At 69.0% G+C, this 49533-nt stretch carries 37 protein-coding genes, 1 tRNA gene and 1 pseudogene (1 of these 39 cut by a window edge); 21 read left to right on the top strand and 18 right to left on the bottom strand.

Annotation, left to right across the window (positions count from 1 at the left end; all coding sequences use genetic code 11):
- The 3 genes from Q0326_RS14895 to ftsH form a co-directional block, all read left to right on the top strand.
- Nucleotides 1-538 (top strand): tetratricopeptide repeat protein (locus tag Q0326_RS14895; RefSeq protein WP_298691875.1); only part of this gene is annotated, 538 nt, incomplete at its 5' end.
- Nucleotides 519-1523 (top strand): tRNA lysidine(34) synthetase TilS, encoded by a 1005-nt coding sequence (tilS, locus tag Q0326_RS14890; RefSeq protein ID WP_298691873.1) that lies wholly within the window; start codon nucleotides 519-521, stop codon nucleotides 1521-1523. The genes Q0326_RS14895 and tilS, both read left to right, overlap by 20 nt.
- 65 nt (nucleotides 1524-1588) lie before the next feature.
- Nucleotides 1589-3559: an ATP-dependent zinc metalloprotease FtsH gene (ftsH, locus tag Q0326_RS14885; protein ID WP_298691871.1), complete on the top strand. Its 1971-nt coding sequence runs from the start codon at nucleotides 1589-1591 to the stop codon at nucleotides 3557-3559.
- Nucleotides 3560-4815: 1256 nt separating this feature from the next.
- On the opposite strand, the gene glpX is transcribed toward ftsH, so the two are convergent.
- From glpX to Q0326_RS14865, 4 genes are all read right to left on the bottom strand, one after another.
- Entirely contained in the window at nucleotides 4816-5796 is a 981-nt protein-coding gene (gene glpX / locus Q0326_RS14880; RefSeq protein WP_298691869.1) for a class II fructose-bisphosphatase, read from the bottom strand.
- 160 nt (nucleotides 5797-5956) lie between these two features.
- Complete coding sequence (locus Q0326_RS14875; RefSeq protein WP_298691867.1) at nucleotides 5957-7264, bottom strand: homoserine dehydrogenase; 1308 nt, start codon at nucleotides 7262-7264, stop codon at nucleotides 5957-5959.
- A gap of 86 nt (nucleotides 7265-7350) precedes the next feature.
- A complete protein-coding gene (locus Q0326_RS14870) occupies nucleotides 7351-7740 on the bottom strand; it encodes a glycine zipper 2TM domain-containing protein (protein ID WP_298691865.1) in 390 nt (129 codons plus the stop codon).
- Nucleotides 7741-7861: 121 nt separating this feature from the next.
- Nucleotides 7862-9076, bottom strand: coding sequence for an LL-diaminopimelate aminotransferase (locus Q0326_RS14865; RefSeq protein ID WP_298691862.1), 1215 nt, complete (start codon nucleotides 9074-9076; stop codon nucleotides 7862-7864).
- A 99-nt stretch (nucleotides 9077-9175) separates the two neighbouring features.
- On the opposite strand from Q0326_RS14865, the gene phaC reads away from it, so the two are divergent.
- From phaC to clpS, 3 genes are all read left to right on the top strand, one after another.
- Nucleotides 9176-10957 (top strand): class I poly(R)-hydroxyalkanoic acid synthase, encoded by a 1782-nt coding sequence (gene phaC / locus Q0326_RS14860; protein ID WP_298691860.1) that lies wholly within the window; start codon nucleotides 9176-9178, stop codon nucleotides 10955-10957.
- Between the two features lie 540 nt (nucleotides 10958-11497).
- Complete coding sequence (locus Q0326_RS14855; protein ID WP_298691859.1) at nucleotides 11498-11974, top strand: phasin family protein; 477 nt, start codon at nucleotides 11498-11500, stop codon at nucleotides 11972-11974.
- Nucleotides 11975-12122: 148 nt separating this feature from the next.
- The gene (clpS, locus tag Q0326_RS14850) at nucleotides 12123-12509 is read left to right on the top strand and encodes an ATP-dependent Clp protease adapter ClpS (RefSeq protein ID WP_298691857.1); all 387 of its coding nucleotides are present in this window, start codon (nucleotides 12123-12125) and stop codon (nucleotides 12507-12509) included.
- Nucleotides 12510-12710: 201 nt separating this feature from the next.
- Here the strand turns inward: clpS and Q0326_RS14845 are convergent.
- Nucleotides 12711-12786: transfer RNA gene (locus Q0326_RS14845), tRNA-Ala, on the bottom strand.
- A 134-nt stretch (nucleotides 12787-12920) separates the two neighbouring features.
- A complete protein-coding gene (locus Q0326_RS14840) occupies nucleotides 12921-13235 on the bottom strand; it encodes a TIGR02300 family protein (protein WP_298691855.1) in 315 nt (104 codons plus the stop codon).
- Between the two features lie 109 nt (nucleotides 13236-13344).
- Here Q0326_RS14840 and aroA point away from each other — a divergent pair, with 109 nt between their 5' ends.
- Both aroA and Q0326_RS14830 read left to right on the top strand, forming a co-directional pair.
- Nucleotides 13345-14694, top strand: coding sequence for a 3-phosphoshikimate 1-carboxyvinyltransferase (gene aroA / locus Q0326_RS14835; protein ID WP_298691853.1), 1350 nt, complete (start codon nucleotides 13345-13347; stop codon nucleotides 14692-14694).
- Complete coding sequence (locus Q0326_RS14830) at nucleotides 14691-15308, top strand: d(CMP) kinase (protein WP_298691851.1); 618 nt, start codon at nucleotides 14691-14693, stop codon at nucleotides 15306-15308. The genes aroA and Q0326_RS14830 overlap by 4 nt, the downstream gene beginning before the upstream one ends.
- A gap of 135 nt (nucleotides 15309-15443) precedes the next feature.
- Here the strand turns inward: Q0326_RS14830 and Q0326_RS14825 are convergent, their stop codons facing one another.
- From Q0326_RS14825 to Q0326_RS14805, 5 genes are all read right to left on the bottom strand, one after another.
- Entirely contained in the window at nucleotides 15444-15614 is a 171-nt protein-coding gene (locus Q0326_RS14825) for a hypothetical protein (RefSeq protein ID WP_298691849.1), read from the bottom strand.
- Nucleotides 15615-15677: 63 nt separating this feature from the next.
- Entirely contained in the window at nucleotides 15678-17876 is a 2199-nt protein-coding gene (gene glgB, locus Q0326_RS14820) for a 1,4-alpha-glucan branching protein GlgB (protein ID WP_298691847.1), read from the bottom strand.
- A complete protein-coding gene (gene treS, locus Q0326_RS14815; RefSeq protein ID WP_298691844.1) occupies nucleotides 17873-21076 on the bottom strand; it encodes a maltose alpha-D-glucosyltransferase in 3204 nt (1067 codons plus the stop codon). The genes glgB and treS overlap by 4 nt, the downstream gene beginning before the upstream one ends.
- Nucleotides 21073-24084: an alpha-1,4-glucan--maltose-1-phosphate maltosyltransferase gene (locus Q0326_RS14810; protein WP_298691842.1), complete on the bottom strand. Its 3012-nt coding sequence runs from the start codon at nucleotides 24082-24084 to the stop codon at nucleotides 21073-21075. Before Q0326_RS14810 ends, treS begins: the two co-directional genes overlap by 4 nt.
- Before the next feature lie 135 nt (nucleotides 24085-24219).
- Nucleotides 24220-24690, bottom strand: a complete 471-nt coding sequence (locus Q0326_RS14805; protein WP_298691840.1) for a DUF2934 domain-containing protein — start codon at nucleotides 24688-24690, stop codon at nucleotides 24220-24222.
- A 182-nt stretch (nucleotides 24691-24872) separates the two neighbouring features.
- Between Q0326_RS14805 and glgX the strand changes: the two genes are divergently transcribed.
- The gene (glgX, locus tag Q0326_RS14800; RefSeq protein WP_298691838.1) at nucleotides 24873-26993 is read left to right on the top strand and encodes a glycogen debranching protein GlgX; all 2121 of its coding nucleotides are present in this window, start codon (nucleotides 24873-24875) and stop codon (nucleotides 26991-26993) included.
- On the opposite strand, the gene Q0326_RS14795 is transcribed toward glgX, so the two are convergent.
- Entirely contained in the window at nucleotides 26978-27637 is a 660-nt protein-coding gene (locus Q0326_RS14795; RefSeq protein WP_298691836.1) for an arylesterase, read from the bottom strand. The two genes, glgX and Q0326_RS14795, sit on opposite strands and share 16 nt — an antisense overlap.
- 56 nt (nucleotides 27638-27693) lie before the next feature.
- On the opposite strand from Q0326_RS14795, the gene Q0326_RS14790 reads away from it, so the two are divergent.
- The 5 genes from Q0326_RS14790 to Q0326_RS14770 all read left to right on the top strand — a co-directional run bounded on the left by Q0326_RS14790 (nucleotide 27694) and on the right by Q0326_RS14770 (nucleotide 35231).
- On the top strand, nucleotides 27694-28365 hold the full coding sequence (locus Q0326_RS14790) for an ABC transporter ATP-binding protein (protein ID WP_298691879.1): 672 nt from the start codon (nucleotides 27694-27696) through the stop codon (nucleotides 28363-28365).
- Nucleotides 28362-30857 carry an FtsX-like permease family protein gene (locus Q0326_RS14785; protein ID WP_298691834.1) on the top strand — a complete coding sequence of 832 codons (2496 nt, stop codon included), beginning with the start codon at nucleotides 28362-28364 and terminating at the stop codon, nucleotides 30855-30857. Before Q0326_RS14790 ends, Q0326_RS14785 begins: the two co-directional genes overlap by 4 nt.
- A gap of 140 nt (nucleotides 30858-30997) precedes the next feature.
- Nucleotides 30998-31669, top strand: coding sequence for an ABC transporter ATP-binding protein (locus Q0326_RS14780; protein ID WP_298691832.1), 672 nt, complete (start codon nucleotides 30998-31000; stop codon nucleotides 31667-31669).
- Complete coding sequence (locus Q0326_RS14775) at nucleotides 31666-34173, top strand: FtsX-like permease family protein (protein ID WP_298691830.1); 2508 nt, start codon at nucleotides 31666-31668, stop codon at nucleotides 34171-34173. The genes Q0326_RS14780 and Q0326_RS14775 overlap by 4 nt, the downstream gene beginning before the upstream one ends.
- Nucleotides 34173-35231 carry a carotenoid 1,2-hydratase gene (locus Q0326_RS14770; protein ID WP_298691877.1) on the top strand — a complete coding sequence of 353 codons (1059 nt, stop codon included), beginning with the start codon at nucleotides 34173-34175 and terminating at the stop codon, nucleotides 35229-35231. Before Q0326_RS14775 ends, Q0326_RS14770 begins: the two co-directional genes overlap by 1 nt.
- Before the next feature lie 7 nt (nucleotides 35232-35238).
- Here Q0326_RS14770 and Q0326_RS14765 read toward each other — a convergent pair whose 3' ends face one another.
- Nucleotides 35239-35385, bottom strand: coding sequence for a hypothetical protein (locus tag Q0326_RS14765; RefSeq protein WP_298691828.1), 147 nt, complete (start codon nucleotides 35383-35385; stop codon nucleotides 35239-35241).
- A gap of 169 nt (nucleotides 35386-35554) precedes the next feature.
- Here Q0326_RS14765 and Q0326_RS14760 point away from each other — a divergent pair, with 169 nt between their 5' ends.
- Together Q0326_RS14760 and Q0326_RS14755 are read left to right on the top strand one after the other, a co-directional pair.
- Nucleotides 35555-35794, top strand: a complete 240-nt coding sequence (locus Q0326_RS14760) for a hypothetical protein (RefSeq protein ID WP_298691826.1) — start codon at nucleotides 35555-35557, stop codon at nucleotides 35792-35794.
- Nucleotides 35791-37032, top strand: coding sequence for a TCR/Tet family MFS transporter (locus Q0326_RS14755; protein WP_298691823.1), 1242 nt, complete (start codon nucleotides 35791-35793; stop codon nucleotides 37030-37032). The genes Q0326_RS14760 and Q0326_RS14755 overlap by 4 nt, the downstream gene beginning before the upstream one ends.
- A gap of 43 nt (nucleotides 37033-37075) precedes the next feature.
- Here Q0326_RS14755 and Q0326_RS14750 read toward each other — a convergent pair whose 3' ends face one another.
- Nucleotides 37076-37834 (bottom strand): molybdopterin-binding protein, encoded by a 759-nt coding sequence (locus tag Q0326_RS14750; protein ID WP_298691821.1) that lies wholly within the window; start codon nucleotides 37832-37834, stop codon nucleotides 37076-37078.
- A 46-nt stretch (nucleotides 37835-37880) separates the two neighbouring features.
- Between Q0326_RS14750 and map the strand changes: the two genes are divergently transcribed.
- Together map and Q0326_RS14740 are read left to right on the top strand one after the other, a co-directional pair.
- Nucleotides 37881-38708, top strand: a complete 828-nt coding sequence (gene map / locus Q0326_RS14745; protein ID WP_298691819.1) for a type I methionyl aminopeptidase — start codon at nucleotides 37881-37883, stop codon at nucleotides 38706-38708.
- A 34-nt stretch (nucleotides 38709-38742) separates the two neighbouring features.
- Nucleotides 38743-39282: a peroxiredoxin gene (locus Q0326_RS14740; protein WP_298691817.1), complete on the top strand. Its 540-nt coding sequence runs from the start codon at nucleotides 38743-38745 to the stop codon at nucleotides 39280-39282.
- A gap of 108 nt (nucleotides 39283-39390) precedes the next feature.
- Here Q0326_RS14740 and Q0326_RS14735 read toward each other — a convergent pair whose 3' ends face one another.
- The 3 genes from Q0326_RS14735 to Q0326_RS14725 are packed head-to-tail and all read right to left on the bottom strand — an operon-like array spanning nucleotide 39391 to nucleotide 41972.
- On the bottom strand, nucleotides 39391-40095 hold the full coding sequence (locus Q0326_RS14735; protein ID WP_298691815.1) for an endonuclease V: 705 nt from the start codon (nucleotides 40093-40095) through the stop codon (nucleotides 39391-39393).
- Nucleotides 40092-41213: a hypothetical protein gene (locus Q0326_RS14730; RefSeq protein ID WP_298691813.1), complete on the bottom strand. Its 1122-nt coding sequence runs from the start codon at nucleotides 41211-41213 to the stop codon at nucleotides 40092-40094. Before Q0326_RS14730 ends, Q0326_RS14735 begins: the two co-directional genes overlap by 4 nt.
- Nucleotides 41214-41240: 27 nt before the next feature.
- On the bottom strand, nucleotides 41241-41972 hold the full coding sequence (locus Q0326_RS14725) for an NTP transferase domain-containing protein (protein ID WP_298691811.1): 732 nt from the start codon (nucleotides 41970-41972) through the stop codon (nucleotides 41241-41243).
- Nucleotides 41973-42169: 197 nt separating this feature from the next.
- Between Q0326_RS14725 and Q0326_RS14720 the strand changes: the two genes are divergently transcribed.
- The 3 genes from Q0326_RS14720 (at nucleotide 42170) to Q0326_RS14710 (ending at nucleotide 45786) form a co-directional block, all read left to right on the top strand.
- Nucleotides 42170-42508, top strand: a complete 339-nt coding sequence (locus Q0326_RS14720) for a P-II family nitrogen regulator (protein WP_298691809.1) — start codon at nucleotides 42170-42172, stop codon at nucleotides 42506-42508.
- Nucleotides 42509-42655: 147 nt separating this feature from the next.
- Nucleotides 42656-44068, top strand: coding sequence for a type I glutamate--ammonia ligase (gene glnA / locus Q0326_RS14715; protein ID WP_298691807.1), 1413 nt, complete (start codon nucleotides 42656-42658; stop codon nucleotides 44066-44068).
- Nucleotides 44069-44205: 137 nt separating this feature from the next.
- On the top strand, nucleotides 44206-45786 hold the full coding sequence (locus Q0326_RS14710; protein ID WP_298691805.1) for a hypothetical protein: 1581 nt from the start codon (nucleotides 44206-44208) through the stop codon (nucleotides 45784-45786).
- Nucleotides 45787-45809: 23 nt separating this feature from the next.
- Here Q0326_RS14710 and Q0326_RS14705 read toward each other — a convergent pair.
- A pseudogene (locus tag Q0326_RS14705) lies at nucleotides 45810-49533 on the bottom strand (translocation/assembly module TamB domain-containing protein); it runs 452 nt beyond the window's last position.

Below are 49533 nucleotides of genomic sequence, written 5' to 3'. Positions count from 1 at the left end.
CGCCGGCACCGTGCCGTTCGGCGCGCAAGGGCGCAATCCGGCCGCGCCGCGCCCCGCCCCGGTGCCCGCCGATACCATGGCCGACGAGGCGAACGGTGCAGCCCCAGCGGCAGCGCCGGCCGGTGCTGCCATCGCCAAGACCGGCGATCCGTCCGAGGACGGCTATATGCTCGGCTATTCGCTGTGGACGCAGAAGCGCTATGCCGATGCCGAGCAGCAGCTGACCCAGGTCGTCGCCAAATATCCCAAGAGCAAGCGCGCGAGCTACGCGCAGAATCTGCTCGGGCGCGCCTATCTCGACGACGGCCAGCTGAGCGACGCCGCCAAGGCCTTTTACACCAGCTACAAGCAATTCCCGCGCGGCGACCGCGCCCCCGACAGCCTCTATTATCTCGGCCAGACGCTGTTCCGGCTCAAGAAGAATGCCGACGCCTGCCAGGCCTATGCCGAATTCGGCGACGTCTATGGCCCGACCGCCAACGCCACCTTGAAGGCGCGCGTTGCGCAGGGGCGCGCGGATGCCAAATGCGGCGCTTGACCCAGATGCCGGCGCGCGCTTCCTAGCTGATCTCGGCGGGCTGCTCGACGGTGTCGGGCTGCCAGCCGCCGCCCCGGTCGGGATCGCCTTTTCGGGCGGCCCCGACAGCCTGGCGCTGCTCGTCCTTGCCGCATCGACCGCCGCGGGCCGCGTCAAGGCCCTGACCGTCGACCATGGCTTGCGCGCGGACAGCGCCGAGGAAGCATTGGCCGCCGCCGCCGCCGCCGCCGCAATCGGCGTCCCGCACGCCGTCGTTCGCGTTGCCGTGGCCCCGGCGGGGGACGGCCTGCAAGGCGAGGCGCGGCGCGCGCGCTATGCCGCGCTCGCCAATTGGGCGCAGGCAGAGGGGCTCATGGCGATCCTGACCGCGCACCATGCCGACGACCAGGCCGAGACCGTGCTGATGCGGCTGGCGCGCGGCGCGGGTCTGTCGGGGCTGAGCGGTATCCGCCCTGCCCGTCCGCTCGTCGACACCGCATGCGCGCCCGCGACGATGCTGCTGCGCCCCCTGCTCGGGTGGCGGAAGGCGGAGCTCGCGGCGATCGTCGCGCGGTCGGGCTTCGCCGCGGCGCTCGACCCGTCGAACAGCAACCCCCGATTCGGCCGCACCGCGGCGCGTCGGCTGCTCGCTGGCACGCCGTGGCTCGATCCCGTCCGAGTCGCGGCCGCCGCCGACCATCTGCGGGACGCCGACGCGGCGCTCGACCAGCTCGCCGATCGTCTTTTCGTCGAAGCCGTCGCGCGCGCGGGCGACGCCGTGCTGTTCACCCCCGGCGACGCCCCGCACGAGCTGCGCCGCCGCACGCTCATACGCCTGTTTTCCGCGCATTTCCGCGCGTCGCCGGACGGCCCGCCGCTCGTCCATCTGATGGCGGTATTGGCGCGCGGCGGCACCGCGACGCTGGCCGGCGTCCGCGCGCAGGGCGGCGCGGTGTGGCGCTTCTCCGCCGCCCCGCCGCATCGGGGCGCCAAACGATCGTCGTGACCGTCGTTGTTCCATTGCCATTAACGTACCTCCGCCTACATTGTCGGCGAAGCCCACGCGATCGGATGACCATGCAGAACGACGACAAGGAACCCCAGGGCCAAGGCAATGCCTGGATGAAGAACATGCTGGTCGTGTTCGCCATCGTCGGCGCACTGTTCCTGTTCGTCTCGCTGTTCGACGGCGGCATGCGCGACGCGCGCGCCAGCGACACGATCGCCTATTCCGATTTCCTCGCCAAGGTCGCCGACGGCAGCGTCAAGGACGTGGTGATCTCGGACAATAATATCAGCGGCAAGATCGGCAACGACCAGAGCTTCAACACCGTCTCGCCGGGCGACGCGCAGCTCGTCCAGCGGCTGCAGGACAAGGGCGTGCGCTTCCGCGCCAAGCCCGAGGAGCAGACCTCGGTGTGGCTGCTGCTGCTCTATCAGGCGCTGCCGTTCCTGCTGATCCTCGGCATCGCCTTCTTCGTGATGCGCCAGATGCAGAAGAACGCCGGCTCGGGCGCGATGGGCTTCGGCAAGTCGCGCGCCAAGCTGCTCACCGAGAAGCATGGCAAGGTCACCTTCGACGACGTCGCGGGCATCGACGAGGCGCGCGAGGAACTGCAGGAGATCGTCGACTTCCTGAAAGACCCGACGCGCTTCGCGCGGCTCGGCGGCAAGATCCCCAAGGGCGCGCTGCTGGTCGGCTCGCCGGGCACCGGCAAGACGCTGCTCGCTCGCGCGATCGCGGGTGAGGCGGGCGTGCCCTTCTTCACCATCTCGGGCTCCGACTTCGTCGAGATGTTCGTCGGCGTCGGCGCCAGCCGGGTGCGCGACATGTTCGAGCAGGCCAAGAAGAACGCGCCCTGTATCGTCTTCATCGACGAGATCGACGCGGTCGGCCGTCATCGCGGCGCCGGCCTCGGCAACGGCAATGACGAGCGCGAGCAGACGCTGAACCAGCTGCTTGTCGAGATGGACGGCTTCGAGGCCAATGAGGGCATCATCATCGTCGCGGCGACCAACCGCCCCGACGTGCTCGATCCCGCGCTGCTGCGTCCCGGCCGCTTCGATCGCCAGGTGATCGTGCCCCGCCCCGACATCGACGGCCGCGACAAGATCCTCGCCGTCCACGTCAAGAAGGTGCCGACCGCGCCCGACGTCGACATGCGCACGATCGCGCGCGGCACGCCCGGCTTCTCGGGCGCCGATCTCGCCAACCTCGTCAACGAGGCGGCGCTGCTCGCCGCGCGCAAGGGCAAGCGGCTGGTCGCGATGAAGGAGTTCGAGGAGGCCAAGGACAAGGTCATGATGGGCGCCGAGCGCAAGTCCATGGTGATGACCGAGGACGAGAAGCGCTCGACCGCCTATCACGAGGCGGGCCATGCGCTGGTCTCGCTGCACGTGCCGGGCTGCGATCCGCTCCACAAGGTGACGATCATCCCGAGGGGACGCGCGCTGGGCGTCACCTGGAACCTGCCCGAGCGCGACCGCTATTCGATGAACATGAAGCAGATGAAGGCGAAGCTCGCGCTCTGCTTCGGCGGCCGCATCGCCGAGCAGCTGATCTACGGCATCGACGAGCTCAACACCGGCGCCTCCAACGACATCCAGCAGGCGACCGACATGGCGCGCTCGATGGTGATGGAATATGGCATGAGCGAGAAGCTCGGCTGGCTGCGCTACCGCGACAATCAGGACGAGGTGTTCCTGGGGCACTCGGTCAGCCGCGCACAGAACATGTCCGAGGAGACCGCACGGCTGATTGATAGCGAGGTCCGCCGGCTGGTCGAGGAGGGCGAGAGTCACGCGCGCCAGGTGCTCACCGACAACCTCGACGAGCTGCACAAGCTGGCGCTCGCCCTGCTCGAGTTCGAGACGCTGACCGGCGACGAGGCCAAGAAGGCGATCAAGGGCGAGGACATCGGCCGCGACGACCGCGACAAGCGCGCGCCGCAGCCGCGCGCCGCGACCGGCTCGTCAATCCCCAAGTCGCGCCGCCCGGGCGGCGGCGGGGCGTGGGGGGACGCGGCGCCGCAGGGGGCGTAAGGCCCACTTCCTCGCGGGAGGTATCGGGAGGCCGGGGCAGCGATGCTCCGGCCTTTTTTTGCTTGCGGGTCGGAGCGGGCGGGGTCGAGCAAAAGTGTCCCGCCCTGTCTACCGTCATTCCCGCGGACTCGCGAATCCATAAGCCCGACAGATTAGAAGAGAACATCGCGCGCTAGCTGCGCCGCGCGTATGGATTCCCGCCTTCGCGGGAATGACGGGTTTGGTGGAGAGCGGCCATTCCTCTTCTTCGTCATCCCGGACGTGATCCGGGATCCATAGACGCGGCATCAGCTATTGAGGCGCTGCGCGTATGGATTCCCGCCTTCGCGGGAATGACGGCAAGTGGTGGGAAGCGGACATTCTCTGATCCCGTCACCCTGGGCTCGACCCGGGGTCCCGCTTCTTCACCCCTTTGATCAAGGCAGCTGGACTCCGGCTCAAGGCCGGGGTGACGATAAAATCCAATGTCCGCATATGGGCGAAGGCGGCCGAACGCCCCTCCCTGAAAGGGAGGGGTTTGGGGTGGGTTGGTCTCCGGATCACCGTTATGTCCGCCTCAGGCGAACCCACCCCGACCCCTCCCTTTCAGGGAGGGGAGATGATGACGGCAAACGGGGGCGGTAGCGCATCCCCATTTGAGCCTTGGCAATTTTAGCCATATAGGTTATACGCGCTGCCCGTTCGATCCGCGCGCCTGACGAGGCGCCCGGTCGAGCGGGATGGGACGGCGCCGGCGCCACGGTGTCGGCGACCGTCCGAACGGCCGGCGCGCTGGCATCCGGAGGGATGTCCTTGCACTTGTCCGCAACCAGGCCAGCACCTGCTTGCCGCCTCCCGTGCCACGCGGAGACCGGCAGAGAACCAGGTGTCCGCCCCAACCGAGATCGCATCGATTTCCGCGCCCCAAAGGCCGCTTCGGCTCCCAGAGCTTCTTGCGGCATCAGGCGACCGGCGACGATGAAGGCTCTCGCGGGAGGAGAACCCCGCAAACCCTCCGCTTGCACGAGGCACGCGAGGGCGCCGGCCGTTTCTCTCGCTCGCCGCACGGCAGAGGCGGGAGACGTGCGTCCGGAAATCCTACAGATGCCATTCCCCACCGCCGTCATCCCGGCGAAAGCCGGGACCCATGGATGCGGGGTGGGAATGGGGCTGGCGCCGCGCCAGCCGTAGAATTGCCGCCGTCTATGGGTCCCGGCTTTCGCCGGGATGACGGAAAACAGAGGAAGCGCGCGTGCCGGCTCGGCCCACGCAAAAGCTCACCCGCGCTTGTGGTGCTCGCCCTTGACCCAGCGGATCGTGCCCGACGAGGCGCGCATCACCACGCTCTCGGTGGTCAGCACGCCATCGCGGCGGCGCTTGACGCCGTCGAGCAGCGAGCCCGCGGTGACGCCGGTCGCCGCGAAGATCGCGTCGCCCTTCACCAGATCCTCGAGCTCATAGATGCGGTTGAGGTCGGTCACGCCCCATTTGGCGGCGCGCGCGCGCTCGTCGTCGTTGCGGAACAGCAGCCGGCCCTGGAACTGGCCGCCGACGCACGCCAGCGCCGCCGCCGCGAGCACGCCCTCGGGCGCGCCGCCCGAGCCCATGTACATGTCGATCGTCGTGTCGGGGTTGGTCACCGAGATCACGCCGGCGACGTCGCCGTCGGGGATCAGATAGATGCCGGTGCCGAGCGCGCGCAGCTCGGCGATCATCTTCGCGTGACGCGGGCGATCGAGCACCAGCACGGTGATCTCGGAGGGCGCGACGCCCTTGGCCTTGGCGAACGCCTCGACGCGCTCGGTCGGCGTCTGGTCGAGCGAGACGAGGCCGCGCGGATAGCCCGGCCCGATCGCGAGCTTGTCCATATAGACGTCGGGCGCGTTGAGCAGGCAGCCCTCCTCGGCGATCGCCAGCACCGCGAGGCTGTTCGGCCCGCCGGTCGCGCAGATCGTCGTGCCCTCGAGCGGATCGAGCGCGATGTCGATCTTGGGGCCGGTGCCCTTGCCGACCTTCTCGCCAATATAGAGCATCGGCGCCTCGTCGCGTTCGCCCTCGCCGATCACCACGGTGCCGTCGAAGTCGAGCTCGTTGAACGCGGCGCGCATCGCCTCGACCGCGGCGGCGTCGGCCGCCTTCTCGTCACCCCGTCCGATCAGCTTGGCGGCCGCGATCGCGGCGGCCTCGGTGACGCGCACCATCTCGAGCACGAGGACGCGGTCGAGAAGCTGGCTTCTGGCAATCGGATCGGTCGACATGGTCTCTCCTTGAGGCGCCCCGGAATTGCGCCGAGCGTTAGGGAAGCTGTGTTACGATGTCGAGGATGGCAGCGCTGGTCGTGGGAGCGCGACGGAATCAAATAGCCGTTCGTCCCGAGCGCAGTCGTAGTGCGACCGGAATTGGAGTGCAGGATCGGTCCTAGACGTCGAGAATGTGCATCATCATCGGGACCCCGAGCAGGCTGCTCGAGCCCTCGAGCCGCGCCAGCGCGTCGGTGACCGCTCGCTCCGGCCCCTCGTGCGTCACCATCGCGACCAGAACCCCGCCCTCGGCGGTCGCGCCGCGCTGGATCAGGCTTTCGATCGAGACCCCGGCATCGCGCATCGCGGCGGCGATCTCGGCGAGCACGCCGGGCCGGTCGGCGACCGAGAAGCGCAGATAGGCACGGCCGCGGCGGTCACCCGTCTTCGCGGGCGCCATCGCCGCCAGGCTCGCGACCGGCATCGCGAAGGCGGGGCCATATTCGCCGCGCGCGATGTCGATCAGGTCCGCGACGACCGCGGAGGCGGTCGGCCCCTCGCCCGCGCCGCGGCCCTGGAACAGCAGGCGCCCGACGAAATTGCCCTCCGCCACGACGGCGTTGAGCGAGCCCGCGACATGCGCCAGCGGGTGCGCGTTGGGGACGAGGCAGGCATGGACGCGCTGGAACAGGCCGGCGGTGCTGCTGCCTTCGGGCTGCGCCTCGGCAAGCCCGACGAGGCGGACGCGGTAGCCCAGCGCCTGCGCCTGCGCGATGTCGGCGGCGAGGACGTGGCGGATGCCCGTGACGGCGGCGGCGTCGAAGTCGATCCGCGTCCCGAAGGCGAGGCTCGCTAGGATCGACAGCTTGTGCGCGGCATCGACGCCGTCGATGTCGAACGACGGATCGGCCTCGGCATAGCCGAGCCGCTGCGCCTCGCCGAGCACCTCGGCAAAGTCGCGGCCCTCGGCCTCCATCGTGGTCAGGATATAATTGCAGGTGCCGTTGAGAATGCCGTAGACGCGCCCGATCGCATTGGCGGCAGCCCCCTCGCGCAGCCCCTTGATCACCGGGATCCCGCCCGCGACCGCGGCCTCATATTTGAGCGCGACGCCCGCCGCCTCGGCGTCGCCGGCAAGCCCGATGCCGTGATGCGCGATCATCGCCTTGTTGGCGGTGACGAAATGGCGCTTGGCCGCGATCGTGCGGCGCGCGAGGGTCAGCGCGGGGCCGTCCGAACCGCCGATCAGCTCGACGACGACATCGACATCGTCGCGTGCCGCAAGCTCGGCGGCGTCGTCTACCCAGGCGAAGCGCGCCAGATCGACGCCGCGGTCGCGCGTCCGGTCGCGCGCCGAGACCGCGACGATCTCGATGGCGCGCCCGGCGCGGCGCTCGACGATCTCGCGGTTGACGTCGAGCAGCTTGACGACGCCCGCGCCCACCGTGCCCAACCCCGCCAGCGCGATCCGCAATGCTTGGCCCATGAAAAACCCTCCCGTCGTACAGCGGGACGCGCTGACACGACGGGAGGGTCAGGGCAAGCCGTCAGGCTTGCATTATCGCTAAACGATCAATGGCACTTCACATTGCCGCGATCGATCGAGCGACCGAGCAGCGCGCCGCCGCCCGCACCGAGCAGCGTGCCGAGCGTGCCGCCGCCGAGCAGAGCGCCGGCCGCGCCGCCGCCGATCGCGCCGATCACGGTGCCGGTCGTGCCGTCGCTGCGGCGGCAGTAATAGCGGCCGTCATGGCCGCGATAGACCTGGTCGTGGCGACCCAGGCGCCGATCGCCGCCATCCCGGCCGCGATCGCCATTATGGCCGTTGTCACGATAGTCGCGCGACGGATCCCAGCCCTGCTGGTCGCCATGCCACTGCTGCGCGGACGCTGCGGTCGAGGTCATCGCGACCGGCATCACCAGCATCGCGGCGGTCATCGCGCCCAATATGCTCTTCTTCATCGTCCACTCCTGTCAAATGTGCCCGCACAACCTTTCGTCGCCGAAATGGTTGCCCACGCTCCGGCTATGGCGCAGCGGGCATGGCGTCGGCCTGAACGCGCCGGTCAGCGATCAGACAGCTTCAGTTGGCCGCGCGGGTCGGCGGCGCCGCATTGACCCCCATCGACTGAAGGTAGCGCTTGATGTTGCGCGCCGCCTGGCGGATGCGGTGCTCATTCTCGACCAGCGCGAGCCGGACGAAGCCCTCGCCCTCCTCGCCGAAGCCGACGCCGGGCGCGACCGCGACCTGCGCGTGGGTGAGCAGCTGCTTGGAGAATTCGAGCGCGCCAAGATGCTTGAGCGCGGGCGGGATCGGCGCCCAGCAGAACATCGACGCCTCGGGCACCGGCAGTTCCCAGCCGGCGCGGCCGAAGCTCTCGACCATCACGTCGCGGCGGCGCTTGTAGAGCTGGCGGTTCTGCTCGACGATGTCCTGCGGGCCGTTGATCGCGGCGACCGCCGCTGCCTGGATCGGCGTGAACGCACCGTAATCCAGATAGGACTTCACCCGCGTCAGCGCGCCGATCAGCGTCTTGTTGCCGACCGCGAAACCGATCCGCCAGCCCGCCATCGAATAGGTCTTCGACACCGAGGTGAATTCGATCGCGACATCCTTGGCGCCGGGCACCTGGAGGATCGACGGCGTCGGCACGTCGCCGAAATAGATTTCCGAATAGGCCAGGTCGGACAGAACCCAGAGCTTGTGCTCCTTCGCGAAGGCGACGACCTTGGTGTAGAAATCGAGATCGGCGACATAGGCGGTCGGGTTGGACGGATAGCCCATCACCAGCACCGACGGCTTGGGCACGGTGTAGGCGATCGCATGCTCGAGCCGCGTGAAGAAATCCGGGCCGGGTGCGGCCGGGATCGAGCGGATCGCGGCCCCCGCGATGATGAAGCCGAAGGTGTGGATCGGATAGCTCGGGTTCGGCGCGAGCACGACGTCGCCGGGCGCGGTGATCGCCTGCGCGAGGTTGGCGAGCCCCTCCTTCGAGCCGAGCGTCACGACCACCTCGGTATCGGGATCGAGATCGACCCCGAAGCGGCGCGCATAATAGCCGGCCTGCGCCTTGCGCAGCCCGGGAATGCCCTTCGACGCCGAATAGCCGTGCGCATTGGGATCGCGCGCGACCTCGACCAGCTTCTCGATGACATGCGGCGCGGGCGCGCCATCGGGATTGCCCATGCCGAGATCGATGATGTCCTCGCCCGCCGCGCGCGCCGCTGCCTTCATCGCGTTCACTTCGGCGAACACGTAGGGGGGCAGGCGACGGATGCGGTAGAATTCCTCGGACATCGGGCAGGACCTTTTCTCGGATGGCTCGCCAAGCAGGCGGCGCGCGCGGTATAGCGGGATACGGCGCGCGGGCACAGGCGCTTGTCGACGGAGAACGGGATGACGCACGGCGAGGGCGATACGGTGATCGCGGCAGGCATGCTGACCCCGACGCTCGACGAACTCCAGCACTGGACGGGCGTGATCGGCCGCGCGCAGCAGCTCATGCTCGAATATGCCGTGACGCAGGCGACGCGCGCACCGGCGACGCTGCCCGATTTCTCGAAGCTGCTGACCGTCACCCCGCCGACCAGTTTCGCCGTCGACCCGACCAAGCTGGTCGATGCGCAGGCCGATTTCTGGAAGGACAGCCTGACGCTCTGGCAGCGTTTTCTCAACCCGGGCTCGACCGCGTCCCCGGATGCGCCGGTCGCCGATCGCCGCTTCGCCGCGCCGCAATGGCAGGCGAACCCGCTGTTCGACCTGATCCGCCAGTCCTATCAGCTGCTGTCGGACCACATGGTGCGCTCGGTCGGCGCGGTCGAGGGGCTCAGCGACAAGCAGCGCAACCAGATGCTGTTCGTGACGCGCGCCTTCGCCGATGCGATCGCGCCGAGCAACTTCCTTGCGACCAACCCGCTCGCGCTCGAGAAGATCGTCGCGACGCGCGGCGAGAGCCTGATCAAGGGGCTCGAAAATATGCTCGCGGATCTCGGACGCGGCCAGCTGACGCATGCGGATCGTGCCGCCTTCGTCCTGGGCGAGACGATCGCGGCGACGCCGGGCAAGGTGATCTACGAGACGCCGCTGTTCCAGCTGATCCACTATGCGCCGACCACGGCGCGCGTCGCGACGATCCCGCTGGTCGTCTTTCCGCCCTGGATCAACCGCTTCTACATCCTCGACCTCAACCCCAAGAAGAGCTTCGTGCGCTGGGCGGTCGAGCAGGGGCTCAGCGTGTTCATGGTGTCGTGGAAGTCCGCGGACGAAAGCCTGGCGGCGATCATCCTCGACGATTATGTCGCGGCGCAGATCGAGGCGATCGACGTCGTGCGCGATCTGCTCGGCGTCGGGGCGGTGCATGCGATCGGCTATTGCGTCGCCGGCACCACCTTCGCCGCGACGCTCGCGCTGCTGACCGCGCGGGGCGAGGCCGCCAAGGTGGCGAGCGCGACCTTCTTCACCGCGCAGGTCGACTTCGCCTCGGCCGGCGACCTGTCGCTGTTCATCGACGACGCCCAGCTCGGCCTCGTCGCCGAACTGGCGGGCGACAAGGGCTATCTCGACGGCCGCTACATGGCCGCCGCGTTCAACCTGCTGCGCGGGCGCGATCTGATCTGGAACTATGTCGTCCAGAATTATCTGATGGGCGAAGACTATCCGGCGTTCGACCTGCTCTATTGGAACGGCGACACGACCAACCTGCCCGCGGCCTGGCATCTGAGCTATCTGCGCGATCTCTACCGCGACAATCTGCTCGCCAAGCCGGGCGGGATCAGCGTCGCCGGGACGCCGATCGACCTCACCACCGTCACCACGCCGAGCTATGTCCAGGCCGGCCGCGAGGATCATATCGCGCCCGCCGACAGCGTCTGGAAGCTCACCGAGCATCTGGCCGGGCCGCTGCGCTTCGTGCTCGCCGGATCGGGACATATTGCCGGCGTGGTCAATCCGCCCGACGCGCAGAAATATCAATATTGGACGAGCGACACGCCTGCCGCCTCGCTTGCCGAGTTCGTCGCACAGGCGCGCGAAACCAAGGGCAGCTGGTGGCCAGACTGGCGGGGTTGGCTGGCCGCCATCGACGACGGCACCGTCGCCGCGACGCGCGCGCGCATCCCCGGGCGCGGGAAGCGCAAGGCGATAGAGGATGCGCCCGGCCGCTACGTCCGCCTGCCCTGAACGGCTCGACGCAAGCGTGGAACCGCTTGCCGCAGACGCCGATGCTGCACTGCACAATATTGCTTGTCGATCGACGCAGTTCGCAGTATTGTGCGGTGCAACAACAATGAATGTATGTGAGGTCTGGCCGTCATGTCCGAACCCAGCAAGCCGGCGACACGGCAACCGAAGCTCTCGGCCGTGCCGAAGGCGATCGACGCCGCGCCGGTTGCTAAGGATTTGGTGGCGAAGACTTTAGCGCCGGCCCCCGCCGCCAAGGCGCCGCCGGCCGCGTCCGTCGACGCGCCGCCGTCGGCCGCGCCGGTCGTCGAACCGGTCAAGCGCAAGCGCGGTCGCCCCCCCGGTGCGCGGGCCGAGACCGATTCGCTGGCGCCCCATCCGGCAGCTGCCGAGCCGGTCGCTGCGAAACCGGCCTTTGCGAAGCCGGTTGCCGTCACACCGCCCGCCATAAAGCCGACTGTCGCCGCACCGACACCGGACAGCCTCACACATGAACCCGTGGCACCTCTCGTCGCCACAGCCGTAGAAGGACCGACCGCCATGAACGACACGATCAGCAAGATGCAGGACGCCGCCAAGACCTTCACCGGCGACGCCGGTGCGCGCACCCAGGCGCTGTTCGGGGACTTCAGCGGCCGCGCCAAGGGTGCCTACGACAAGAGCGTCAAGATGACCGAGGAATTCACCGAATTCCAGAAGGGCAATGTCGAGGCGATGGTCGAATCGTCGAAGCTCGCCGCCAAGGCCGCCGAGGCGCTCGGTCAGGAAGCTGCCGATTATGCGCGCAAGTCGTTCGAGACCACGACCGCCGCGTTCAAGACCTTTGCCTCCGCCAAGTCGCCGACCGAACTGTTCAAGCTGCAGAGCGACTATTTCAAATCCTATTTCGACTCGGCCGTCGCCGAGAGCTCGAAGGTGACCGAGGCGTGGCTCAAGCTCGCCGGCGAGGTTGCCCAGCCGCTCTCGAACCGCGTCGCGGTCGCGGTCGAGAAGGTCAAGGCGACGACCGCGATCTAATCCGCTTCGTCGGCCACCATCGGCCGATTTGACAATCGAAGGCCGTCTCGCTCCAGCGAGGCGGCCTTTCGCTTTTGCGCCGATGTCGCACAAAGCCCGACACGGGCTCTTGCCCTCCCGCCCGCGGATGCCATATTCTGGCGTGAACATGCATATGCCCAACGACATCATCGAACCGACCTACGAGAGTCGTGGCGCGATCCGCGTGACCGCCGCGAACAAGGATGGCGAGGATCCCGGCAACGGCGTCGGCGTCGCCACCCGCACGCGGACGCGCACCAAGAAGCCGTCGTTGTACAAGGTGTTGATGCTCAACGATGACTACACGCCGATGGAGTTCGTCGTGCTGTGCCTGCAACGCTTCTTCCGGATGAGCATCGAGGATGCGACCCGGGTGATGCTCCACGTCCACCAGAAGGGCGTCGGCGTATGCGGCGTGTTCAGCCACGAGGTCGCCGAGACCAAGGCGACTCAGGTGGTCGACTTCGCCCGCCAGCAGCAGCACCCGCTGCAGTGCACGATCGAGAAGGCCTGAAGGGTCTTTTGCCGCGCGCTCATGGAGAGCGCCTGGCGTTCGCAAGACGGTGACGCGAAGCCGAGATCGGCAAGTCTCGGAACGATCCAACAGGACTCGATCGCCAGCAGGATCGACCGAGCGCATGGGCTTCGGGATCGCAGATCGGTGTTGCTGTAGCCTAGCCGAGCGCGCTTCGATCAGCGCCAACTAGAAGAGGAATGGTGGAGCCGTGGGGGATCGAACCCCAGACCTTCGCAATGCCATCGCGACGCTCTCCCAGCTGAGCTACGGCCCCACATTCCATTCGCGCCGACTGGGGATCGGCATCGAGATCGCCGCCTTTAGGGCAGGCGGCCGACCCGTGCAAGAGGGCTTGGTCGGGACGTTCGCGCTTTTTGCACTATGCCCCGACCGAGCCGTTCGAAGGACTTACTGCTCGTCCTCGTCGTCATGCTTGGCGACGCCCAGATCGTCGTCGCCACCCAGATCGGTGTCGTCGTCGGCAGGCTCTTCGTCCTCGGCGATGTCGATCTCCTCGGCGAGATCGGAATCCTCCGTCTCCTTCTTCTCGACCACCGGCTTGGGCGCGTCGAAAGGCAGCGGCTGCTTCGACTTGAGCACCGGATCGGCTTCCCACTGGATGCCGCAGTTGATGCAGGTGATCGGGTCGTCCTTGCCCAGATCGTAGAAGCGGGTGCCGCACTTCGGGCAGGCCCGCTTGGCGCCCCATTCAGGCTTCACCATGTCTCGTTCACATCCAATTGCTTGAAGGAGGCCGCCAGGCGGGAAACGCCGACGGCTCGCGGGCCGCGCCTTGCCATAGCGGGGGGCGGCTGTCAAAAGCCCGGGCCCTATGACCCCGCCCCCGCCCCAGACACTGCGCCTCACGGCGCCCCGCCCGCTCGCCGGCCGCGTCACCGTGCCCGGCGACAAGTCGATCTCGCACCGCGCGCTGATGCTGTCCGCGCTGGCGGTGGGGACGAGTCGCGTCGAGGGATTGCTCGAGGGCGAGGACGTGCTCGCCACCGCGGCCGCGATGCGCGCCATGGGGGCGACGATCATGCGCGGCGACGACGGCGCGTGGACGATCGACGGCGTCGGCGTCGGCGGCCTGCTCCAGCCCGCGAGCGCGCTCGACATGGGCAATTCGGGCACCTCGACGCGGCTGCTGATGGGGCTGGTGTCGAGCCATGCGATCAGCGCGACCTTCATCGGCGACGCCTCGCTGTCGAAGCGGCCGATGGCGCGGGTGATCGAGCCGCTGTCGCGCACCGGCGCCGAGTTCACCGCAAGCCCCGGAGGGCGGCTGCCGCTGATGGTCCGCGGGATCTGTCCGGCGGTGCCGATCGAATACCGGCTGCCGGTGGCGTCGGCGCAGGTCAAGTCAGCGGTGCTGCTCGCCGGGCTCAACACGCCGGGGATCACGCGTGTGGTCGAGCCGGTGCCCACGCGCGATCATAGCGAGCGGATGTTGCGCGGCTTCGGTGCCGAGATCAGCGTCGAGACGCAGGCCGACGGCACCCGGATCATCGCGCTCACCGGCGAGGCGGAGCTCCGGCCGCAGCAGATCGTCGTGCCGGGCGATCCGTCCTCGGCGGGGTTTCCGGCGGTCGCCGCGCTGATCGTTCCGGGCTCCGAGATCGTGATCGCCAATGTCGGCCTCAACCCGACGCGCGCCGGCCTTTACGAGATGCTGCGCGCGATGGGCGGCGACATCGGCTTCGAGAACGAGCGCACCGTCGGCGGCGAGCCCGTCGCCGATCTGCGGGTGAAGGCGTCCGCGCTGCGCGGGATCGAGGTGCCGCCGTCGATCGTGCCCAGCATGGTCGACGAATTTCCGATCCTGTTCGTCGCCTGCGCGCTGGCACAGGGGCGGTCGGTGCTGCGCGGGCTCGACGAGCTGCGCGTCAAGGAATCGGATCGCATCGCGGTAATGGCGGCGGGGCTGCGCGCGATCGGCGCGACCGTCGAGGAGGTCGAGGACGGGCTGATCATCGACGGCACCGGCGGCGACCCGCTCGCGGGCGGCGCGGTCGTCGCGACGCATCTCGATCACCGCATCGCGATGAGCTTCGCGGTCGCTTCGCTCGCCTGCCGGATGCCGGTGACGGTCGACGATCGCGCGCCGATCGCGACGAGCTTCCCGAGCTTCGTCGCGATGATGGCGACGCTCGGCGCCGAACAGTGGGAAGGCAATCTATGATCATCGCCGTCGACGGCCCCGCCGCCTCGGGCAAGGGCACGATCGCCAGGGCGCTCGCCCGCCATTACGGACTGCCGCATCTCGACACCGGGCTGCTCTACCGGGCGGTGGGCATCGCGGTGCTCCGCAGCGGCGGCGATCCGTCCGACGAGGGCGATGCGTTCCGCGCCTGCGGGTTCGAGGATACGCTGCTCAGCGACCCGGGGCTCAAGAGCGAAGCTGCCGCGCGCGCCGCCTCGATCGTGTCGGCGCATCCCGTGGTCCGCGCCGCGCTGCTCGAACGCCAGCGCGACTTCGCGCATGCGCCGGGCGGCGCGGTGCTCGACGGGCGCGACATCGGCACGGTGATCGCGCCCGAGGCGCGGGCCAAATTGTTCGTCACCGCCTCGCCCGAGGTGCGTGCGCAGCGGCGCTTCGCCGAGTTGACCGGTCACGGCCTCGCGGTCAGCTACGACCATGTGCTGGCCGACATCCGCGCCCGCGACGCGCGCGACTCGGGCCGCGGGATCGCGCCGCTCCGCCAGGCCGACGACGCGGCATTGCTAGAGACCAGCGATCTTGGTGTCGACGCGGCGGTCGCGGCGGCGATCGCGCTGGTCGAACAGGCCCGGTAGGGCGTTCGCGATAGAGCGTTCCCCGGCGGACGCCGGGGCCCAGTTCCTGCGCCCGTGGCAAGCGGATGCGCCCGCCGGCGACGTGGGGCCTGGGCCCCGGCCTGCGCCGGGGAACGGGATGCGGGGTCGTCGCTCCTAGCCGGACCGCGGCTCGGTCTGCGCCCGGCGGCCCGGCTTGCGCCGGCTTTCCGCACCGTCACCCTCGATCAGGCTATTTTCGAACGCTTCGCGTGCGACATCCCAGACGCTGCGGTCCCGCGCCGGCTGGGACGTCGGTTGCGGGCTGTTTTTCTGCTCCGTAACCATGTCTTTCTCCTGCCGCGAAAACGCGCGACAGGCACATTTGGCGCCACGGCTGGTCTCAGCCGATCAGGCGCCGGCCTCATAGCGGAGCAGCACGGCGCCGAGCGGCGGGATCGTCACGCGCGCGCTGGCCGGCAGGCCGTGCGAGCCCTCGCCCGATGCCTCCACCCAGCCGCCATTGCCGATATTGCCGCCGCCGAACGACGCGGCATCGGTGTTGAGCAGTTCCTTCCACCGCCCGACCTGCGGCAGACCGATCGGATAGTCGGTCCGCGCGTCGGGCGTCATGTTGAGCAGCACGACGATCGGGGCGGTGCCCTCCGCGCCATAGCGTGCATAGACGAACACGCTGCCCGCGGCATCGTCGCCGACGATCCACTGGAAGCCGCGCGGATCGGCGTCGCGCTGGTGCAGCGCGGGCTCGTCGGCATAGAGCCGGTTGAGCGTGCGGACCAGCGCCTGCATCTGCGCATGGTCGGGCTGGTCGATCAGCCCCCACTCGATCTCGCCGTCATGGTTCCACTCGCGATATTGCGCGATCTCGGAGCCCATGAAGAGCAGTTTCTTGCCGGGATGCGTCCACATGAAGGCAAGATAGGCGCGCAGATTGGCGAACTGCCGCCAGCGGTCGCCGGGCATCTTGCCGATCAGCGAGCCCTTGCCGTGGACCACTTCGTCATGGCTGATCGGCAGCACGAAGCGCTCCGAATAGGCATAGACGATCCCGAAGGTGAGCTCGCCGTGATGCCAGCTCCGGTAGAGCGGATCGCGCTCCACATATTGAAGCGTGTCGTGCATCCAGCCCATGTTCCACTTATAGTCGAAGCCGAGCCCGCCCTGTGCCACCGGCGCGGAGACGCCCGGCCAGGCGGTCGACTCCTCGGCGAGCGTGATCGCGCCCGGCGCGCGCTCCTCGACCAGCAGGTTGAGCCGCTTGAGGAACTCGACCGATTCGAGATTCTCGCGTCCGCCATATTGGTTGGGCACCCACTCGCCGGCGTTGCGGCTGTAGTCGCGGTAGAGCATCGAGGCGACGGCATCGACGCGCAGCCCGTCGACATGGAAGGTTTCCAGCCACCACAGGCCCGAGGCGAGCAGCATGCCCGCCACCTCCTTGCGGCCGAGATTGTAGATCAGCGTGTTCCAGTCCTGGTGGAAGCCTTCGCGCGGATCGGCATGCTCGTAGAGATGGGTGCCGTCGAAATGGGCGAGGCCGTGCGCATCGGTCGGGAAGTGGGCCGGCACCCAGTCGAGGATCACGCCGATCCCGGCGCGGTGACACTCGTCGACGAAATAGGCGAACTCGTCGGCCGAGCCGAAGCGCGACGAGGGCGCGAACTGCGAAAGCGGCTGATAGCCCCAGCTGCCCGCGAAGGGATGCTCCATGATCGGCAGCAGCTCGACATGGGTGAAGCCCATCTCGCTGACATAGGGGATCAGCCGGTCGGCGAGCGCGTGCCAGCCGAGCGTGCCCAGCGGTTCGCCCTCGGGCCGCAGCCACGAGCCGGCATGGACCTCGTAGATCGAGATCGGCGCGTCGGCGCGCTGGCGCTGCGCCCGCTCCGCCATCCAGTCGCCGTCGAACCAGCTGTAATCCGCAGCGGGGGCGACGACCGACGCCTGCGCCGGCGGCAATTCGGTCGCGCGTGCGATCGGGTCGGCCTTCTCGACGACGCTGCCGTCGGCGCCGGCAATCTCGAACTTGTACGCCGTCCCCGCGCCGACCCGCGGCACGAACAGCTCCCAGATGCCCGCGCCGTGGCGCAGCCGCATCGGGTGGCGGCGACCGTCCCAGCCGTTGAAATCACCGATCACCGAGACGCGGCGCGCATTGGGCGCCCACACCGAGAAGCCGACGCCGGCAACGCCGTCAATCGTCTTGGGCTGCGCGCCAAACACGCGGCCGAGATCCCAATGCCGGCCCTCGGTGAACAGGTGGAGGTCGAGATCGCCGAGGAACGGCCCGAAGGCGTAGGCATCCTCGGTCTGCTGCACGGCGCCGCCCGGCCAGCTGATGCTCAGCGCATAGGGCGCGTCACCCTCGAGCGAGCCGGTGAACAGGCCACCGCCCTGGTCCTGGAGCGTGCCCAGCGCCGCGCCGCCCTCACGCGCGACCAGCGACACCGATTCGGCGCCCGGCTGGAAGGTGCGCACGATCGTGCCGTCGTCGGTGCGATGCGGCCCGAGGAAGGCGAAGGGATCGTCGAGCCGCCCCTCGATCAGCGCGACGGTGAGCGCGCTGAGATCGTCGTCATACGGCATCATGCCTGTTCCCTGTTCAATAGACGGCCGGCGGCCCGTGCGAGACCCGAGACGGGCACGCCGATCCAGTCCGGCCGGTTGGCCGCCTCATAGGCGACCTCATAGGCGGCCTTCTCGAGCAGGAAGACGTCGAGCAGCGGGTCGATCGTCCGGTCGCTGGTGCCCGAATAGCCCGACAGGAACAGCGCCGCGGCACGGTCGCGGAACTCGGCATAGCGTTCGCTGGTCCGCGCCTCCTCGGTATCGGCGCCCGCCGGCAGCGCGCGCCGCGCGACCGCGGAGGCATAGTCGAACGAGCGCAGCACGCCGGCGACATCGCGCAGGGGCAGGTCCTTGCCGCGACGCTCGGCGAGCGGTCGCGCGGGCTCGCCCTCGAAGTCGATCAGCATGACGTCGCTGCCGGTGACGAGCATCTGCCCGAGGTGCAGGTCGCCGTGGATGCGCGTGCGCGCCAGGCCCTCGGCCTTGGGCGTCACCGCATGGATCGCCGCGACGATCGCATCCCGGCGTTCGATCAGCATGTGGGCGTCGCCATCGTCCATGTCGCGCAGCAGACCCAGAGCGCCGTCGAGCTGCTTGGCGACGCGCTCGGCGAGCGCCGTGCAATCCTCCGCCGACATCGGCTCGGGCGCGAATGCCGGATCCTCGCTGGGCCTTGCTAGAATCGCGTGCATCTCGGCGAGCCGGCCACCGAGATGGCAGGCGAAATTCTCGTAATTCTCGAGCCCGCCCTCGACGTCGGTCGCGAGCCGCTCGAGCGTGCCCAGCGTCCATTCCCAGCCGTCGCCCTGGTTGTGGACGAAGCGCTGGACGAGCATCACCAAGCTCGATTCTCCATTCTCCTCCAGCCGCACCTCGCCAAGGATCGGCGGCACGTTGGCGAAGCCCTGGGCGCTCAGATAGCTGACCATCTCGACCTCGGGATGGACCCCCGGCGTGATCTTGCGCAGCAGTTTGAGCACCGCCTCCTCGCCGAGCAGCATCGAGCTGTTCGACTGTTCGGCGCTCAGCCAGCGCGGCGCGATGTCGGGCGCGATGTCGAGACCGTCGTGTGCGGTGAAGCGCGGCGCGCCGCCCTCTACCGCCACGCAGCTATTGTCGCGCAGCGCGGTCAGCACCGCAGCGGGGAAGCCGGCGAGCGCAAAGCCATCGGTCAGCAGACCGACGTTGCGCCCGCGGCGCACGCGCGCCAGCGCCAGCGCCGAGGCGAAGCGGCCGGGCTGCTCGCCCTCCCAGACGATGCCGAGCGGCAGCGTGTAGCGCGCGGTGCCGCTCGGCGTGGTCACCTCGATCTCGGCGAGCAGCAGGTCCTGCGCCTGGGGCAGCTCAGTCATGCGCACGATCGACACCGTCTCGATCGTCTCGTCCTTGGCGCCGAACCAGCGGCGCTGCGGGACATAGGCGGTGAGGATGTCATGCTCGAGCACGCCGCGATTGGCGCCGAGCCCGACATCGGCGAGGTCGGGCCGCAGCACGAAGGTATAGCGCTCGATCTCGACGCCTGGGGCCGAACTCGCCCAATCGGGCGCATCGACATCGGTCGCGAGCCGGAACCAGAGGAAGCCGTAGGGCGGCAGTGTCAGCAGATAGGGCAGCTGCCCGATCGCGGGGAAGGCGGCGGCGCCGGTCAGCTCGATCGGCACGCGGCTTTCGAACTCGTGGAGATCGAGCTCGACCGCCTGCGCGGTGCGGCCGAGATTGGCGACGCACAGGATGGTGTCGCCCTCATATTCGCGCAGATAGGCGAGGATGCGGCGGTTGGCGGGCTTGAGGAAGCGCTGCGTGCCGCGCCCGAACGCCTGATGCTCCGAGCGCACCGCGAGCATACGCTTGAGCCAGTTGAGCAGCGAATGGCGGTCGCCGGTCTGCGCCTCGACGTTGATCGCCTGAAAGCCGTAGAGCGGGTCCATGATCGGTGGCAGCGCGAGGCTGGCGGGGTCCGCCCGCGAGAAACCCCCGTTTCGGTCGGAGGACCATTGCATCGGAGTGCGCACGCCGTCGCGGTCGCCGAGATAGACATTGTCGCCCATCCCGATCTCGTCGCCATAATACATGACCGGCGTGCCGGGCATGGTCAGCAGCAGCGCGTTCATCAACTCGATGCGCCTGCGGTCGCGCTCCATCAGCGGCGCGAGACGCCTACGAATGCCAAGGTTGATCCGCGCGCGCTTGTCCGACGCATAGGTGTTCCAGAGATAGTCGCGCTCGGAGTCGGTGACCATTTCGAGCGTCAGCTCGTCATGGTTGCGCAGGAAGATCGCCCATTGGCAGTTCTTGGGGATTTCGGGCGTCTGGCGCATGATGTCGGTGATCGGGAAGCGATCCTCCTGCGCCACCGCCATGTACATGCGCGGCATCAGCGGGAAGTGGAACGCCATATGGCATTCGTCGCCGCTGCCATCCTGGCTTCCACCGAAATATTGCTGCGTGTCCTCGGGCCACATGTTCGCCTCGGCGAGCAGCATGCGGTCGGGATAATGCGCGTCGAGATCGGCGCGGATCTGCTTCAGCACGTCGTGGGTCTCGGGGAGGTTCTCGTTCGAGGTGCCGTCGCGCTCGATCAGATAGGGGATCGCGTCGAGCCGGAGGCCGTCGATGCCGAGATCGAGCCAGAAGTGCATCACCGACAGCACCTCGGCCATCACCGCCGGATTGTCGAAGTTGAGATCGGGCTGGTGCGAGTAGAAGCGGTGCCAGAAATATTGCTGCGCCTCCTCGTCCCACGTCCAGTTGGACTTTTCGGTGTCGAGGAAGATGATCCGCGTGCCGGTATAGAGCGTGTTGTCGTCGGACCAGACGTAGAAATCGCGCTCGGGGCTGCCCTTGGGCGCCTTGCGCGCGGCTTGGAACCAGGGGTGCTGGTCCGATGTGTGGTTGATGACGAGTTCGGTGATGATCCTGAGGCCGCGGGCGTGCGCCGCGTCGACGAAGGCGCGGACGTCGTCGAGCGTGCCATAGTCGGGCGAGACGTCGCGATATTCGGCGATGTCGTAGCCGTCGTCGCGGCGCGGGCTCGGGTAGAAGGGCAGCAGCCAGATCGTCGTGACGCCGAGATCGACGATATAATCGAGCTTGGCGAGGAGCCCCTCGAAATCGCCGATCCCGTCATTGTTGGAATCGAAGAAGGATTTGAGATGCAGCTGATAGATGACCGCATCCTTGTACCACAAGGGATCGGCCGCGGGGCCTTCGACGTCGGTCATGCAGTCTCTCCGGGCGCGATGCGCCAGATGCGATAGGGTTCGCTCGGGTCCAGCCGGATCCACTGCGTCTTGCCGGTCCAGTCGAAGCGGTAGCCGCCGACCAGATCGTGGACCGCGATGCGGCCGTCGTCGGGGATGCCAAACTCCCACAAAGGCAGCTCGAACGTCGCTTCCTGCGCGTGGTGCGGATCGAGATTGACCATGACGAGGATCATGCCGGTGCCGTCGGGCTCGGGCTTGGCGTAATAGATGATGTTGTCGTTGTACGCGGGGAAAAAACGCGTGTTCAAATGCGTCTGCAGCGCGGGATGCGCGCGGCGCAGTCGGTTGAGCAATGTGATGTCGGCGACGATGTTGCCGGGCGCGTTGTAGTCGCGGGGGCGGATCTCATATTTCTCGCTGTCGAGATATTCCTCGCGGCCGGGCAGCGCCGCGCTCTCGCACAGCTCGAACCCCGAATAGACGCCGAACAGCCCCGACAAGGTCGCCGCCAGCACCGCGCGGATGCGGAAGCCCGCGCGGCCCGAAGTCTGCAGATAGGGCGGGTTGATGTCGGGCGTGTTGACGAAGAAATGCGGGCGGTAGAAGTCTTTGGGCGCGGTCGTCGTCAGCTCGGTGACATAGTCGACCAGCTCCTGCTTGCCGTCGCGCCAGGTGAAATAGGTATAGCTCTGCGAAAAGCCGACCTTGGCGAGGCGGTACATCATGTTGGGTCGCGTGAACGCCTCGGCGAGGAAGATCGCGTCGGGGTGGCGCGCGCGGACGTCGGCGATCATCCACTCCCAGAAGGGCAGCGGCTTGGTGTGCGGATTGTCGACGCGGAAGGTTTTGACGCCGTGCTCGGCCCACAGCAGCACGACGTCGCGCAGCGCCAGCCACAGCCCGGGCACGGCATCGGGGCCGTAGAAATCGACGTTGACGATGTCCTGATATTTCTTTGGCGGGTTCTCGGCATATTTCATCGAGCCGTCGGGCCGCCAGGCGAACCAGCCGGGATGCTGCTTGAGCCAGGGATGATCGGGCGCGCACTGGATCGCGAAGTCGATCGCGATCTCGAGACCGTGGTCGCGCGCGGCGGCCACGAGGTTGGCGAAGTCGTCGAAGGTGCCGAGCTCGGGATGGATCGCGTCGTGCCCGCCCTCCGCCGATCCGATCGCATAGGGGCTGCCGACGTCGTGCGGCTCGGGGGTCAGCGTGTTGTTGGGGCCCTTGCGGTTGGTCGTGCCGATCGGATGGATCGGCGGGAAGTAGAGCGTGTCGAAGCCCATGTCGCGGATGCGCGGCAGATGATCGATCACGTCGGCGAAGGTGCCGTGGCGATCCTTGCTGTCGGTCATCGAGCGCGGGAAGAGCTCGTACCAGCTCGAATAGCGCGCCTGCAGCCGCTCGGCGTCGATCGCCTGGCCGCGCGAGACGATGGCATGCAAGCGGTCGTCGGCGCGGTCCATCACCGAGGCGAGTTCGGGCGACAGCAGCAGTGCCGCGCTGCGATCCGGCTCCGTCGACGCCTTCGTGGCACGCTCCGCCCAGTCGGTCAGCGCGGCGCGCAGGTCGCCGACGGATCGCTCCGCTGCCTGCCGGATCAGCGCGACACCCTCGGCATGATCGACGGGTTGCGCGACGCCGGCGTCGAGCTTCTTGCCGAAATCGCGCCGGAAACCGCCGAAGCGGTCGAGCCAGCCTTCGATCACGAACTCGTGGCGGCCGAGCCGGTCGAGCGTCAATTCGCCGGTCCAGCGATCATTGGGGCTTTGCGCCAGCCGCGCCGTCCGCCACTCTTCGCTATCCAGGGCGCGCCATCTGACTTCGGCGGCGAGCTGTTCATGCCCGTCCGCGTAGATCAGCGCCTCGACCGCGACCCGCTCGCCGGCGACGCGCTTGACCGCGAAATCGCCGCCCGCGACGCTCGGCGTGACGCCCTCGAGCACCACACGCGGCGCCTCCGCCGCCGAGCCGACATTCGGCGATGCCCCCAGCAGGATGGGTTCGGCGCGGCGCGTGCGGAACAGCCGCACGTCATGGGCGCCGAGCGGCACCGACAGACCGGCGCTCCCTTCGACGGGTTCGCACGGCCCGAACGCCGCGCCGGCATTGGTCAGCAGGCGCTCGGCATCCTCGATCGGCTGCGCCACCGCGGCCGTATTGACCAGGATGACGAGCGCGTGATCGGCGTGGCGCACGTCGCGTGCGTCGGTGCGCAGGAGCGCGGTGACCGCCGCGCCGTCGCCGGTCAGCCGTCGCATCTCGCCATCGCTGTCCGCCACCAGCCGCACGACCGCCAGCGCATCCCGCGCCCGCTGCGGATCGCCCGCGACCAGTTCCGCCGGCAGGATCAGCCCGTCGCCGACCGCCGCCGCCGCGACGACCGCCGCGCCGTTGGCGGGCGCGACCTCGATCAGCAGCGGCGCGATCGGGCGGAGGCGAGCATAGCGCGCGACCGCAGCGCCGGAGCGCAGGTCGGCCGCATCGAACGCGACGGCCAGGCCGGTCAGCGCCGCGCCCGCCAATATCCGCAGGTCGGCATCGGCCACCCCCGCGGAATCGAGGACGACGGCAAGATCGGGAAAATCGGCGCGCAGATCGGCGATCAACCGCGTCAGGAATGCTGCGCCGACCGCGTGAGCGGCGACGAAGCGGAAGCCGATCGTTCCGGCCTCGCAGAAGCGCCGGAGCCGCGCCAGGATCGGCGCATACAGCGCGTCCTGCGCCGACGCGTCGCGGAGCCGGGCCCAGGCCGAACCGATCGGCGGCATCGCCCGGCGCGGATCGACCGTCGCGTTGTCCGATCCGCTCCGCCGCATCGCAAAGGCCCGCGGATGCTCTGTCACCAGTGCGTGATCGATCGGCAGGCGGCGGACGTCGACGGCAAGCAGCGTTCCGCCGGGTGCATCGTCCTCGAACAGCGACGTGAGCGTCCGGATGTGTCCATCGAAGCGCAGACCCGCTTCGGACGGGGCGGCATCGGGGCGGTTCGCGAGGTCGAGCAGGCAGATCATCGTCGACGGCAAGGCAAAGCTCCGGACAGGAGGACGGGCGCGATGGGGCAAGCGCTTCGGCAGCGCCGACGTTCCCGCTCGATGATCGAAGACTGCGCGGAACCGGCGGTCACCTTCGACGGGCGCCGTGGTTCTGCGCCTCCCCTGCTATTTCTTGGCTGTGCCCTTGGCGGCGCGCTTGACCGTCGCGACCACGGACTCGGCCGCCTGCTTCGCCTTGCTCACCGCCTTGGCGGGCGCTGACACGGGCTCGGGCTTCGCCGCCGGCTTGGCCTTGGTCGCCGCGACCGGCTTGGCCACGGCGGCGGGCTTGGCTGCCACCGCCGGCTTGGGCGACTCGACCGGCGCGGCGGCAGCCGCCTTGGGCTTCGGACCCGGCTTCGCCTTGATCGCGGGCACGACCGCAGGCGTGGCGAGCGCTTTGGGCTTGGGGCCCGGCTTGGCTCGCGCGGTCGGCGCCGCCTTGCTTCCGGCCTTGGGCTTGTCGGCACCGGCTTCGGCATCGACCTCGCGCACCGCCTGGTCCCAATGCTCGCCATGCTGGCCGTGCTTGCTGCCGCTTTTCTCCCACAGCGCATAGGCGCGCTCGCGGATGGCCTTCTCGCGCTTGTCGCTCATGATAGGTACGCCATCGTCATGATCTCCGCTCATTTCTTCCCCCGAACGCACATTTGGCAATTCGTGTCCCGCGCCTTGTAATATTGCCGGGCGGAACGAAGATTCGGCGCAGCGGTTTGAGCGGAAACGGCAGTCCAGGCCTATTTCCCCGCCCCCATTTCACGCCCTCACCCGGAGCAACCATGGTCATCACCCCCGCCTCGCGCATCGAAGAAGGCCTGCCGCACCCGCGCGGCGCCACCTGGGACGGCAAGGGGACCAATTTCGCGATCTTCTCCGCCAACGCCACCAAGGTCGAACTCTGCCTGTTCGACGAAGACGGCGGCAAGGAAATCGAGCGGATCGCGCTTCCCGAATATACCGACCAGATCTTTCACGGCTATGTGCCCGACGTCGGCCCCGGCCAATTCTACGGCTACCGTGTCCACGGGCCCTACGAGCCCGAGAACGGCCACCGCTTCAACCCGAACAAGCTGCTGCTCGACCCGTATGCACGCGCCCATGCGGGCAAGCTGACCTGGGACCCCGCCGTGTTCGGCTATCAGATGGAAAGCGGCGACGACACGACCTTCGACGAGCGCGACAGCGCACCGTTCGTGCCGCGCTGCGTCGTCGTCGATCCCGATTTCGACTGGAAGGGCAAGCCGCGCTCGGATGCGGTGCCGTGGGACGACACCATCCTCTACGAGACGCACGTCAAGGGCTTCACCAAGCTCAACGACAAGGTGCCCGAGAAGCTGCGCGGCACCTATGCCGGCTTCGGCGACAAGAATGTCATCGACTATATCAAGACGCTCGGCGTCACCTCGGTCGAACTGCTGCCGGTGCACAGCTTCGTCGACGACAGCCAGCTGCTCGAAAAGGGCCTGCGCAACTATTGGGGCTATAACACGATCGGCTTCTTCGCGCCCGATCCGCGCTATGCCTCGGACGTCCCCAATTCGTTGCGCGAATTCAAGGAGATGGTCGCGCGCTATCATGCGGCCAAGCTCGAGATCATCCTCGACGTCGTCTACAACCACACCGCCGAGGGCAATGAGCTCGGGCCGACGCTGTCGTTCAAGGGCATCGACAACGCCAGCTATTACCGGCTGATGCCCGACGAGCCGCGCTATTACATCAACGACACCGGCACCGGGAACACGGTCAACCTGAGCCATCCGCGCGTGATCCAGATGGTCACCGACAGCCTGCGCTATTGGGCCGAGGAGATGCATGTCGACGGCTTCCGCTTCGATCTGGGCACCATCCTGGCGCGCGAGCCGCATGGTTTCGACGAGCAGTCGGGCTTCCTCAAAGCGGTCGGGCAGGATCCGACGCTGGCCGGCGTCAAGCTGATCGCCGAGCCTTGGGATTGCGGCCCCGGCGGCTATCAGGTCGGCGGCTTCCCGCCGGGCTGGGCGGAATGGAACGACAAATATCGCGACACGGTGCGTGATTTCTGGCGCAGCCATTCGTCGCTCACCGATCTTGCCCCCCGGCTGTGCGCGTCGCGCGACCTGTTCGACAAGGGCGGCCGGCGCAGCTGGGCGTGCGTCAACTTCGTCACCGCGCACGACGGCTTCACGCTCAACGACGTCGTCAGCTACAATGACAAGCATAACGAGGCGAATGGCGAGGACGGCAAGGACGGCTCGTCCGACAACCGTTCATGGAATTGCGGCGCCGAGGGCGAGACCGACGACGCCGAGATCAATGCGCTCCGCGCGCGCCAGATCCGCAACATCCTCTCGACGCTGCTGCTCAGCCAGGGCACGCCGATGCTGGTCGCGGGCGACGAGTTCGGGCGCACGCAGGGTGGCAACAACAACGCCTATTGCCAGGACGATGCGATCAGCTGGCTCGACTGGAACATCCAGGAGAAGGGCGAAGGCCTGCTCGCCTTCACCCGCAAGCTGATCGCGCTGCGGCACGACTATCCGGTGCTGCGCCGTGCGCGCTTCCTCACCGGAGAGATGAACGAGGAGGCCGGCGTCAAGGACGTCTCGTGGATCGCGCCGCGCGGCGAGGAGATGAACGAGGGCGACTGGGGCGAAGGCGGCACCTGCTGCGTCGGCATGCTGATCGACGGCCGCGCGTTCAAGACCGGCGTGCACCGCCGCGGCGAGGATGCCAGCGTGCTGATCATCATCAACGGCGGCAGCGAACCGCTCGAGTTCACGCTGCCGCCGGTGTTGGAGGCCGAGGGCTGGACGCTGCTCGCCGACACCAATGCGCCCGAGCGCGACGAGGACGCCGTGCTCGGCTTCGGCGAGGCGATCGACGTCGCGGGTCGCTCGGTGCTGGTCTACCGGTTGGCGTGAGGCAGCGCACCGCGCACGGCGGGCAGCATCCGCCCCACGACGATCGCGACCCCCGCGGCGTTGGGATGCAGCCCGTCGGCCTGGATCAGCGCCGGCTTGCCCGCGACGCCGTCGAGGAAGAAGGGGTAGAGCCGCGCGCCATAGTGTTTGGCGAGCTGCGGGTAGATGGCGTCGAACTGCGCGCGGTAGTCGGGGCCGAGATTGGGCGACGCCTTCATCCCCGCGATCAGCACCGGGATATGGCGGCGCTGGAGTTCGTCCATGATCCGGTCGAGATTGACGGCCGCCTGCGCGGGCGGCAGGCCGCGTAGCATGTCGTTGGCGCCGAGTTCGACGATGACCAGATCGGGCGTCGTGCCAAGCCCGCGCAGACCCCACAGCAGCCGCGCGCGCGCCTGCGCGGCGGTATCGCCCGAGATGCCGCCGTTGCGCACCGTCGCGGACACGCCCGCGTGGCGCAGCGCGCGTTCGAGCTGACTGGTGAAGCCGTCGGCGGGGGGCAGGCCGTAGCCCGCGGTCAGGCTGTCGCCGAACGCCCAGATCAGCGGCCCCGCCGCCTGCGCGGGCGCGCTCGCCAAACCGAAAAGCAGCAGCGCGAGATGGACAAGCGCGCGGCGTGCCCCATATCCCCGATATCGTGACATCAGCCGCTCCTCCACCCTTCGTCGAGCAAGACCGCCCGGCGTCCGATAGCAGCGTCATCGCGGCGCGTAACCTGACCTTGTCGCTGGGCAAGCCACCGGCGCGCGTACAAATCCTGCGCGGGATCGACCTGAGCGTCGCGCCGGGCGAGAGCGTCGCGCTGCTCGGACCGTCGGGATCGGGCAAATCCTCGCTGATGGCGGTGCTCGCCGGGCTCGAGCGGCCGAGCGGCGGCCAAGTGCGCGTCACCGATCTCGATTTCGCGCGGCTCGACGAGGATGGCTTGGCGATCGCACGCCGCGGGCGGATCGGGATCGTGCTCCAGGCCTTTCACCTGCTGCCGACGATGACCGCGCTCGAGAATGTCGCGGTGCCGCTCGAGCTTGCCGGCCAGCCCGACGCGTTCGCGCGTGCCGAGGCGGAGCTTACGGCCGTCGGGCTCGCGCACCGGCTGCGCCATTATCCCGCGCAGATGTCGGGCGGCGAGCAGCAGCGCGTCGCGATCGCGCGCGCGATCGCGCCCCGCCCGACGCTGCTGTTCGCCGACGAGCCGACCGGCAATCTCGACGCCGCGACCGGCCATGCGATCATGGACCTGCTATTCGCGCGCCATGCCGACACCGGCGCGACGCTGTTCGTGATCACCCACGACGCGGGCCTCGCCGAACGCTGCGCGCGCGTGATCGAGCTCAGCGACGGGCTGATCGTCGCCGACCGGCGCCACGCGTGACCCTTGCCTGGCGGCTTGCGCTGCGGGATCTGCGAGCCGGGGGACGCGGGCTGTGGCTGCTCGCGCTGTGCCTGTTCCTCGGCACCGCGGCGCTCGCCGGGATCGGCAGCCTATCGGCGAGCATCCTCGGCGCGCTCGACTCGCAGAGCCATGTCATGCTCGGCGGCGATCTCGAGATGCGCGTGTCGCAGCGGCTCGCCACCGTCGAGGAAGGCGCGGCGTTCGCCGGCTTGGGTACGACGTCCGAGACGGTGCGGCTGCGCGCGATGGCGCAGCCGGTCGGCGCCGGCGCGCCGGTGCTGGTCACGCTCAAGGCGGTCGACGACGCCTGGCCGTTGGTCGGCCGATTCACGCTGGCGCCCGGCGCCGCCAACGCCCGACCGCATGGATTGGAAGCGGCGATCGCGCCCGCGCTGGCGGATCGCATGGGCCTGCACGTCGGCGACGCAGTGCGGATCGGCACCGCGCGGCTGCGCGTCATCGGGCTCGTCGGCAACGAGCCCGACAAGCTGGGCGAGGGGTTCAGCCTGGGGCCGGTGGTGCTGGTCGACCGCGCCGGGCTCGATGCGACCGGGCTGATCCAGCCGGGCAGTCTTTACGAGAGCCGCTATCGCTTGCGCCTCCCGCACGGCGCGGATCCCGGCGCGATCGGCAATAGCCTGCTCGCGCGCTTCCCGAACGCGGGGTGGAGCGTCCACACCCCCGACGCCGCGGCGAACATGCTGCGCCAGGGCATCGCGCAGCTCGGCCAGTTCCTGCTGCTCGTCGGGCTCGCGGCGCTGGCGATCGCCGGGGTCGGCGTCGGCAGCGGGGTGAGCGCCTATCTGTCGGCCAAGACGCGGATCGTCGCGACGCTCAAGGTACTTGGCGCGCGGTCGGGGACGATCGCCACGATCTTCCTGATCCAGCTCGGGCTGGTCGCGGGCGGCGGCATCGTCGCGGGACTGGTGCTGGGCGCCGCGCTGCCGATGCTGGTCGGCAGCCTGATCGGCGACCGGCTGCCGGTGCCACCTGCGCTCGGCCTCTATCCGCAGCCGCTGCTCGTCGCGGCCGGGCTCGGGCTGCTCGTCTCGCTGTTGTTCGCGCTCCCGGCGCTTGCCCGCGCGCGCGCGGTGCCTGCCGCGACGCTGTTGCGCGACGTGCTCGCGCCACCATTGCGGCCTGCGCCCGCCGTGGTGGCGGGCATGGCGGCGCTGCTGGCGGCGCTCGTCGCGCTGGCGGTGCTGACCGCGAGCGACGAGCGGATCGCGCTCTATTTTGTCGCCGCGACCGCAGCGCTGATCCTGCTGCTCTGGCTGGTCGGCCTCGCGCTGCGGGCGACATTGCGCCGTCTGCCCAAGCCGCGCCGGCCGCTGCTCCGCCTCGCGCTCGCCAACCTCCACCGGCCGGGGGCTGCGACCGACCGGCTGGTGGTCGCGCTGGGCCTGGGCTTCTCGCTGTTCGTGGCACTGGCGATCATCGACACCAGCCTGTCGAGCGAGATGCACGGCGCCGCCCCTGCCAAGGCGCCGCGCTTCTTCGCGATCGATCTCCAGCCCGAGGATGCAGCCACCTTCCGCACCGCCGTCACCCGCGCCGCGCCCGGGGCGACGATCGAGGCGGTGCCCTCGCTGCGCGGCGCGATCGTCGCGCTCAAAGGGGTGCGCGTCGCCGACATGAAGACGCTGCCCAAGGGCGCGTGGATCCTGCGCGGCGACCGCACGATCACCTGGTCCGCAACCCTGCCGCCGCGCAACGCGGTGACCGCGGGCCACTGGTGGCCGGCGAACTATACCGGCCCGCCGCTGGTCTCGCTCGAGGACAAGGCCGCCGAAGGCCTCGGCCTGCACGTCGGCGACAGCATCACCGTCTCGGTGCTCGGCGTCGAGGTGCCGGCGCGGATCGCCGCGCTGCGCAGGGTCGATTGGGGCGGGCTCGGGCTCAATTTCGCGCTGGTCTTCTCGCCCGGCTATATCGAGGAGGCGCCGCACGGCCTGCTCGCCAGCGTCTACGCCGCCCCCGACCGCGACGGGGCGATCGCCCGCGCGGTCGCCGACGCGCTGCCCTCGGTGTCGATGATCCGCACCGGCGACCTGATCGCGACGATCGCCGGCGTGCTCGGCCAGGTCGGCCTCGCGATCCGCGCCGCGGCGGGCGTCACCGTCGCGGCCGGGATCGTCGTGCTGGTCGGCGCGGTGACCGCCTCGGGCCAGGCCCGTCGCTACGACATCGCGGTGCTCAAACTGCTCGGCGCGCGCCGCCGCCAGGTGCTGACCGGCCAGGCGATCGAATATGCGCTGCTGGCGAGCCTGCTGGCCGCGGTCGCGCTGCTGGTCGGCGGGCTCGGTGGCTGGGTGGTGGTGACGCAGCTGTTCGCATTGCCCTGGGCGCCCGACTGGGGCGTGGTTGCCGCGACGCTGGCGCTGTCGGTCGCGGGGACGCTGGGCATCGGGCTGGCGGCAAGCCTGCCGACACTGTCGACGCGTCCGGCGCAGACGCTGCGCGAGGGATAGGTGGTGGCATCGGACGCGCCTGGCCTTCTCCCGTCGACCCGGCGAAAGCCGGGATCCATGGATATCGAGCCGTCACAGCTCAAGCGTGCCGCATCCAGGGGCGCCGACGTGCGTCGGGACGACGAAGACGAGGCGTCCTGATGAACGGCAATTTGCTCGCCCTCTCGCATGTCGCCAAATCCGTCCCCGGCGGCCGCCTGCTGTTCGGCGACGTCTCGCTCGATCTTGCAGCGGGCGAGTTCGTCGCGATCATGGGCGAGTCCGGCGTCGGCAAGTCGACGCTGCTCAACCTCGTCGCCGGGCTCGACGCACCCGATCGCGGCACCGTCGCGCTCGACGGCACCCTGCTCGACACGCTCGGCGAGGATGCTCGTGCCGCCCTGCGCCGCCGCCGGATCGGCTTCGTGTTCCAGGCCTTCCACATCCTGCCGCATCTGACGCTCGGGCAGAATGTCGGCCTTCCGCTGGTGCTGCTCCGCGCGCCGCCGCGCGCCGCGATCGCGCGCGCGACCGATCTGCTCGCCGCGGTCGGGCTTGCCGGGCGCGAGGGTGACTATCCGAGCCAATTGTCGGGCGGCGAGCTCCAGCGGGTCGCGATCGCCCGCGCCATCGCGCACCGGCCCGCGCTGATCCTGGCGGACGAACCGACCGGCAATCTCGACCCCGACACGGCCGCCCGCGTGCTCGACCTGCTCGTTGCGCAGATCCGCGAGACCGGCGCCGCCGCTTTGCTCGTCACCCATTCGGAGGTGGCCGCGGCCGCCGCCGACCGCGTGCTACGATTGACCGCGGACGGGCTCGTCGCGGCATGACCGCGGCTTGGCGAGCCGCCACCGCCCCGCGCTGGATGATCGCCGGCGAGTGGCACGCGCATCCGGTCCGCATCGCGACCGCGGTGATCGCGATCGCGATCGGCGTCGCGCTCGGCTTTGCGGTGCATCTGGTCAACGCCTCGGCGCTCGACCGGTTCGCGCGCGGCCTCGCCACCGTCAATGGCGGCGCGGACCTGCGGATCGAGACGACGTCGCGCCAGGGCATCGGCGAGAACCTCTATCCGCGGATCGCGCGGCTGCCCGGGATCGCGGCGGCGAGCCCGGTGGTCGTGCTGCACGCGCGGATTGGTGGCATGCCGGTCGACCTGCTCGGCCTTGACGCGCTGCGCGCCGCGCAGGTCACGCCGACGCTGCTGCCCAGGCCGGGGGCCGGCGATCCGATGGCGGTGTTCGACCCGCAGTCGCTCTTCCTGTCGCACGCGGCGTTGGCCGGACACCGTGTCGGCGAGCGGATCATCGTGGTCGTCGACGGCCGCGCGCAGAGCTTCACGATCGCCGGATCGCTCCCCGGTGCGCAGGCACGCGCACTGGGCATGATCGACATCGCCGCGGCGCAGTCGCGCTTCGCCCGGCTCGGCACGATCGACCGGATCGACCTCAAGCTCGCCCACGGCGCCGACACCGGGCGGATCCGCGCGACCCTGAACGCCGCGCTCCCGCCCGGCGCGATCCTCGCCGGCACCGCCGACGACGCCGACCGCACCGATGCGCTGTCGCGCGCCTATCGGGTCAATCTCGACATGCTCGCGCTGGTCGCGCTGCTGACCGGCGCATTCCTCGTCTATTCCGCGCAGGCGCTGTCGGTCGCACGACGCGGGCCGCATTTCGCGCTGCTGCGCGTGCTGGGGGCCGATCGGCGCATGGTGACCGGCCAGGTGCTTGCCGAGGGGCTGGTGTTCGGCGTGATCGGCGCAGCGGTCGGCATTGGCCTCGGCCTCGGGATCGCGATGCTGGTCCTGCGGCTGGTCGGCGGAGACCTCGGCAGCGGCTATTTCTCTGCGGGCGACGTGCCGCCGCTGGTGTTCGCCCCGGGCGCGGCCGCCGGTTTCGCTGCGCTCGGAATCGCCACCGCGCTGATCGGCAGCCTGGTCCCGGCCCGTACGGCCGCGCGGATCGCGCCGGCGGTGGCGCTCAAGAATCTCGGCGATGCGATCGACCCGCGGCGGACACCCGCGATCCTGCCGGCGGTATCGCTGGCGGGTGTCGGCGTCGCCGCGGCGCTGATGCCGGCGGTCGGCGGGATCGCATTGTTCGGCTATCTGTCGATCGGATTGCTGCTCGCCGGGGGCGTCGCGGCGATGCCGTGGCTGGCGCGCGCGCTGCTCGCCCCGCTGGCGCGCCGGCACTTCGTGTCGCCTGCGATCGAACTCGCGGTGCGCCGTCTGTGGGGCGCCCCCAGCCAGGCCGCGGTCGCGCTGTCAGGAATCGTCGCCAGCGTCGGGCTGATGATCGCGATGGCGGTAATGGTGGCGAGCTTCCGCGGTTCGGTCGACGAGTGGCTGGGGCAGATCCTGCCGGCGGACCTCTACCTCACCGCCGGCGGCGATGCGCCGTTCGACCCGACCGCGCAACGGGCGCTCGCCGGCGTCGCCGGGGTCCGCCACGTCGTCTTCTCGGTCCAGCGTCCGATCGCGCTCGCGCCCGACCGGCCGGCGCTCGCACTCGTCGTCCGGCCCGACGCCGCCTCGGCCTATCCGTCGCTGGGACGGCGCATCGCGGCGCCGCCCGGCCGGATCGGCATCGGCGTTTCCGAGCCTGCGGCCCGGCTCTATCAGCTGGCGCCCGGCGCGACGGTGGCGCTGCCGCTCGGCGGCCACCGCGTGCTTGCGTTCGTGACCGGCATCTTCCGCGACTATGCCCGCCAGGCCGGCGCGATCGCGATCGACAGCACCACCTACGATCAACTCACCGGTGACACGCATCGCGGTGACGCCGCGATCGACATCAGGCCCGGTGCCGACCCCGCCACGGTGATCGCCGCCATCCACCGGAGACTGCCCCCGCTGATCGCGGACACGATCCAGATCCTGCCGGTCGCCGCGCTCCGCCAACGCGCGCTCGCGATCTTCGATCGCAGCTTCGCGATCACCTACGGGCTCGAGGCGGTGGCGATCCTGGTCGGCCTGGCCGGCGTCGCGGCGACCGCGTCGGCGCAGACGATGGCCCGCACGCGCGAATTCGGGATGCTGCGTCATCTCGGCGTGACGCGGCGGCAGATCGTCGCGATGCTCGGGATCGAGGGCGCGCTGCTCGGGCTGGTCGGCGGGATCGCCGGAGTCGGGCTCGGCTGCGGCGTGGCGCAGGTGCTGATCCGCGTGATCAATCCGCAGTCGTTCAACTGGACGATGGACACGCGGACGCCGTTGGGCCTGCTCGCCGGCGTGGTTCTCGCGCTGATCGTCGCCTCGGCGATCACCGCGATGCTGGCCGGGCGCAGCGCGGTCTCGGTCGACGCGGTCCGCGCGGTGAGGGAGGATTGGTGATGCTCGCCCGCCTGCTGGCGATGCTCGCGCTGCTCGGCGCGGCAGCGCCGCCCGCCCCCTTCGCGATCGCCAGACCCGGCGCCGCTTTCGCTTTCCCGCGCGATCATGGCGCGCACCCGGAGTATCGCACCGAATGGTGGTACGTCACCGGCTGGATCGATGGGCCGGGCGGCACGCATCGCGGCTTCCAGGTCACCTTCTTCCGCACCGCCACCGGTCTCGCGGCCGACGATCCGAGCGCCTTCGCACCCCGCCAGATCCTGTTCGCGCACGCCGCATTGTCCGATCCTGCGGTCGGCCACCTCCTGCACGGCGAACGGATCGCACGCGAGGCACTAGGGCTTGCCCGCGCCTCGCGTGCCGACGCCGACGTCGCGATCGACGACTGGACGCTGCGCCGTCTGCCCGACGGACGCTTCGTAACGCACGTCGCGGGCGACGGCTTCGCGCTCGATCTCGCCTTTCGCCCCACGCAGCCGGTGCTCGCGCAAGGCGATCATGGCTATAGCCGCAAGGGCCCCGATCCGCGCGACGCCAGCCGCTATTACAGCGTGCCGCATCTCGCGGTGTCTGGCAGCGTCACCGAACAGGGTAGTGTGACGACCGTCACGGGCAACGCCTGGCTCGATCGCGAATGGTCGTCGACCTATTTGATGCCCGGCGCGGTCGGGTGGGACTGGACCGGCCTCAATTTCGACGATGGCGGCGCGCTGATGGCGTTCCGCATCCGGGGCGCCGACGGCGGAACGCTGTGGGCGGGTGGGACCTGGCGGGCGCCCGACGGAGCGTCGACGGTGCTCGGCCCACACGACGTGGCGTTCACCGCGCGACATCGTTGGCGCTCGGCGGGGACCGGCGCTGCCTATCCGGTCGACCCGCTGCTGCGAATCCGTCTGCCCGGCGGCGTGCGGACATTGCCGCTGGCGCCGCTGTTTCCCGACCAGGAACTGGACGGGCGTGCTGGCGGCAGCCCGGTCTATTGGGAGGGCGCGGTCACGACCCCCGGCGCTCGCGGCTATCTCGAACTGACCGGCTATGCGGGCCCGCTCAAACTATAGACACCCGTCATGCGGCGGGCAGCAGTCCCGACATCAGCCATATGCCGGCCCCCATCCCCGCGACGAGGCCGACCGCGACGGTCAGCATGACGAACAGGAGGTGCTCGGCGGGGAGCCAGCCGGCGTCGAGGAGGAGATCGGGGTCAGTTCTCATGCCGCTCCTCTGCCCCGCGCAGATCGCAGGCGAATTGCAGCGTGTTGCAGCATGGATACCTCGGTCATCCGAACGCCATACGTCCGGCGTCCCGGGGTATGACCCGTGGTTCCAAGCTGCTAGTCGGCGAAGGCGGTCGGATACCGCATAGTCTGGGATGGAGGACGACATGCCCGGTTACACGATCACGGTCGTCCGCAGCGATTATCGACGGGTGTCGGTCCCGATCGAACGGGACGATCTGGGCGCGGTGGTCGGCCAGGCGCTCGACAAGGCACGGACGCTGGCGCTCAACGGCTGCCCGTTCGGCGACGCGCAGCCGCCGCGCTGCGTCGAGATCGCGGACAGCCTCGACGCGCTGGTGTTGCGCATCATGGTGGATGCGAGCCTGATCCCGTTGGCGCCGTGACGCGGGCCGAACCTGCCCCCCAGACGACGGAGACCGATCGCGCCGCGATCCGCTTCGTCATCCTTACGATCTTCATAGATGCGGTCGGCTTCGGCATCGTGATGCCCGTCCTGCCGACGCTGGTGCTCGCGCTCGGCCACGGCACGCTCGCGCAGGCGACGCGGACCGGCGGCTGGCTGGCGATGATCTATGCGCTGATGCAATTCCTCTGCGGCCCGCTCGTCGGCGGCCTCGGCGACCGCTTCGGACGCCGTCCGGTACTGGTCGGGTCGCTCGGCGGTTTCGCGATCGACTATCTGCTGATGGGGTTTGCACCAACGCTTGGCTGGCTGTTCCTCGGGCGCGCGCTCGCGGGCATATTCGGTGCCTCCTATGGTCCGGCGACCGCCGCGCTCGCCGATGTCAGCACGCCCGAGGACCGCGCCAAGACCTTCGGACTGATCTCGGCGGCGTTCGGGATCGGCTTCGTCGTCGGCCCGGCGATCGGTGGCCTGCTCGGCGCATGGGGACCGCGCGCGCCTTTCTACGCCGCAGGCGCGCTGGCAGCGTGCAATTTCGTCTATGGCTTCCTCCGCTTTCCGGAGACGCTGCCACTCTCCCGGCGCCGTGATCTCGATGCCAAGCGGCTCAATCCGCTCGGCGCGCTGTTCGCGATCCGCCGCGCCGGACGGGTGCTGCCGTTGCTCGCCATCTATTTCTTCTGGCAGGTCGCGACGCTGGTCTATCCGGTGACGTGGGCTTTTTACGGGATCGCCAGCTTCGGCTGGTCGAGTATGATGATCGGCGTGTCGCTGGCATGGGCCGGGATGGTGATGGCGGGCGCGCAGGTTCTGCTGGTCGGCCGGATCGTGGCGAAGCTGGGCGAGCGACAGGCCGCGATGCTGGGCATGGCGACCGCGGCGCTCGGCTTCCTGTGCTACGCCTTCGTGCGGAGCGGGACGCTGGTGTTCGTGCTGCTCACGCTCACCGGGCTGCAGAGCATCGTCCAGCCCGCGGTGATGGCGATGATGTCGCGGCGGGTGCCCGAGACGCAGCAGGGCGAGTTGCAGGGGCTCAACGGCAGCGTCGCCGCGCTGGCCGCGATCCTGGCACCGCTCGTCCTGACCCAGCCGCTGGCCTATTTCACCGGCCCGCATGCGCCCTTCTATTTTCCGGGCGCTGCGTTCATCGTCTCGTCGGCAGCGACGGCGACCGCCTTCCTGATCCTGCTCGCGACGCCGCGGGCAGAGGCGGTGTGAGCCTTCTGGACGACTGCCCCGATACGGGCAGCCGCGCGTCCGCCTAAACGCCGCCCGGCACCGTCTGATGCCCCGCCCCGGCCAGCGCGTCCGCCAGCGCCGCGACGCAGGCATCAAGCCGCGTCTGGTCGGTCGACCGCACGACGAAGTTTGCACCGACCCGGCCCTCGCGGAAAAAGGGATAGCTGCCGATCTGGCAGCCGTCGTGCGTCCGCTCGGTCTCGCGCAGGATGTCGGCGACCTCGCTCTCGGCCACCCAGCAGCCGAGCGTCGTCGAGCGCACCGGCAGCCCGCCTTCGAGCGTCCCGGTCAGCGCGTCGAGCATCTGCCCGGCGATATGCGGCACGCCGGCCATGATGAAGATGGTGCCGAGCCGGATTCCCGGTGCCCCCGAGATTCGATTTTCGATCAGTTCGGCCCCCGCCGGCACGCGCGCCATCCGCAGCCGCGCCTCGTTGAGCCCGCCGCGCGTCGCATAATATTCCTCGAGGATCGCCCGTGCCTGGGGATGGACCTCGACCGCGAGCCCGAAAGCGGCGGCGATCGCGTCGACCGTGATGTCGTCATGCGTCGGCCCGATGCCGCCGGTTGTGAAGACATAGTCGTTGCGCGAATCGAGCGTGGTGACCGCCTCGGCGATCGCCGCCATGTCGTCGGCGACGACGCGCACCTCCGCCAGCCGGATGCCCTGGACGTTGAGCCAGGCCGCCAGCTGGGCGATATTCTTGTCCTGCGTGCGGCCGCTGAGGATCTCGTCGCCGATGACGACGAGGGCGGCGGTCCAGATACGTGTTGGGTTCATCGTAGCGGCCATAGCGCGCGGCTGCGCCAGACGCTATATGGACGGCATGACCAGCTATGTTACCGTCACTGCCGACGACGTCATCGAACGCGACGGCGCGATCAAACTCTATGACGCGGCCGGGTTCGCGGGCATGCACAAGGCGGGTCAGCTCGCCGCGCGCATTCTCGACGCGCTGGTGCCGCATGTCGTCCCCGGGGTCACCACCGAGGCGCTCGACGACATCGTGCGGCGGATGACGCTGGATGCCGGCGGCGTGCCCGGTACGCTCGGCTATCGCGGCTATACCAAGAGCTGCTGCATCTCGATCAACCATGTCGTCTGCCACGGCATCCCGCAGGCCAAGCCGCTCAAGGACGGCGACATCGTCAATATCGACGTCACCCCGGTGCTCGATGGCTGGCATGGCGACACCAGCCGCATGTATCTGGTCGGCGACGTGGCGCTGAAGGCCAAGCGGCTGGTCGAGGTGACCTATGAATGCCTCATGCTCGGCATCGCGCAGGCGCGGCCCGGCAATAGGCTCGGCGACATCAGCCATGCGATCCAGACGCATGCCGAGAAGCATCGCTACGGCGTCGTCCGCGATTTCTGCGGGCATGGCGTCGGCCGCGTGTTCCACGACGCGCCCGAGGTCGTGCATATCGGCAAGCCCGGCACCGGCCCCGAGCTCAAGCCCGGGATGATCTTCACGATCGAGCCGATGATCAACATTGGCCGCCCCGACGTGAAGATGCTCGACGATGGCTGGACCGCGGTGACGCGCGACCGCTCGCTGTCGGCGCAGTTCGAACATTCGATCGGCATCACCGAGACCGGCTGCGACATCTTCACGACCAGCCCGGCCGGGCTGGACAAGCCCCCCTACGCCTGATTTCTTCCGTCTTCATCTTCAGGAGCACCCGACCATGACGCTGCGCACCCTTTGCGGCATCGCCGCCCTCGCGCTTTGCGCGGCTCCCGCCTTCGCCGCGTTGCCCGTCGGCGCGCCCGCCCCGACCTTCACGACGCAGGCGAGCCTAGCGGGCAAGGAAATGCCGTTCGATCTCGCCCAGGCCCTCAAAAAGGGTCCGGTGGTGCTGTATTTCTACCCCGCCGCCTTCACCTCGGGCTGCACGATCGAGGCGCATGACTTCGCCGACGCGACCGACAGCTTCAAGAAGCTCGGCGCGACGGTGATCGGCGTCTCGGCCGATCCGATCGACAAGCTCGACAAATTCTCGGTGAGCGAATGCCGCAACAAGTTCGCGGTCGCGAGCGCCACGCCGCAGATGATCGCCGATTACGACGTCAAGCTCGCGACCACGACGCGCGCGAACCGCACCTCCTATGTGATCGCGCCCGACGGCAAGGTAATCTTCGCTTACTCGGCGATGGACCCGGCCGGCCACGTCGAAAAGACGATGGACGCGGTCAAGGCCTGGAAGGCCGCGCACAGGAAGGGGTGAGGTGCTACTGGTCCCCGGCGCAGGCCGGGGTCCAGGCCCGACGTTCGTCGCGAGCCCCGCGCCGGAACGTAACGTGGGGCCTGGGCCCCGGTCTGCGCCGGGGAACGGCTAGATAATAGGTCGCGTCGCCGTTTCCATCCAGGCGACGCGCGCGGCATTCGCCGCATCGTGCGCCAGCCGGGTGGTCAGCGGCAGTCGCCGTCCTTCGGTGAGCGCCAGCACCCACGTGACCGCAGTCTCCAGCGAGACGCGGTGGCCCGTGCCGACATAGATCGGCAACGCCCGCGTCCGCGTCCTCAGCGCCATCGCCACCACCTCGCCGCGATCGACCAGCGGCGCCCGCGATCCCGGTGCCTCGCCCAGCTCGCCGTCGATCCGCCCGCACAGGATCGACTTGGCGACCCCGATCGCAGGCACGTCGAGCAGCACGCCGAGATGCGTCGCGATCCCGCAACGGCGCGGATGTGCGCGGCCATGGCCGTCGACGAGCAGCAGCCCGGGTTTCGCGCCGAGCGTCTGCCACGCCGCGACCAACGCTGGCGCCTCGCGGAAGCCGAGATAGCCAGGCACATAGGCGAAGGGTGGGATTTGCGTCGCGATCCCCGCCGGCTGGACCGCCCGGTCGGGCCAGCCGAGCGGCGCGATCGCGGCGTGGATCGGCCCCTTGCTGTCGCGCCATTTCATCGAGGTGTCGGCGCCGGCAATCAGATCGACAGCACCGATCCGGTCGCGCGTGTCGCAGGCGTCGGCGATCTCGCGCTGTGCACGCGAGGCGTCGGCCAGCGTCGCCGGGCGCAGCCAATCGTCCTTCACGCGAGTGCCGCCGCTATCGCCGCTGCCGCGCGTCGCGCCGCGTCCGGGCTGGCGTCGCCGAGCGCGGACGCGGCGAAGGCGCGCTGGATCGCGTCGTAGCGCGGCTGTTCGACACAGGCGGCGTCGAGCGCGGCGGGCAGACCGTCGAGACGGTCCACGACCGCGCCGCACGTCCAGAATTCATGGTCGTCGGTCGCGCGCCAGTCGATGCCTTGGGCGTTGAGGAAAACGCACGGCCGCGGGCGGATCAGAAACTCGACGACCTGGCTCGACGTGTCGCCGAGATAGATATCGGCCGCCGCCATATAGCTGCCGTCGACCATCGCGAAGCTGTCGAGATCGGTGTGGACGTGCGGGAGATGCGACACCGCCGCGAGCACCGCGCGCACGTCGGGGCCCTTCTCGACCAGCCGCTGGTGCGGCGCGAGGATGACGTTGAAGCGGTCCTGCGCCGCGAGCATCGCGACGATCTCGCGCCCCCAGTCCCACCAGGACGATCGCGCGCGCTGCCAATGCGGCGCATAGACGACTACCGGCCTGTCGTCGGCGAACAGCCGCCGCGGGCGGGCGAGCGCTCGAAACCCCGCCTTGACGTAGCCGGTGACGATGAGCTGTTCGTCGGGCAGACCGCGCGCGGTATAGGTTGCCTTCTCGGTCTCGCTCGGCACCAGCAGACGCCAGGCGGCGCGGCGACGGCGATCGTCGCGCGCGCTCATCGATCCGACCCCGTGCGAGGTCTTGATGAAGCGCATCGGCAGGAAGGGTAGCGCGCTCGGCAGCCACAGGCTGGTCTGCTCAGCGCAGACCACGACGCGCGTATGCAGCAGGTGGGGCAGCAGCCGCAGAAGCGTCGGCAGCTTGGCCGGCAGCCGTGGATTCTCGCCCCGCGCGAGGTGCGGCAGGTCGAGGAAACCGGGCGCGCGGCGCAGCCGCACATGCCCGGCAAGCCCGGCTTCCGCCAGCCAGCCGGCGATCAGCTGCTCGTGCACCGAGGTCGCGACCCAGCAATCGATGCGCAACGCGGGCGCCTGCGCGGCCAGCGCCTCGACGATCGGATAGAGATGCGGGATCAGCAGCGTTTCACCGAGAAACAGGAACGCGACGCGGGTATCGGGCATACCGGCTCCTATAGCCGCCTCCGCGCCCTACGGGAGGGGGGACGCGGTCCAGCGTGCGATATCCTCGGGCCGGTCGATCTCGGTCCAGACCCCGTGGTCGAAGCCGATCGCGTGCACGACGCCTTCGTGCGCGAGCCGGTCGACGATCGCGTGGTGGAAGCGCTGCGTGCCGTCGACCTCGCGGACCGTGTGATCAAGCGCCCGCGCATAGCCCTCGCGGCCATCGCCGACGACGAATCCCAGCGAACGATGCTGCGCCGGCGGCGCCGGAAGATCCTTGCCCACCGCGACGACCTGCGCGCCATCGAGCCGCACCAGCATATCATCGGTCTCTGCACCGTCGAGCGGCTCGACGAACAGGTTGAGCCCTGCTTGCACCCGCTTCAGCCCATCGGCGACGAGGGTGGGGTCGTAGATCGTATCGCCGTTGAGCAGGCAGAAGGCCGCATCGAGACGATGCCGCGCCGCCCAGACGCTGCCGATCGAGCTCGACACCGCGTAGAAGGGATTGAGCAGCAGTTCGGGGCGTTGGTCCGCCGTCCAGCGCGCCTGCGCGAACGCCTCCAGCCGGTCGAAGCGATAGCCGCCGACCACGGTGATCCCGCCCACGCCGGCCAGGCGCAACGCCGCCACCTGATGCTCGAGAATCGTCCGCCCCCCGACCTCGATCAGGCATTTCGGCCGGTCGGCGGTGAGCGGCAGCAGCCGCGATCCGAGTCCCGCGCAAAGCAGGATGGCATGCGGTGCAGAGTCGCTCATCAGCGCTTCCATGCCGCACGCCTCGGCCGATGGCACGCCCCGTCTTGCTTATTTTCCGGGCAGCCCTTCATCTTTTTGCTCGCCTATCAGGCAAAATCAGCGTTTGCCGCACCTGCGTGCTGCGGTTGGCTTGCAGTCGATCGCATGGCACGCTTATTGAAACCCGGCCGCCGCGTCCGGGGAGGGAGCGCAATCGCATGAAGAAGATCGAAGCGATCATCAAACCCTTCAAGCTCGACGAGGTGAAGGAAGCGCTTCACGAGGTCGGCGTGTCGGGGATCACGGTCACCGAGGCCAAGGGTTTCGGGCGTCAGAAGGGCCACACCGAGCTGTACCGCGGCGCGGAATATGTCGTCGACTTTCTGCCCAAGGTGAAGCTCGAGGTCGTCGTCGAGGACGGTCTCGCCGAGCGCGTCGTCGAGGCGATCCAGAACGCCGCGCAGACCGGACGCATCGGCGATGGCAAGATCTTCGTCCTGCCGGTCGATACGGTCATCCGCATTCGCACCGGCGAGCGCGATGGCGACGCCATCTGAGGATGTCGGGCCCGCTCATCGACCGCCGGCACTTCACGATCGGCGGCGGGCAGGCTCGAAGAGGAAGCGGCTAGGCGTCAGGGTCTTTCAGTAAAAAGTGATCACAGGAGCGGGCGAAAGCCGGCTCGAGCGAGGGAAAACAGCATCATGGCGAACAAAGCCTCCGACGTTCTCAAAATGATCAAGGACAAGGAGATCGAGTGGGTCGATCTTCGCTTCACCGATCCCAAGGGCAAGTGGCAGCACCTGACCATGGTCGCGGGCGTGGTCGGCGACGACGAGCTCAACGACGGCTTCATGTTCGACGGCAGCTCGATCGAGGGCTGGAAGGCGATCAACGAGTCCGACATGATCCTCAAGCCCGATCTCGACGCGGTGTGGATCGATCCCTTCTCGGCGACGCCGATGCTGATCCTGGTCTGCGACATCGTCGAGCCCTCGACCGGCGAGCTCTATTCGCGCGATCCGCGCTCGACCGCCAAGCGCGCCGAGGCCTATGTCAAGACGCTGGGGATCGGCGACACTGTCTATGTCGGCCCCGAGGCCGAGTTCTTCATGTTCGACAATGTCCAGTTCGACACGACCTACAATGAATCCTACTACAAGATCGACGACATCGAGCTGCCGACCAACACCGGCCGCGAATATGAAGGCGGTAATCTCGGCCACCGTCCGCGCGCCAAGGGCGGCTATTTCCCCGTCGCCCCGGTCGACTCGGCGGTCGACATCCGCGCCGAGATGGTCTCGACGATGCTCGAGATGGGCCTGCCCTGCGACAAGCATCACCACGAAGTCGCCGCCTCGCAGCACGAGCTCGGCCTGACCTTCGGCACGCTGGTGACCACCGCCGACCGCATGCAGATCTACAAATATGTCTGCTGGCAGGTCGCACAGGCCTACGGCAAGACCGTGACCTTCATGCCCAAGCCGATCGCCAAGGACAATGGCTCGGGCATGCACACGCATATGTCGATCTGGAACGGTGGCTCGCCGCTGTTCGCGGGCGACGGCTATGCCGGTCTCTCCGACATGTGCCTCTACTTCATCGGCGGCGTGATCAAGCACGCCAAGTCGCTGAACGCCTTCACCAACCCGACCACCAACAGCTACAAGCGGCTGGTGCCGGGCTATGAGGCCCCCGTGCTGCTCGCTTATTCAGCGCGCAACCGCTCGGCCTCGTGCCGCATCCCTTACGGTGCTGGCGCCAAGGCCAAGCGCGTCGAGTTCCGCTTCCCGGACGCGATGGCGAACCCCTATCTCTGCTACGCCGCGATCCTGATGGCGGGCCTCGACGGGATCGAGAACAAGATCCACCCCGGCCCGTCGATGGACAAGAATCTGTACGATCTTCCGCCGGAAGAGCTGAAGGAAATCCCGACGGTGTGCGGCAGCCTGCGCGAGGCGCTCGACAGCCTGACCGCGGATCACGAATATCTGATCAAGGGTGGCGTGTTCACCGAGGACCAGATCGAGAGCTATCTCGAGCTCAAATGGCCCGAGGTCGCGCGCTGGGAGATGACCCCGGCGCCGGTCGAGTTCGACATGTATTTCTCGAACTGATCCTTCTCTAATTACCGACTGCAGGCGCCCCGGAGGAAACTTCGGGGCGCTTTGCTGTCGGCGGCATCTTGGCGGACGCCGCGATGCCCGTCGCGCATGGTTACCGGCCATAAAGATTTGGCGACTAGGCAGGAGCCATGAGCGATGTGTCCCTGCCCCTTGGCCGCGCCGGGCTGACCGCCAGACCTGTAACGCTGCGGATGCTGCCGCCGCTATGGGTCGCGGCGCCCGCTCTGTTCGCGCTGGCCTGCTGGGCGGGCTGGTCGATCCCGCTCAACAACGACGTCAGCTGGCAATATTGGATTGCGCGGCAGATCCGCGGCGGTGCGATCCTGTATCGCGACATCATCGAGGTCAATCCGCCGCTGTGGTTCTGGGAGGCGGTGCCGCTCTCCGCGCTGGCTGACCGGCTGCACGTCGACGCCGGCCACCTCGCCATCGTTTCGGTAATGGCACGCGCCGCGCTGGCGCTGATCCTGATCGCCAAGCTCGTCGCCGATCCGTCGCCGCGGCGACTGGCGCTGTTGCTCCCCGGACTTGCGCTGCTGCTCTGCCTGCTGCCGCTGCACGATTTCGGCGAGCGCGAACATCTGATGCTGATCGGCGCCCTGCCCTACGCCGCGCTGGTGGCGCGTCGTCGGGACACCGCCCGCTTGGTCTCGCCCCGACTCGCGCTCTGCGTCGGGCTGTTTGCCGCTTACGGCTTCGCGATGAAGCCCTATTTCGCGCTCGTCCCACTCGCGTTGGAGCTGTGGCTCGCGGTCGGCTTGCGCCGATCGTGGCGCCCGTTGCGACCGGAGTCGGCGGCGCTGGCGGCGACTGCTATCGTCTACGGTGGCGCGGTCTTGCTATTCGCGCCGGACTATCTCCGGCTCACCGTGCCGCTGGCGCGCGCCGCCTATGGCGCTTTTTCGCCGCCCTTCTCGTCGCTCTTCTGGCAGATCTGGGTGCCGACCTGGCTACTCGCCGGTCTCGCGCTCGCCGTTGCGCGCCGCTACCTCCCGGCCGATGCCCAAGCGGCGATTGTCACCGCACTGGCGTCGGCGCTGTCCTATTTCCTGCAAGGCAAGGGCTTCCCCTATCACGCGCTGCCGGTGACGGCGACGCTCGGCTGGGCGTTATGGCTGGTATTGGTCCAGGGCCGCAGCGTGGCAGGCGCGATGATCCGCCGACCCTTCGTCACGGTGGCGCTGATCCTGGTGGCAGTCACCGGGTATGTCATCGGCCCCTTCACGCCGATACGCGCCGGCAAGGCGAGCACGGCGCTCGAGCACCTGCCGGCTGGCAGCACCGTCGCGGTCGTCTCCGCACACAGCTGGTTCGCCTTCCCGTTGGTCGAAAGCCATCGCTTCATCTGGCCGATGCGCAACATCGCCCTGTGGACCATCCCCAAGATCGCGCGCGATGGCGATGGCGCTCAGGCGTCGGCCGCGGGCCTGTCGGTACGTCGTCAGACGCTCGACATGATCGCTATCGACCTCTGGTGTCATCCACCCGATGCGATCCTGGTCGACGACCCCGCCCGCTCGCCCGCACTGACGGGCACGCATTTCAGCTACGAAGCGTTCTTGCGATCCGATCCGCGTATCGGGAGCCTGCTGTCACACTATCGACCGTCGGCTTCGGATCGCAGTACGACGGTCTACCGAAGGACCGGCCGGATCGCCCAGCAGGGCATCGGCTGCCGAACGATATCGGTCCGGCCCGACTTTTCCTGACGGGCGCGGGGCGACACGAGGGCTCAATAGTCTTTCGATATCCGCACGTTGACGCTCTGGCGGCCGATCGTCGAGATCGTCGATAACAGCGTCAGCCAGCGGGTCACCTGGAACTCGGCGCGGGTCGCGGAATAGCCCTGCCCGTCGGTCACCAGTTCGACATAGGTCCGCCGACCGATATATTTGCCCGCCGCAATCGATGTCTTCTGGCCGGTGGTGACGTCGGCCGGCTCGACGCGCAGCCGGTCGAGATGCGCGACGCGCCGCACCGCGTTGATCGGATCGAGGCTGCCCTTGCCACCGGTCCTCAGCCCGTTGACCGCCGCTGCCAGCTGGAGCGCCTCGGGCGCCGAGAGATTGGCGATCGAGGTGCCGAACAGCAGCCGCGCGAGCAGTTCGTCCTCGGGCATGGCGGGGGTGCTGACGAAGCTGATGTCGGGTTTGGTGCCCGTCCCCGAGACCTGGATCGACGCGCTCACGCCTTGGACGTTCGCCTTGGCGACGATGTCGAGCGCGGGGTCGACCGGCGTGTCGCCGCCGAAGCGGATGATGCCGCGATCGAGATCGAAGCGACGTCCGGCGAATTCGTAATTGCCGCGTACCAGATCGGCGCGGCCGACGATCGACGGATTGTCGACGCTGCCCTTGATGGTCAGCTTGGCGCGCCATTCGCTGTCGAGCCCGAGGCCGCGCACCGCCATCTGGTTGCGCGCGTCGGTGACGAGATCGAGCGTCCACGGCGTGGTCGGGGCGGCCGTCTCGTCCTCGTCGAGGCGGTTGACCTCGCGGACGGCGAGGTGGGGCACACCCTGCGCTGCCGCCCTGCCGAAGCGGTAGCTCGACCGGTCGAGCGTCACCCTGCCCGCGATCGTGCCGCCGCGACCATCGGACTCGATCGTCAGCGGCCCCGTCACCGTCGCGCCGACATCGTCGCGCGCGAGCAGCAGCGCGTGATGCGCGTCGATCGCGATATCCATGCCGAGCCCGTGCGCGCCTGCGAAATCGAAGGCGGCGTGGCCGGTGACGGTGCCGCTGTCCTTGGTGACGCCGGTGAAGCGGTCGATCAGGAGCCGCGACCCGTCGAAGCGCCCGCCGGCGGTGATCGAGTCGATCACGGTTCCGGTGGTGCCGCTCTCGATCCGCGCCGCGCGGGTCGCAAGCGAGCCGCGGATCCCCGGATCCCGGAGCGTGCCGCCGATATCGGCGCCGATCGCGACCGGCCCCGACAGGTCGATCGTCTCGATTCCGGTCAGCCGCCACAGCGTGTCGATCGGGCCATTATAGCGCAGCTGCGCGAACAGCGGCGCGGCGAGCAGTCGCTCCGCCAAGCTGCCCGTCCCCACGATCGGTGCGAGGCGCGCCTGCGCCCGGCCGATCACCTGGCCACCGCTCTGCGCGACCGCGCGCATCGCGGCGCCGGTACCGGTCAGCACCGCGGTCAGCCCGAGGTCGACCGGACGCGACGACAGGATCAGCCCGGCGCGGCTGAGACCGCGGATGCGCAGGTCGGCGCGCCCCGTCGGCAAGGCTCCGGGTGCTCCGACGCCGTAGTTGAACCGTCCGGTGGCGGCCCCGCTTAGCCCCAGCCCGGGCTTGAGGATGTCGAGCACCGACAGCGGCATCGCGTTGAGGCTGGCGTCGACCGCGGTTGCCGCGTCGCCGAAATGGCCCGCGATCGTGGCGCTGCCGCCGGCGTAGGTGACGCTTGCCGGGCTCAGCACCCAGCTCTCGCCGGCATGGCGGAGCAGCGCGGGGCCGGTCAGCGCGACCGGACGCCCATCGATCGTGCCCTGACCGCGCACCGCATAGCCGTCGGCGCTGATCAGCGTGTCGGTCTGCAGCGCGAACGCGCGGCCGCGCGACCCCGATACCGAGGCGATCAACTCGCCCCTGCCGCCGACGAGCTTGGCGTGTGCTGCAAGTTGCGCGAGCACGATCGCGCCGCGGTGCAGCCCCTGTGCGGACAGTGCGGCGTCGAGATGCGTGCCGGCCGGATCGAGCAGTATATCGGCGTCGACTTTGCCGCGCCGCACGCTGGCGCCGAGATCGCCGGCGAGCTGCGCATGGTCGGCGCCGAGATGCACCAGGATGCGCTGGACGCCGCGCTGGGGCGCGAAATCGAGCGTGCCGCCGATGCCGCCGCCGGCGAGCGCAAGCTGACCGGTAAAGCCGCCGGGATCGGACCGCAGCTGCCCCTTGCCCGTCGTCCCGGTGACGGCGAGCGCAGCAACGTGGATCGTCGTGGTGCCGCCGGGCGGCGTGACGATGCCGCCGGTGCCGGTGAAGCCGCCAAGCGTCGAGTCGCCCGCGACCGTCATCGCAAAGCCCAGCGGCACCGGATCGAGATCGAGCCTGACCGCGGCCAGCCCCAAGGCGTCGAGCGGATGATCGAGCAGCAGACCGATCTTGGGATGATCGATCATCCCGTCGAGCGTGAGCTTGAACGGACCGTAGGCGGTCTGTCTGCCCGCGCCGGAGAATTGGAAACTGCCGTCCTTGAGCCGCGTGCCTTGACCGGTAATCGCAAGTGCGGGCGCGGTAAGCTTGAGATTGGCGAAATGCAGCAGGCCGTCGGCGGTGCGCGTCAGCTCGGTCTCGAGCACCGGCAGGCCGCCGGCGAGCGAATTGAGAAAGGGGTTGTCGAAGCGCCGCACCCAGGCCTTGCCATGGCCCTGCACGACCGTCCCCTTGCCCCCGGCGCCGGGCAGCACCTTGAGTTCGGTCAGCACGTCGACGATGCCGAGCCCGGGGATGAGGTAACGCTGCAGGCCGCCCGACAGATCGACCGAATAGCCGCCGGTGACGAGATCGACGAGCAGCGCGAGCTTGCCCGACAGCTTGTCCGACTTGAGCGTCAGCCCGTCACCGGTGAGCAGCTTGGGGGTCACCTTGAGCGTGCCCGAGACCGACAGATCGGCCAGGATGCCGCCAGCGACGTCGCCGACCCCGGTGGCCCGACGCGCGGTCAGCCGGATCGGCAGCATCAGCGCGGGACCGTCGAGGCGGCCGGCGCCATCGGCCTTTACATCCTCGAAGCCCGTCTGGTCGAAGGCGAATTGCGGCGAGGTCAGCGCGTAGCGGAACGCCGCATGACGAAACGCGCCGCGCAGTTCGGCATGAAGGTGCACCTCGCGGCCCGTCATGTTGGGAAACAGCGCCGACGGTTGCAGCAGCGCGGCGTCGATGCGGAGCGGATCGAAGCTGGCGTGCGCAAGATCGATCACACCCCTCGCCGACACGGTCAAGGCGGAGGCGGCGAGCCTGAGCGCGCCATTGACGCGGCGATCGGCATAATGGGCGGCGCCCACGACGCGGACGACAGGGCCGGCCAGCCGCTGCAGCTTGCCTTGGGTAATCGACGCCGGAGTGATCCGGCCCGACAGCGCATAGCGATCGCGGGCCTCGGTGAGCGCCAGATCGGCGATGCGTCTGCCCGCGACATCGATCCGCGCGCGGCCATGCCAGCCCGTCCAGCGACCTTGCCCGTCGACGAGCAGTGCGATCGGGTGGCGCGCGCCGAAGAGGCCGGGGACCACACCGTCGGCGGGAGCGAGCAGCCGGGCATCGAGGTCGAACACGTCGCGATCGGGCTCGGTGTCGAGCGCGAGTGCGAGCTGGTCGCCGGCCGAGGACTTGGCCTTGACGCCGATCACCGCGCGGCCGACGCCGGTATCCGCCTGCCCGACGATGCGCACCAGCCGGCGCTGTGTACCCGCGACGCCGGGCTCGAGCCGCAACCGCAGATCA

Origin of the sequence: uncultured Sphingomonas sp. (genome assembly GCF_937859915.1) — a bacterium.
In the GTDB taxonomy this organism is placed as follows: Bacteria; Pseudomonadota; Alphaproteobacteria; order Sphingomonadales; family Sphingomonadaceae; genus Solisphingomonas.
Note: the sequence above shows the minus strand (reverse complement) of the source record. Positions and strands in the feature narration are given on the sequence as shown.

What these genes read in the sequence shown, in the direction of transcription:
- tilS (WP_298691873.1), top strand. Translation starts at nt 519, where the DNA reads ATGCCAAATGCGGCGCTTGACCCAGATGCCGGCGCGCGCTTCCTAGCT.
- ftsH (WP_298691871.1), top strand. Translation starts at nt 1,589, where the DNA reads ATGACCATGCAGAACGACGACAAGGAACCCCAGGGCCAAGGCAATGCC.
- glpX (WP_298691869.1), bottom strand. Translation starts at nt 5,796, where the DNA reads ATGTCGACCGATCCGATTGCCAGAAGCCAGCTTCTCGACCGCGTCCTC.
- Q0326_RS14875 (WP_298691867.1), bottom strand. Translation starts at nt 7,264, where the DNA reads ATGGGCCAAGCATTGCGGATCGCGCTGGCGGGGTTGGGCACGGTGGGC.
- Q0326_RS14870 (WP_298691865.1), bottom strand. Translation starts at nt 7,740, where the DNA reads ATGAAGAAGAGCATATTGGGCGCGATGACCGCCGCGATGCTGGTGATG.
- Q0326_RS14865 (WP_298691862.1), bottom strand. Translation starts at nt 9,076, where the DNA reads ATGTCCGAGGAATTCTACCGCATCCGTCGCCTGCCCCCCTACGTGTTC.
- phaC (WP_298691860.1), top strand. Translation starts at nt 9,176, where the DNA reads ATGACGCACGGCGAGGGCGATACGGTGATCGCGGCAGGCATGCTGACC.
- Q0326_RS14855 (WP_298691859.1), top strand. Translation starts at nt 11,498, where the DNA reads ATGAACGACACGATCAGCAAGATGCAGGACGCCGCCAAGACCTTCACC.
- clpS (WP_298691857.1), top strand. Translation starts at nt 12,123, where the DNA reads ATGCATATGCCCAACGACATCATCGAACCGACCTACGAGAGTCGTGGC.
- Q0326_RS14840 (WP_298691855.1), bottom strand. Translation starts at nt 13,235, where the DNA reads ATGGTGAAGCCTGAATGGGGCGCCAAGCGGGCCTGCCCGAAGTGCGGC.
- aroA (WP_298691853.1), top strand. Translation starts at nt 13,345, where the DNA reads ATGACCCCGCCCCCGCCCCAGACACTGCGCCTCACGGCGCCCCGCCCG.
- Q0326_RS14830 (WP_298691851.1), top strand. Translation starts at nt 14,691, where the DNA reads ATGATCATCGCCGTCGACGGCCCCGCCGCCTCGGGCAAGGGCACGATC.
- Q0326_RS14825 (WP_298691849.1), bottom strand. Translation starts at nt 15,614, where the DNA reads ATGGTTACGGAGCAGAAAAACAGCCCGCAACCGACGTCCCAGCCGGCG.
- glgB (WP_298691847.1), bottom strand. Translation starts at nt 17,876, where the DNA reads ATGATGCCGTATGACGACGATCTCAGCGCGCTCACCGTCGCGCTGATC.
- treS (WP_298691844.1), bottom strand. Translation starts at nt 21,076, where the DNA reads ATGACCGACGTCGAAGGCCCCGCGGCCGATCCCTTGTGGTACAAGGAT.
- Q0326_RS14805 (WP_298691840.1), bottom strand. Translation starts at nt 24,690, where the DNA reads ATGAGCGACAAGCGCGAGAAGGCCATCCGCGAGCGCGCCTATGCGCTG.
- glgX (WP_298691838.1), top strand. Translation starts at nt 24,873, where the DNA reads ATGGTCATCACCCCCGCCTCGCGCATCGAAGAAGGCCTGCCGCACCCG.
- Q0326_RS14795 (WP_298691836.1), bottom strand. Translation starts at nt 27,637, where the DNA reads ATGTCACGATATCGGGGATATGGGGCACGCCGCGCGCTTGTCCATCTC.
- Q0326_RS14780 (WP_298691832.1), top strand. Translation starts at nt 30,998, where the DNA reads ATGAACGGCAATTTGCTCGCCCTCTCGCATGTCGCCAAATCCGTCCCC.
- Q0326_RS14775 (WP_298691830.1), top strand. Translation starts at nt 31,666, where the DNA reads ATGACCGCGGCTTGGCGAGCCGCCACCGCCCCGCGCTGGATGATCGCC.
- Q0326_RS14770 (WP_298691877.1), top strand. Translation starts at nt 34,173, where the DNA reads ATGCTCGCCCGCCTGCTGGCGATGCTCGCGCTGCTCGGCGCGGCAGCG.
- Q0326_RS14765 (WP_298691828.1), bottom strand. Translation starts at nt 35,385, where the DNA reads ATGAGAACTGACCCCGATCTCCTCCTCGACGCCGGCTGGCTCCCCGCC.
- Q0326_RS14760 (WP_298691826.1), top strand. Translation starts at nt 35,555, where the DNA reads ATGCCCGGTTACACGATCACGGTCGTCCGCAGCGATTATCGACGGGTG.
- Q0326_RS14750 (WP_298691821.1), bottom strand. Translation starts at nt 37,834, where the DNA reads ATGAACCCAACACGTATCTGGACCGCCGCCCTCGTCGTCATCGGCGAC.
- map (WP_298691819.1), top strand. Translation starts at nt 37,881, where the DNA reads ATGACCAGCTATGTTACCGTCACTGCCGACGACGTCATCGAACGCGAC.
- Q0326_RS14740 (WP_298691817.1), top strand. Translation starts at nt 38,743, where the DNA reads ATGACGCTGCGCACCCTTTGCGGCATCGCCGCCCTCGCGCTTTGCGCG.
- Q0326_RS14730 (WP_298691813.1), bottom strand. Translation starts at nt 41,213, where the DNA reads ATGCCCGATACCCGCGTCGCGTTCCTGTTTCTCGGTGAAACGCTGCTG.
- Q0326_RS14725 (WP_298691811.1), bottom strand. Translation starts at nt 41,972, where the DNA reads ATGAGCGACTCTGCACCGCATGCCATCCTGCTTTGCGCGGGACTCGGA.
- Q0326_RS14720 (WP_298691809.1), top strand. Translation starts at nt 42,170, where the DNA reads ATGAAGAAGATCGAAGCGATCATCAAACCCTTCAAGCTCGACGAGGTG.
- glnA (WP_298691807.1), top strand. Translation starts at nt 42,656, where the DNA reads ATGGCGAACAAAGCCTCCGACGTTCTCAAAATGATCAAGGACAAGGAG.
- Q0326_RS14710 (WP_298691805.1), top strand. Translation starts at nt 44,206, where the DNA reads ATGAGCGATGTGTCCCTGCCCCTTGGCCGCGCCGGGCTGACCGCCAGA.